This is a genomic window from Mesonia maritima, from assembly GCF_042433895.1.
GTDB lineage: Bacteria > Bacteroidota > Bacteroidia > Flavobacteriales > Flavobacteriaceae > Mesonia > Mesonia maritima.
Window position 1 is genome coordinate 1 of sequence record NZ_JBHLUA010000022.1, and the last position, 57,671, is coordinate 57,671.

The window sequence follows — 57,671 nt, forward strand, 5'->3', positions numbered from 1 at the left end:
TAAGAAATAGGATTTGGATTACCTCCTGCATTACATTCCGGTGGAAATGGTGTTGGACAACCCGCAACAGGGCAGAATTTAAAACCGTTACTTTGAGCTTGAACTTCATAACTGTAAGCAGTTCCGCAGTTCATCGTGAATTCTAATTCTCCTTCTATGGTAAACTCCCCGTAAGGGTTAGGAATATCTCCTTGATTTATTGTCACACAATACTCTCCAGGACTTGGCTGGGTAAAGGTTGTGGCCGAATAAACTACAGTACCATTGGAAACCACGTCAACCGTAATATCTGTCACCGGAGCATCGCCTCCGTTTGGGTTTCCGGTTGGGGCGCTATACGTTCCGCAAACTTGAATAGGAAAACTTGGGTTGTTCAATGCTAAGGCAGGTTCACAGTTAGGATCTACAGGCTCACTAAATAAAGAGCACGTCTCATAATCCCCACTTGGTTGGTCGATCGGGTTTACCGCCATATAACCAAAAGCGGAATCTGAACAGACATTAGGACCGTCATCGCCAACGTAAAAATTATCAATAAAAGCCGTAGCCCAATGGATAGATAAAGGACAATCACCAACTGTCAATTCTATTCTGGCAGGTTGGCCCTGTAATTCAATAGTATTTAGTTTTACACAAGACCAATCTGAATATAATACATCACCATTAGAAGGAACTTCTTTAAAAATACAGTCTTCGGGATCTGAAACTATACAACGTGTTTGAACAAGATTATCTGAGTCATCATAAAGTCTCATCATTAAGTGAGGCTGTTGTATATCAGAGTGACCAGGGTTATACATTAACATTGAAAAATCAAAAGTCATTACTTCTCCTGCAACAAATTCTTTAACCAATGTTCCTGCTGTATCTGCGCTTCCTGTGCCATAGGTAGGATTATAATCATTAATCCGGATTCCATAATCAGAACACCCAAAGGGACTAGTTCGAGTAATAGGCAAACCAGGTAAAAATCCCGGAGTTACAACTGAGAATGGATCGGCGGGTGAGTTAATAGGAAATGAAGCAGGATTATATGAGTTTGCCGGAGAAGTATATGTTTGATTACCTGTATCACAAGACTCTAAATCAGAACCTGGAACTTGTACTGTAAAAAATTTAAATCCTGAGATAGCATCACTAGCATTATTACCTTCGATTTGTGAATTTTCACTACAAGCACATTCATTTTCAGTCATTGTAACCGGAAGAAGTGCACTTTCACATCCATTTATTTCTTGGGAGATATAGTAAACATCCCCATCGGCTAGCGTTACACTACTAGGATTAGTTATGGGTGTCGTACCAGCTGAATCACTATACCACTGCAAATTACTACCACATACAACAACTTTACTTAAATCATCACCAGAATTTGAAAACCCTGCAGCTTGCCATGTTGCCTGAGTACAAAAATCCTGCATTAATTCAACTTCAGGAGTGGGTGTAGCGTATTCAATATCTACCGGAAAAACTTGGGAACAACCGGCAATTCCTAAATCTACATAATAAGTTTGCCCTCCCTGAATCTGAGTGGTCCCTGGAATTGAAGTTGAACCTGTATCATCACTATACCAGTTTAAGTTTCCTGCACTATTATAATTTAACAAAGGAATATCATTTAATGCTGTTACATCTCCTCTACAGAAATCATCATACGTAAACCCTCCAGTGATTATCTTTAACTGACCACTTGAAGTTGCACAACCTGCAGAGGCAGGAATCGTGTAGTTATAAGTATAAATATCGTGTATATTTGCACCCGCTGTAGGATGCGGATTAGAAGGGTTACTATGTGAATTACCATTGAAATAAATATTTCCGGTAGGATTATTCCCATTGTTAGGAAGTGGAAAGTTCTGATTGGCACTTACATATAAAAATGTATTAGGGGACCAATTCACAAAAGCAATAGGATTCCCACTAGCATTTTCAAAAGTAATATCAAAATCTGTGGTCGGATCAATAATGTAAACATTATTTGCAGGGTCTGAACACAGCGTTGGACCTGTATTTACAATACACTGTCCTCGAACTACATTTGACACTACTGCTAACATCAATAACAGGATAATTCTTTTCATGGTAATATTATTTATTAGAAAGTATATTCTCTATTTTTAAAACAAGTAAGTAATCTAAATCCCCCCCTTAAGCCATAAAAAATTCTTGATTATATAGATGATTTTTTATAATTAATAAAAACAATCTTAAGCTTAACACTACAAAGCAATTTAAAAATTTCAAAATAATTATAAGGTCCTATCTCTTTAAAATATCTTTTTAAAGCTAAAACCTGAAAAATCTGTATCTTTGCAACTTTAAATGTTTTAGAGAACTAGATTATATGAAAATCGATAAAATATTGGATGATATTGAAGAAATGGGTAACGACCACGTAGGTTCGAGCCAAGAAAACCCTATTCGCAAAGATGCTTTTGATTTAAGTGATTCAGAAAAAATTGAAGCTATTCAGGAAGATGTAAGAAAAATTTTACACACTTTAGGAATGGATTTAACAGACGACAGCCTTAAAGGAACGCCTCTACGCGTAGCAAAAATGTTTGTAAATGAAATTTTTGGAGGTTTACATCCTGCGCGAAAACCAAAAGCTTCCGTTTTTGAAAATAAATATAAATACGGAGAAATGCTGGTTGAAAAAAACATTACCGTTTATTCAACTTGCGAACATCATTTACTTCCAATTGTAGGTCGTGCGCACGTAGCCTATATTTCTAATGGAACGGTAGTGGGACTTTCAAAAATGAATCGAATTGTAGATTATTTCGCTAAACGACCGCAAGTTCAGGAACGCATGACTATGCAAATTGTTCAAGAATTGCAACACGTTTTAGGAACCAAAGATGTAGCTTGCGTAGTAGACGCCAAACATTTATGCGTAAATAGCCGCGGAATTCGCGATATTGAAAGTAGCACCGTTACAAGTGAATTTGGCGGAAAATTTAAAGATGCAGCAACACGCAGAGAATTTCTAGATTACATTCAATTAGATACTGATTTTTAAAAACAATTTATTTTTCAAAAGAAAATTTAATGGCTTTATACGAAGAACAAGAGTTAAAAATTTATAACTCTTTAAGCGGAGAAAAAGAGACTTTTAAACCTATAACCGATGGTTACGTTGGGATGTATGTTTGTGGACCAACAGTTTACAGTAATGTTCACCTCGGGAATTGTCGCACCTTTATTTCTTTCGATTTAGTTTTTCGTTACCTAAAACATTTAGGCTATAAAGTTCGTTATGTAAGAAATATTACCGACGCCGGTCACTTAGAAAATGATGCTGAAACCGGTGAAGATAGAATTGCTAAAAAAGCTCGACTGGAAGAAATTGAACCCATGGAAGTTGTTCAAAAATATACAGTAGATTTTCATACCATTCTTCAAAAATTCAATAATCTTCCGCCAAGTATAGAGCCAACAGCAACTGGACATATTGTAGAACAAATTGAAATTATTAAAGAAATTATCGATAATGGATTCGCTTATGAAGCGAATGGTTCTGTTTATTTCGATGTTTTAAAATATAACGAATCTAATCATTACGGAATTTTAAGCGGAAGAAAACTTGAAGATATGATCGCAAATACACGTGAACTTACCGCTCAAGATGATAAGAAAAATCCGCAAGATTTCGCCCTTTGGAAAAAAGCAGAACCCCAACATATTATGCGTTGGCCTTCACCTTGGAGCATAGGTTTCCCTGGCTGGCACTTAGAATGTACGGTAATGAGTTCTAAATACTTAGGCAATGCATTTGATATTCACGGTGGCGGAATGGATTTAAAATTTCCGCATCATGAATGTGAAATCGCTCAAGGGCAAGCGGCGAACGGAAAAAATCCTGTAAATTATTGGATGCACGCAAATATGCTTACCCTAAACGGAAAAAAAATGGCGAAAAGCACCGGTAACAACATTCTTCCGGCTGATTTAATTTCGGGTGATAATGATATTTTATCGAAACCTTTTTCTCCAAGCGTTGCACGATTTTTTATGCTGCAAGCTAATTATAGAAGTATTTTAGATTTTTCGGATGAAGCTTTAACTGCTGCTGAAAAAGGCTTTCAACGTTTAATGAATGCTATTGCATTACTTCCTAAATTAAAAGTTTCAGCTAATTCCTCTTTTAATGTAAAAGAATGGAAACAAAACTGTTATGATGCAATGAATGATGACTTTAATAGTCCTATTTTAATTGCTCAACTTTTTGAAGCTGTCAAACAAATTAATGCCATAAACGCTGAAAAAGCTACGATCACCAAATCTGATTTAGAAATTTTAAAAGAAACTTTAAAAGTTTTTACTTTCGATGTACTCGGTTTAGAAGCTACCGCGGTTTTAGAGAATAATCAAGACACAGATCGGCTTAAAAATATTGTAGAATTGTTAATCGATTTGCGTAACAACGCTCGTGATAATAAAGATTACGCTACAAGTGATAAAATTAGAGATGAACTTGCTAAAAACGGAATCACCCTAAAAGACGGAAAAGAAGGCACACAATTTTCTTTATAATGTATGATAAAAAAGGTATTGATAGCACCATTTATTTTCTTAATTAAAATCTATCAATACCTTATTTCACCACTTACACCGGCAAGTTGCCGTTTTCAGCCTACTTGTTCTCATTATTGTTTAGAAGCGTTTAAAGTGCATGGTTTACTAAAAGGGTTTTCTTTAAGTTTCAATAGAATTAGACGTTGCCATCCTTGGGGCGATTCTGGTTTCGATCCTGTTCCACCGAAGAAAAAGAACTCATAAAAATCTTCTGGACTGAAAGTAAGCTAAACTCATTCAAATATTTATCTTTACAATCTAATTTTTAATTGCTTCAAATGCTTAGTTCAGCCATAGTTTGGGATCCTTCCAAAGGAATCGATTTAGGATTTTACGTGATTCGCTATTATAGTTTAATGTATTTAGTGGCCTTTACTTTAGGTTGGTATATCATTAAAAAAATCTATAAACGCGAAAATATAGCTGATGAAAAATTAGATCCACTATTTATTTATACCGTTCTAGCTACCTTAATTGGCGCAAGATTAGGTCACGTTTTATTTTATCAAACCGAACTTATTTGGGAAGATCCGCTTTCCATATTTTTACCGGCGCGATTTGTCCCGGAATTTGAATTTACCGGTTTTCAAGGTTTAGCTAGTCACGGAGCCGCAATCGGTATTATTATCGCGATGTATTTTTACAGCAAAAAAATTCTTAAGAAATCAATTTTATGGATTTTAGACCGAATTGTAATTCCTGTTGCAATTGGTGGGGTTTTCATTAGAATAGGAAATTTTATTAATTCTGAAATTATAGGAAAACCCACAGGAACAGATTATGGAGTAATTTTTAAACAATTAGGCGAAACTTTTCCCAGACATCCGGCGCAATTATATGAAGCAGCTTGCTATGTAGTTGTCTTTTTAATTTTGTGGTTTGTGTATTGGAAAACCGAAAAGCGTAATAATTTAGGCTTCATTTTCGGTTTGTTTTTAGTCTTATTATGGACGGTTCGTTTTTTCGTAGAATTTGTGAAAGAAGCACAAGTTGGCGAACGCGCTACGTGGGTTTTAAATACCGGACAATGGTTAAGTATTCCATTTATTTTAATCGGGTTATTTTTAATTTTCAGATCGTTAAAGTCAACTAAACCCCAAGAGAATGTTTAGGAAAATAATTCCGGTTTGTTTGTGTGCAAGCTTATGTTTATCCATTTCTTGTAAAGAAGGGAATGAAAACGAAGAACAACGAATTGAAACTAATCAACCAAGTTTCACCAACGAAGGTTCATTATTATTTTTAAATCAATCAAAAGATACCTTAGCTGAATTAGAAATTGAATTAGCGGAGGATTCTTACGAGCATCAAACTGGTTTAATGCATCGCGAATCGATGGAAGAAAACAGAGGAATGCTATTTGTTTACGGAAACGATAAACCGCGACCAAATTTCTATATGAAAAATACTTACATTCCTTTAGATATGATTTACATCAACAGTAATCAAAAAGTTGTAGATATTTATAGAAACGCAAAAGCGATGGATGAAACTCCTATTCCTTCTGAAGCTCTCGCGCAATATGTTTTAGAAGTAAATAGCGGAATGGCAGATAAATGGAATCTAACCGTAGGAGATTCAGTAATAATTCATAAAAATTAAGTTTTATTTCCGTATTATAAGCGAACTAAAACTAACTAAACGAATCAACAAATAATATTTCACAAAAAAAAGTCCTTCAAATATTGAAGGACTTTTTTATATGATAACTATTGAGAAGATTAAGCCTGAATTGGCTCTTCCTCTTCTTTTTCTTCTTCTTTTTCTTTTGTTCTTAATAATTCATCACTCTTTTTCTTTGCCGTATCGTACATTAATGGTGTAGCGATAAATAAAGATGAATATGTACCAACTACAACTCCAATAATTAAAGCGAACATAAATCCGCGGATACTTTCACCTCCGAAAATAAAAATGGCAAGCAACACGATTAAAGTAGTTAACGACGTATTCAACGTACGACTGATAGTACTATTTAATGCTGAATTAATTGTTTTATGGAATGGCCAACTTGTATGTTCTTTAAAGAATTCTCTAATTCTATCGAAAACAACCACCGTATCATTCAACGAATAACCAACGACCGTTAAAATTGCCGCAATAAATGCTTGGTTGATTTCCATACTAAATGGCATTGCGTTTTTAGCAAGCGAGAATATTCCTAAGATAATTAATACATCGTGGAATACTGCTGCAACCGCACCCAAACTAAATTGCCATTTTCTAAATCGGAATAAAATATACAAGAAAACTACGATTAATGAACCTAAAACAGCCCAAACAGATGCTTTCTTAATATCATCGGCAATTGTTGGACCAACTTTCATAGAAGACATAACTCCTACATCAGCTGCGCTATCATCGTCAACAGTTTTAAATTGATCGTACGTTAATCCTGCAGGTAAATACGATTGTAAAGTTTGATAAAGTTTTTCTGAAATCTCATTATCAACTTCAGTTCCTTCTTGATCAACTTTATATTTTGTTGTGATTTTTAATTGGTTATTGGTTCCAAATGTTTTTGCTTCAGCACTACCAAAAGTGGAAACTAATTCTCTTTCAATTTCTGTGGCGTTAACATCTTGATCGAAACGAACAGTATAAGTTCTTCCTCCAACAAAATCAACACCTTGATTTAAACCGTTAACTGCTAAAGAAACTAAACTCGCTACAATTAAAATTCCTGAAAGAACGTAGCCTATTTTTCTTTTCGCGATGAATTTAATATCAACATTTTGGAAAAGATTTTTAGTAGCTCCAGTCGCAAACATTAAGGACTTACCGTTTTTACCGTAACCATCAATAAATAATCTAGTTACGAAAATTGCTGTAAATAATGAGGTACAAATCCCGATTAATAACGTAGTCGCGAAACCTTTAATTGGTCCAGTTCCGAAGACTAATAAAATAATACCAGTTAAACCTGTAGTAATATTCGCATCTAAAATTGAAGAAAGCGCATTGCTAAATCCATCTTTAATCGAATCTACCTGACTTTTACCTTTTGCTAATTCTTCACGAATACGTTCGAAAATAAGAACATTCGCATCGACCGACATACCGATGGTTAATACAATACCCGCAATACCAGGTAAGGTAAGTACAGCACCTAAACCAGCAAGAATTCCAAAAATGAAAAGAATATTTATCGCTAAAGCAATATCTGCAAAACCTCCCGCTTTTCCGTAATAGAAAACCATCCATAATAATACGAATGCTAATGCAATTAAGAATGACATAATTCCGCTATCGATAGCTTCTTGACCTAAAGAAGGCCCAACAACTTCACTTTGAACAATATCTGCTGAAGCCGGTAATTTACCAGCACGTAAAACGTTTGCTAAATCTTGCCCTTCAGTTACACTAAAGTCACCGCTAATTTCACTTCTTCCGCCTGAAATTGGTCCAGTAGTTACACCAGGTGCAGAATATACAATATCATCTAAAACAATAGCAATTTGCGAACCTTGATTGTAAGCTTTTCCGGTCATTTCTTCCCACTTCTTCGCTCCTTTTCCGTTCATTTCCATAGAAACTGCCACACGACCAAGTTGATCATAGGTTTGTGTAGCATCGGTAATTACGCTTCCGCTTAAATCTGGCTCGTTACTTTTATTTGCTTTTAAAGCATATAAATCGATCAATTCATTTCCTTCTACTGAAGATGGGATTCCCCAAACGAATTTTGCATATTTTTTATCTGCCGATAATAACGAACGCACTTGCGGCATTCTTAAATATTTATTTACGGTAGCCGTATCTTTTAAAGCAAAAGTTGCGATAACCGGTCCGCCGCCTTGCGCTTTAATTAATTCAAATAAAGGCTCATTAGATTCTTGTGTTTCCTCTTCTTCAGCGTCAGCTAATAATTCATCAATATCTTCTTCTTGTGTGGCTGTTGAATCTTGCGCTGCAGTATTTTCAGTTTCTTCTGCTTCTTCAGGTGCTAAAACTTGCTTTAATTTTGCATTAGCTTGACCTAAAAATGAATTGAATTCATTTCCTTTAAATACGTGCCAAAATTCTAATTGAGCGGTACTCTGTAAAAGATCTTTTACACGCTCGATATCTTTCGCTCCAGGTAATTCTACCAAAATTCTTCCAGAATCTCCTAAACGCTGAATGTTTGGTTGTGTTACACCAAATTTATCGATACGTTTACGCAAAACTTCAAATGCTGAAGTAATACTTTCATCAACTTTTCTACGAATAACTTGTTGAACTTCAGGATTGCCCATTTCAAAATTAATATCATCGCTTAAGTTTTTATTCGCGAAAATATCGGGAGAGGCTAATTTTGCATCAGGTTGATTATTGAAAGCTTGAAAGAAAAGATCTAGGTAATCATCTTGACTATCTTTTTGTGCTTCGTCAGCTTCCGCTAAGGCTTTTCTAAAAGCAGGATCATTAGATCCGTTGGCAAGTTCAACTAAAATATCTTTAACTGATATTTGTAGAATCACGTTAATACCACCTTTTAAATCAAGTCCTTTATTAAGTTCTTTTTCTTTTGCAGTTTCGTAAGTAATTCCCGCGAAAATATTATTATCGCTAATAGAATCTAAATACCTCGCTTCAACTTGTTCACGTTGGTTTGAATAATCTTCTACATTTTCACTTACTTTTTGTTCAGCAAATGCTTCTGCGTCTCCTTCTACTTTATTCGTAATGAAGGTAAATGAGAGTTGGTAAATACATACCAAACCAAATAAAACTGCGAATAGCTTAATTAATCCCTTATTCTGCATTATTCCTCGAAATTATTAATTTTTAATTTTAAAACGGACAAATATAGGGTTTCAAAAAAGAAATGACAATAATTTTTTTAAGATAAATTTCACAAAAAAAGCCTGTAGAATCATAGATTCGCTACAGGCTTTTTAAATTTTTAATTATTTTGCTTTAAATCTCGAGCAAACCGTTGGTTTTCTTCACACCTTCTGAGCTTTCTTTCAACTTATTTTTTTCAGCATCGCTTAAGTCTATTTCAACTATTTTTTCGATTCCGTTTTTTCCTAAAATTACAGGAACACCGATACATAAATCTGATAATCCATATTCACCTTCTAATAATGCTGAACACGGAAACATTTTTTGTTGATCACAAGCAATAGCTTGAACTAAACCAGAAACAGCAGCTCCCGGCGCGTACCAAGCACTCGTTCCTAACATTTTAGTTAAGGTTGCACCACCAACTTTAGTATCTTCAGCAACTTGATTTAAACGATCTTCTGATAAAAATTCTGAAGCTAAAACACTATTTCTTGTCGCTAATCTTGTTAAGGGAACCATTCCGGTATCACTGTGACCACCTATTACCATTCCGTCTACATCAGAAGCCGGAGCGTCTAAAGCTTCAGCTAATCTGTATTTAAAACGTGCACTATCTAAAGCGCCGCCCATTCCGATAATTTTATTTTTAGGTAAGTTGGTAGTTTTATGCACTAAATATGTCATTGTATCCATTGGATTACTTACCACAATTATAGTTACATCTGGAGAGTGCTTAATTAAATTTGAAGATACTTCTTTTACAATTCCTGCATTAATACCGATTAACTCTTCTCTTGTCATTCCCGGTTTACGCGGAATTCCACTTGTAATAACAGCAATATCACTATTGGCTGTTTTTGAATAATCGTTTGTGCTTCCTGTAATTTTTGTATCGAAACCATTTAATGAGGCTGTTTGCATTAAATCCATCGCTTTTCCTTCTGCGTAGTCTTCTTTAATATCAAGTAAAACTACTTCTGAAGCGAAATTTTTAATAGCGATGTATTCTGCGCAGCTCGCACCTACGGCTCCTGCTCCTACTACTGTAACTTTCATTATATGAATTTTTAATGTTAATTAATTGAATTTTCACTGAGCGCTAAAATACAAAATTGAAACTATTTATTCCGCTAAGAAAGGGTTAAAAGCTTGAATCTAACTGCCAAAATGTAACCCGACTGAAATATTATTATATTCTTGAAAACTGTAAGCTGCACTTAATTTAAAGAATCCTAAGGTTAATTTTGTTCCTAAGGTGGCATTTATTCCATTTATAGAATTGGTAATACTATATGGATTTTTTAAGGTTTGCCCTTGCAAAACTCCTTCATCAATCGTATAAGTTCCTTTTAAATCGGTATCTGCTTTTCCGGTAATATAACCTAAACCACCATAAAAATTAATTACAGGTAATTTTGTTGAAACAATTGCAGAGAAATTCCACGTATTCATATTCGATTCTATCATTTGATTTTCGCCTTCAAAATCACCTTCGTCTAAATCGTACGAACCATTAAAATGTGTATAACCGATTAATGCGGAAATTGCTACTGGAAAAATATCTTCATTTTTCAACCAACTGGTAATTTCATGTTGAACTCCTGCTCCGAACAAACCAGTTTCAACCTCATCGAATTTTAATTTCGGCACAAATCGCACTTTAATTTCAGTTCCTTTTAAAAGACCTATACTTCCTTGAATAAAAGCGGTAGGCACAAAATCAAAAGAAGTGTCGCCAATACCTTGTGGCAAAACAATTTCAACACTTTCAGTTCCATTTTCAGTGGGGTAATCTACAAAAACAGAAATTTCAGGATCGTTATAACCAAAAGCAGTAGCTACTTTTTTTGACGTTGAACCATCTCCGTAACGAATAAAATTATAATTATCAGTATTTAGCGTGAAGCTTTTATTTTCATCTTTTACAGTTGAATAATTCCCGATAATAGAAATATCGAATTCTAAGAATTCTTTTGCTTCTCCGCTATTATACCAGCCATTATTTATACTATACATAGCACCTTCTGCCGCCGGAGCCACATAGGATTTACTGAATTTCTTCGCATCATCTATTCCAGCTGCTAAAATATTCTGAATGCTATTTTGTGCGTAAACTGACGTTACACCCAAAATTAAAACGAAAGTGATAATCTTTTTCATAATTGGTCAAAATTTAGATTTCAATTTAAATATACGTAATAAGCTCCACTCTTTTACTGAAATATGTTAGTTGGAATTAAAAACATATGCAAATCCAACTGTTAAGTTGTAAAATTCTTGAATATTGAACGCGGTATTTATCCGAAAATTATCTATTGAAAGCCTTGCTCCTATAGTTGCATTAAACCCATGAACTTTATTTGTGACTGAATAATTATTCAGCAAATCCTGAAAGATTTCGTCTTCTTCTGCTATTTTGTATACACCTTTAAATTTAGTTTCAGACTTTGCTGTTAAATAACCAATTCCTGCATAAAAATTCAGCATTTCAAACTCTGTGGAAGAAATTAGAGAAAAGGTCCACGTATCCATTTCAGAATCTATCCCTTGATCTGAATTTTGTTCTCCTGATTCTTTTAAATCGAAAAAGCCTTTAAAATTTGTATAACCTAATAAACCAGCAATTTTTAGAGGAAATGTATTATCTTCTTTTAGCCAACTTGTAAATTCATGTTGAATACCGGCTCCATAAAGTTGTTTTTTTACATCACCATAATTGACTTCTGGCGCATAACGAAACTTTAATTCTGTAGCTTTTACTAAACCTACGCTGCCTTGAAGAAAAACATTAGGAACTGATTTTACTTGACCTTCATCAATCCCTTGCGGAAGAAGAACCTCCACAGATTCCTCTCCATCTGGAGTAGTATAATCTAAGAAAACTTTAATATCCGGATTATTTCTTCCGAATATAGTAGCAACTTGTTTAGCAATTGCTTCGTCTTCAAAACGAATATTATTATAGTCATTCACATTAACCGGAAATGAATTTTCATCGCGCTGTACAAACGTTAAATTTCCGGTTACAGCTATCTCAAACTCAAGAAACTTTTTTGATTCAGCAGTATTGTACCAACCATTATTCACATTATACATTACTCCTTTTGCGGCGGGATTTATAAAAGCATTTCCAAATCGAGTTATATCTTCAATAGCGTAAGTTACTAACTCACCTATATTGGTTTGAGCGGAAATAAATTGCGATAACAGCAACAAGCTTAGTAATAGTATTTTTTTCATAATAATTCAATTGGTTGGTTAATATTAAAACAAAAAACTCGTGTAGAAAAATCTACACGAGTTTTAAAAGTAATAAATACTATTTTTTAAACGTCTATATTAGCATAAACCGCATTTTTCTCAATAAATTCTCTACGCGGTGGCACTTCATCTCCCATTAACATCGAGAAAATTCTATCTGCTTCCCCTCCATTATCGATAGTAACTTGACGTAAGGTTCTAAATTCAGGATTCATGGTGGTGTCCCACAATTGTTCTGCGTTCATTTCTCCTAAACCTTTGTAACGTTGCACTGCTACACCGCCGGAATATTCATTGGTAATTTCATCTCGCTCTTTTTCATTCCAAGCGTATCTTTTTCTATTTCCTTTTTTAATTAAATATAAAGGTGGTGTTGCAATGTAAATGTGACCAGCTTCAATTAATTCTCGCATATATCTAAAAAAGAACGTTAGAATTAAAGTCGCAATGTGACTACCATCCACATCCGCATCACACATAATCACGATTTTATGGTAGCGTAATTTTGAAAGATTTAACGCTTTACTGTCTTCTTCGGTACCGATAGTAACACCTAAAGCGGTATAAATATTTCGTATTTCTTCATTTTCGAAAACTTTGTGCTGCATCGCTTTTTCAACATTCAGAATTTTACCACGTAAGGGTAAAATAGCTTGAAAATTACGATCTCTTCCTTGTTTTGCAGTTCCACCTGCAGAATCTCCCTCTACTAAAAATACTTCACAGATTTCAGGATCTTGTTCTGAGCAATCTGAAAGTTTACCAGGAAGTCCGCCACCACTCATTACGGTTTTTCGCTGAACCATTTCACGTGCTTTTTTGGCAGCGTGACGCGCTTGAGCAGCTAAAATCACCTTCTGAACAATGGTTTTTGCATCATTCGGATTTTCTTCTAAATAAATATCAAGCATTTCTGAAACGGCCTGAGAAACTGCTGATGTTACTTCGCGGTTTCCTAGTTTAGTTTTGGTTTGCCCTTCAAATTGAGGTTCAGCAACTTTTACAGAAACAATCGCAGTTAAACCTTCACGAAAATCATCTCCTGAAATTTCAAACTTTAATTTATCGAGCATTCCCGAAGCGTCTGCATATTTTTTCAATGTTGAAGTTAATCCTCTTCTAAAACCTGATAAATGCGTTCCTCCTTCGTGTGTGTTAATATTATTTACATACGAATGTAAATTTTCACCGTACGAATTATTATAAATCATGGCAACTTCAACAGGAATGTCATTTTTTTCACCTTCCATTGCAATCACATCGCCAATTAATGGCTCTCGTGTTGCATCTAAAAAGCGGATAAATTCTTTTAAACCTTCTTCAGAATGGAAATTATCGCTTCTATATTCGCCATTATCTTCTTTTTCTCGTTTATCAATTAGCGAAATTTTAATTCCTTTATTTAAGAACGCCAATTCTCTCAATCGACCAGCAAGAGTATCGTAATTATAGCGTGTTCCTTCTTTAAAAATTGTAGGATCAGGCTTAAAAGTCACTATAGTTCCTGTAAAATCGGTATCGCCAGTACTTTTTACAGGGTAAAGTGGTTTTCCTCGTTCATATTCCTGCTCCCAAACTTTTCCTTGTTTATGAACATAAGCGTGCAAATGTTCAGAAAGCGCATTCACACAACTTACACCAACCCCGTGCAATCCTCCTGAAACTTTATATGAATCTTTGTCGAATTTTCCTCCGGCACCAATTTTGGTCATTACCACTTCTAATGCAGAAACGCCTTCTTTTTTGTGAAGATCAATTGGAATTCCACGTCCGTTATCTTTTGTAGTGATTGAACCATCTTCATTAATTACCACATCAATAGCATCGCAATGACCTGCCATTGCTTCATCTATAGAATTATCTACAACTTCATAAACTAAATGATGGAGTCCTCTATTACCCACATCTCCAATATACATTGATGGACGCATTCTTACGTGCTCCATTCCTTCCAGAGCCTGAATACTATCGGCGGAATAATTCTTTTTTACTTCTTCACTCATATAATTCAAAAATTAACATACTAAGAACACAAATATAGAAAAACAAGACCTTCTACGGAAACCTAAATTCCCTGCCACTCTTGAAGTTATTAACAATATTCGTAAAAAAGTTGAGTTTTAGAGGAATGAAAAAAATTGAGTAAGCAATGTTTTATTTTTAACATAATAAAAGTATTCTCTTAACAAATTTTCGTGCCTTCGTAATGTATATTAGAAACTAATAAAAAATATCATGATGAAACAATTTTTAAGTTTATTATTTATTTGCATTTTCACTTCTACAGCGGTTTCGGCTCAAGATTTTTCTGATTTAGATAAAAGCCCAATGGAAGTTGCTATAATTAGAAATACAGATCATTCGCCGATGGCAAGAATAATTTATAGTAGTCCGCGAAAAAAAGGACGCGAAATTTTTGGAGGTTTGGTTCCTTACGGAGAGATTTGGAGAACCGGTGCAAATGAAGCCACAGAAATTACGTTTTATAATGATATGCGAATTGCAGGAAATAAAATTCCATCGGGAACATATACGCTTTACACAATCCCAAATGAGGAAGAATGGACGATTATTTTGAATAAAAATATAAATATCTGGGGAACTATAAATAATTATAAAAAAGAACAAGATCTGGTTCGTATAAAAGCTCCTGCACGATCTGCTGCGGCAACTATAGAAAATTTTTCAGTGGCTTTTCAACCTACTGAAAATGGCACAAATTTATTAATGGGTTGGGACGATACCTTTGTAGAAGTTCCTTTTAAAAATATTGAAAAAGAAGATTAAATTAAAATCTCGATTCAAAAAAAACCGCTCGATTGAGCGGTTTTTTTTATTATAATTTAGAAAAAATATACAGCATTTCTCTGCCAATTTCATAAACTTTTCGCTTATATTTTTCTAACGCGTTTGGCTGCTTATCAAAAATTTTAGGATCTTCATAAGTTAGTGAAATTCTATGTGAACTTCCCGCTACAAAAGGACAACCACCATCTGCCTCAGAGCAAACCATCACGGCTATAAAATTTTCTTTTGTGTTAAACGGATCATCGTATTTTTTCGAAAATAATGATTTGTAATTTGCTGGATTTCGTAAAGAAGTGAGTTTATAATGCGGATTCTCTCCTTCTTCAATTTGCTGAAATTCAAACCCGACTTCTGTCATTGCTTTAATCATTGTTGGGTGAAATGCCGTCGCCTCAGTTCCGCCGGAAAAAGCTTCAATATCTTTACAATTATAATAATCGATTAATGTTTTTAACCACACTTCGCCTAATTGACTTCGTCGGGAATTGTGAGTGCAAATCATCATAACTTGTGCAATTCCAAAGGAAGAAATATCAGTTTTAATTGCTTCAACTAATTTATCTAATTGCGCTCTTCTTTCTTCTGAAATAGAAGCGGTTTGACTTATTAAGCGTTGAATTAATTCTTCTAATTGTGTGTTACTCGCGTATAACTTCATTTTCTTTTGAATTATAAAATTTTCTTTTCAGCCAAAATGCCACTTGAACCAAACCTATAAGTGCGGGAACTTCCACCAGCGGACCGATTACACCGGTAAACGCCTGACCGCTATTTAAGCCAAAAACTGCGATGGAAACCGCGATACCCAATTCAAAATTATTGCCTGATGCGGTAAACGCTACCGAAGCATTTACCGGATACGAAGCGCCAATTGCTTTGCTGGTAAAAAAACCAATGATAAACATAGCGATAAAATAAATAAGTAGCGGTATGGCGATTAATAAAACATCAAATGGAATAGTTACGATTAATTCTCCTTTTAAACTAAACATTACTACAATTGTAAACAGCAAAGCAATTAAGGTTAACGGTGAAATCTTAGGAATAAAAACCGTGTTATACCAATGTTCTCCTTTTAATTTCACCCCTATAATTCGGGTGAGAATCCCCAATAAAAAAGGAATTCCCAAATAAATAGCAACACTTTCTGCGATTGTTGCTATTGAAATATCTACAATTGCACCTTCAAAACCAAAAAGTGGCGGTAATTTGGTAATAAAAAGCCAAGCATAAAAGCTATACGCAAAGACTTGAAAAATACTATTTAACGCTACTAAACCCGCGCCATATTCTGAGCTTCCTTCGGCTAAATCGTTCCAAACCAAAACCATCGCGATACAACGTGCTAAACCGATTAAAATTAGCCCAATCATATATTCTGGATGGTCTTGTAGAAAAATTAATGCTAAACCAAACATTAAAAAAGGACCGACAACCCAGTTTAGAAATAATGACAAGCCTAAAGTTTTTACGTCTTTAAAAATTTTTGGTAATAATTTGTAATTCACTTTTGCTAATGGCGGATACATCATTAAAATTAAGCCGATAGCAATCGGAACGTTTGTAGATCCAGAACTAAATGAATTAATAAGCGTAGGAAAATCAGGAAAAAAATAGCCTAAACCAATTCCTATTAACATCGCTACTAAAATCCACACCGTTAAAAATCGGTCTAAAAAAGACATTTTTTTATTACTTTTTGTCATTTTGTTCTATTTAGCAACATCCGCTATTTGGCGAGCACGTTGATTTTTCTTCTGAAACTGAAACCGGCGCGCAACATGCAAGTTCTTTCTCTTCTGGAGTTCTCGCGCGATCTTTCGCTTTACAAGTTGTGTTTTCTTCGCCTAGTTTTACAACAATCAAATTTTCTTTATGCTGAATTTCACGAACCGGTAAAACTGCGGTGTGAAAATTTTTATTTCCATATTCAAATTTTAAATCAACTGCATTATTTATTGGTCGAATTTTATCTACCAGTTCAAAAATTTCTATCGCTTTTTTTGCTCTTACTGAATGCTGAGGTTCAGGAATCGGGTTTTCCCAAATTTGTACATGCGTTTCTTGCCATTTATTTTGCACACCTCCGCAATCTACAGTATCAAAATCCACATTCTTAATTTCAGTTAAGTGAAAATCTGCTCGCACAAAGTTTCCCTCTTTATACTCAAACAGCAAATTAGCTGTGGGTTGTTTTTCTAATTCTTTTAAAAATTCTGCTGTATTCATTTTTCTTCTTATTAATTGTTATATCGTAATATTACGATTAATCTATTCAAATTTTTTTAGCAACAAGAAATGTCGGTAGGTTTTCTATTGAAAAATTGCATTAATAAATGTTGAACTTCCTGCCATTTATCTACATCTATACAATAACAAACCCGCGTTCCTTCAATATCACCTTTTATTAATCCTACATTTTTTAATTCTCGTAAATGCTGACTAATTGTGGGTTGTGCTAAACCAATTTCATTTACCAAATCGCCACAAATACAAGATTTTTTCTCCAATAAAACTTGTAAAATTGCCACGCGTGCCGGATGACCAATAACTTTTGCTATTGTGGCAAGTTCATTTTGAGCGTCGGTAAATATTTCTGATTTGGTAATTCCCATAATTCATTTATTCATTGCAATATTACGATGGATAATTTTGATACAAAAATTATTGGTCATTTTTATTTAAAATTCGATTCTCCTTATTCTCAATATTGATATTTTTTCTTCCAAGTAAATCTTGGGATTCAATTTTGTCAGTCAGAATATTAGTTAATAAAAAAGTTTACATAAATCAGTATTATCAAATAGGAAAAAATCATGTAATAATTTACAACTTTTCTTTTTCGGCTTTGAGAATCAAAATGCTGTTCTAGCATAAGATATTTCTTCTTCCTAACAAACATAAGATATCCAAGAATTAAGAAAAATAGATAAATTCCAATTATTAGTATCTTATTTTCCCAAATATTGAATTTCAAATTAAAATATTTTAAAACATTCAGTAATCCAAATATTGTAAACTCAAGAATTAAAGCTAAAATTATATTTGCTATATGTTCCGGCTGCTCATTTTTAGAAGGAGTTAGAAGAATAAATTTATAGAGTGAGTAATAAAAAAATGACATTTCTAATAAAAATAAATTCAATAACTATGTCTTACTGAACAATGAATAATTTTCACCTAAAAAATTTTTAATGGAAGTTAATTAGCAGATTCAATTTTATGGAATATTTAAATATTTATGCGTTTGTAATGAAACTTTCCATTTCGGGTTTTGCATTACATAATCGACAATAAGCGGAATGATTTTTTCGCGAACGCTCCATTCGGGTTGCAAATAGAGAATACAATCTTTATTAACTTTTGCAGCCTGTTCTTCAGCAAATTTAAAGTCGTGTTTATTAAAAATAATCACTTTTAGTTCATTCGCTTTTTCGTAAACTTCAGGTTGTGGTAGTTTTATTTTTTTTGGGGAAAGACAAATCCAATCCCAAATTCCAGTGAGTTTATAAGCGCCGGAAGTTTCAATATGAATTTTCGCATTTTTTTCTTTTAAACGCGTCGTGATTTCAGTCATATCCCACGTAAGCGGTTCGCCACCGGTAATTACAACTGTATCACTATATTTTACCGCATTATCCACAATTTTTTCGGTAACCGTTGGCGGATGTTTATCGGCATCCCAACTTTCTTTCACATCGCACCAATGGCAACCCACATCGCAACCGCCAATTCTAATAAAATAAGCCGCGGTTCCTTTATGAAAACCTTCGCCTTGAATGGTGTAAAATTCTTCCATAAGCGGAAGCATTTTTCCTTCTTCAACCAGCTTCTCAATTTGTTCTTTCTTCATAAGCTGCAAAGATAGGTATTCAAAAAAAGACTTTAGACCTCTTCTATTATTTTTTAAACTTTCTTAAAAAGATAAATTTATTTCTGCAAGCGCTCAACTATTCCTATTTTTACCAAAAATATCCCGAATCATGAAAAAAGTAGTTTTATCATTATTTTCCCTTTCGTTATTAATCGCCAGTTGTTCTTCTGAAGAAAAGACCGATCCGTTTGCAATTACCAATACCAATGTCGGTTTATTAACTAAAGAAGTTCAAGTTAGAAAATTAGACTCTGTTTTCGTCAATGATTCTATTGTAAAAACAAGTGGTCAAGAAGGATTTAACGCTGGTAGCGAAATTTATATTTTCGATAAAAAAGGCAAAGAAATGTTATTATTAGACCCTGTACAAAGTTTTGATAGTACAAGTACAATTGCTAATATTCAGGTGAAAGATCCACGTTTTAAAACTGCAAAAGGTTTAAATTCTGAAAGTACATTTAAAGACATTACCCAGAATTATAAAATTTCCCGCATTGAAAATACGCTTAGAACTGCAGTAATTTTTATTGATGAAATTAACGCTTACGTCACTATCGACAAAGAAAATATTTCGGGAGACGCGCGTTACAATACCGATGTGAAAATTGAACCTTCACAAATTCCAGACGATGCGAAAATTAAGCATTTCTGGATCGGCTGGAAATAATTTAAAATCATCTAAAAAATATTTACTTTAAAAATTTTATATGCTGAAAAATTTTCTGTTATGTCTTTTGGCAAGTTCCATCTTGTGCGCTTGCCAAGAAAAGCAAAACGAAAAAGAAGTAGCGAAAAAAATTGATTATTACAATCTTCCTACCTTTTCTAAAAACAATGCTTTACAAGCTGTAGTAGAAATTCCTGCAGGAACAAACCATAAAATTGAATATCATCCTGAAGAAAAAAAATTTGAAGTCGATAGCACAGACGGAAAACCGAGAATAATTAATTTTCTTCCCTATTTTGGTAATTACGGTTTTGTTCCTTCCACATTTTCAGATCCAAAAAAAGGAGGCGATGGCGATGCGCTAGATATTTTTGTACTTTCTGAAACCGAACCTAGCGGAAGCGTTTTAGAAGTAATTCCTATTGCGCTCGTAAGATTAATAGACGAAGGCGAAAGCGATTATAAAATTATTGCCGTTCCTTATGATAAGTCTAAGCGGATTATTCAGGTTGAAAATTTCCATGAATTTTCGCTTAATTATCCTGAAATTAGAAAAATGATTAACACGTGGTTGTTACATTACGACCCGAACGATAAAATTGTTATAAAAAGTTGGGGCGGAGAAAATGCCGCAAAAAAAGAAATTGAACGCTGGAAGAAATAAGCAAATCTTCTTTAGAAAATGTTAATCTTTATAGCGCTTCCTTCAGTTCTAAGTATCTTTAATCACTAACCAAAAAATTATAACAATGATAAAAATAGTTGGAATTGTACTTACCGTCGCCGGAATGATTAGTCTTGTTTTAGGAATTTTTGGAATTTTCGGAAGCATAAATATTCCTGGTGCTTGGCCATTTGCCATTGTCGGTTTAATTTTCTTTCTATCAGGAATTGGAATTATAAAACGGAAAAAAGACACCGATGAAGTCTAGTTTACTTCACTATGAAGAAAAAATTTAAGAAGTACCTCCCTAAAATAATAGGCGTTCAAATAAATTCGTTGCATTTGGTAAAACCCAAAAAAGCAACCCAAAAAACATTTTATCTTTTCTGTTCTCCAAGACGAGGAAAAGTAAAACCCGAACAAGCACCATTTTTAAATCAAGCCAAATCTTTTACAGTTCGCCATAAAGAACTGGAATTACAAACGTATCATTGGCAAGGAAAAGGAAAAACGGTTTTGTTGGTTCACGGCTGGGAAAGTAATTCTCATCGGTGGAAATCACTGATAGAAGAATTACAAGCAAAAGATTATAATATTTTCGCCTTCGATGCGCCAGCTCATGGTTATTCTGAAGGTTCTTATATTCACGTTCCTTTATATAGCGAATGTTTAAGCACAATGATTAAAAATGTTGAACCGGCTTATATTGTTGGTCACAGTATTGGTGCGATGACAACAGTATTCAATCAGCATACAAGTGAAGTAGAAATTGAAAAACTTGTACTTTTAGGTCCGCCCTCTGAATTAACTGAAATTATGAGCGATTTTCAACGCATATTGAGTTTAAAACCGCGCGTAATGAACGATCTCGAAAATTATTTTCAAGAAAAAATAGGCTATCGTTTTCAAGAATTTTCAATCGCGAAGTTTGCTGAAAAATTATCGACTAAAGGTTTATTAATTCATGATATTTACGATAAAATTGCACCTATTTCCGCTTCGGAAGCAATTCATAAAAACTGGAAAAATTCAGAATTATTAAAAACAGAAGGCGCCGGACATTCATTAAATAACTCAGCGATTAATTCAGCAATTATTCAGTATTTAAACAATTAATAGTTTATGGGAAATCAAACTCCAACCCGAATCAATAAATTTTTAAGTGAAGTTGGCTTCTGTTCCAGAAGAAAAGCCGATAAACTTATTGAAGAAGGAAGAGTAACCATAAATGGAAAAATCCCCGAAATGGGAACAAAAATAACTTCGGAAGATGAAGTTTGCGTGGACGGAAAACCTATTTCAGAAAAAAAAGAGCCGCACGTTTATTTAGCTTTTAATAAACCTGTAGGAATTGTTTGCACAACAGACACTCGCGTAGAGAAAGACAATATTATAGATTATATAAATTACCACAAGAGAGTTTTCCCTATTGGAAGATTAGATAAACCGAGCGAGGGTTTAATTTTATTAACCGACGATGGCGATATTGTAAATAAAATTTTACGAGCACGTAACAATCATGAAAAGGAATATTTGGTAAAAGTAAACAGACCGGTAACGATAGATTTTGTAAAAAAAATGAGTTCCGGCGTCCCTATTTTAGATACCGTAACGCGTGAATGCGAAGTAAAAAAGACTGGAAACAATACATTTAAAATTATTCTTACCCAAGGCTTAAACCGCCAAATTAGAAGAATGTGCGAATATTTAGGTTATGAAGTTGTTCAGCTAAAACGCGTTCGTATTATGAATATAAATTTAGATCTTCCGGCAGGTGAATATAGAGAATTAACTTCAACAGAGTTTAGTGAACTCAACAAACTTATCGGGAATTCAAGCAAAACGGAAGAAGCTTCAACCAGCTCAAAATCAAACACCTCAACCACTGAACAGAAAAAATTTCAGCCAAAGAATAGAAAACGCGGCAGATCAAAATCCTAACATTTTTTTATAAAATTTATAAGTTAATCTTGGTAACTTTAGAGAAAAAAGATGGAAAAGCCAAGAATTAAAAACGAAGATCAATACGAAGCTTTACGCGACAAAGGTTATAGTAAAGAAAAAGCTGCACGAATTGCCAATACTGAAGATGCCGGCAAAAAAGGCGGAAAAGCACACAAATATGAAGAATGGAGTAAAGATCAACTTTACGATCAAGCGCAAAAAGTTGGTATTGAAGGAAGATCGAAAATGACAAAAAAAGAACTGATTGAAGCCTTACGAAATAATTAAATGAAAAATTTACAACCATTTCACTTAGCAATTCCGGTGCATGATTTAAATGAAGCGAGAGTTTTCTATGGCGAAGTTTTGGGTTTAACTGAAGGAAGAAGTAGTGAAAAATGGGTTGACTTTAATTTTTACGGACATCAATTTGTAATTCACGAAACCCAAGAACCTATAGCAAAAATTACACCCAACAATGTGGATGGAAAATCGGTTCCAATTCCACATTTTGGGGTTGTACTTTTATGGAATGATTTTCATTCATTAGCAGAAAAACTTCAACAAAAAAAAATAAAGTTCGAAATTTCGCCTTACATTCGGTTTAAGGGAAAACCAGGCGAACAAGCTACGATGTTTTTTTATGACCCGAGTCATAATGCATTAGAGTTTAAAGCTTTTCGAGATCCAGAACAACTCTTTGCAAACTAAAATTTATGAGAAGAATTCCACCTTCGTTAGTAAGACAACTTTTTATATTGTTGTTAATTCTATTATTTGGTGTTTTAATTTTTAAGGAGATGACACCTTACCTAACCGGGGTTTTAGGAGCGGTAACGTTTTACGTACTTTTTAAAAACTGGATGGTTAAATTGTTAAATCGAGGTTGGAATCAAGATTTAGCGGCTAGTGTTCTCATGGCAATTTCATTTATAGGAATTTTAGTTCCCATTACCGGAATTGTGCTTTTATTGAGTTCTAAAATCGGAAAAGCAGTTAATAATTCTGAACGTGTAGTAAAAGCTATAAAAACCCAAATAAATGATTTAGAACATTCATTCGGGTATGAAATTAGCGGTCAAATTGATACAGGACAAATTACAAATTGGGTTTCTGATAATTTAAAAAATTTAGCTGGAGGAACTTTTGATGCTTTTATTGCTATAGGAATTATGTATTTCATGTTGTATTACATGTTAACCAACCGAAGACAATTGCGAGAATCGCTAGAAGAATATATTCCTTTAAATCATGATAATTTATTTTTAATAGGAAAAGAAAGCCGCTCGATGGTAAAAGCAAACGCTGTCGGAATTCCATTAGTCGCATTATGTCAAGGAATAATTGCGCTTATCGGGTTTTTAATTTTTGGAGTTCCAGATCCGTTTTTCTGGTTTGTGATTACCACAATTGGTTCTATGATTCCATTTATAGGAACCGCTTTAGGAATTATTCCGGTAACAATCTTGCTATTTGCACAAGGTCACAACTGGAATGCTATAGCAATTTTAATTTACGGAACAGTGGTTGTAGGTTCTACCGATAATATTATTAGATTGTATGTTTTAAAAAGATTAAGTAATGTTCATCCTTTAATAACTTTATTCGGGGTCGTGGTTGGCGTTCCTCTTTTTGGTTTTATAGGATTAATTTTTGGACCATTACTAATTTCCTTATTTTTATTAATCGTAAAAATTTATAAAAAAGAATACGGAAAGGAAGTGCAAGATGAAGAAAAACTTTAAAGAGAAATTTATGCTATTCAACAAGAAAAATAAAAAAATAGATGAAGATTATGTTCGCGAAGAAGCGAGCAAAACTTCACAAGAAGACTTAGATCAGGTAATTGGTCACGAAGAAGAAATTGAAGATAAAATTCAGCATTCAGGAATGTTGGAAAAATATGCCGAACTCGGAAAACTGATGTTAAGCATGTTGAAAGATTACAAAAGAGGAATTTATAAAAACGTGCCTTGGTTTACTATCGCATCTATTGTTTTTGCCTTATTATATGTAATTAATCCGCTTGATTTAATTCCGGATTTTATTCCCGGTTTAGGTTATATAGACGATTTAAGCGTTTTAAGTATAGGAATGCGCTTTATAGAAACCGATCTTCATAATTATTTAGATTGGAAACTCGAAGAAGCAGATGAATAATTAATAAAAAAGGAAAGCGAAATGCTTTCCTTTTTTTATGCTTTTATTTTACTGAATAAAAATAAATCACTTCATTCTTTTTTGGTGGCGTTCTCTCGCTAATAATGTATTTTTAAGCAACATAGAAATTGTCATTGGTCCTACTCCACCGGGAACCGGAGTTAAATAAGACGCTTTTTTCTTTACGTTATCAAAATCTACATCACCAGTAATTACATAACCTTTTTCAGTAGAATCATCGGGAACTCGAGTAATTCCTACATCAATAACTACCGCATCATCTTTTATCATTTCAGCTTTTAAGAAATGAGGGATTCCTACTGCAATAATTATAATATCGGCTTGAGAAGTTATTTGTGTAATATTTTTGGTGTATTTGTGGGTCAACGTAACAGTAGAATTTCCAGGAAAACCACTTCTTCCCATTAAAATACTCATTGGTCTTCCTACAATATGACTTCTACCAATTACAACAGTATGCTTTCCTTTTGTAGGAATATCATAACGTTCTAGTAATTCTAAAATTCCAAACGGCGTTGCCGGAATAAATGAAGTCATATCTAATGACATTTTTCCAAAATTTGTAGGATGAAAACCATCTACATCTTTATCGGGATCGATTGCCATTAAAATTTTTTGCGTATCGATTTGTGGTGGTAACGGAAGCTGAACAATAAATCCGTCGATAGACTCATCGTTATTTAACTGTTCAATTTTATCGAGCAGTTCTAACTCGCTACTAGTAGCCGACATTCTAATAAGTGTAGATTCAAAACCTACGCGTTTACAAGCTTTTACTTTGCTATTCACGTAAGTCATACTTGCACCGTCATTTCCTACGATAATTGCAGCAAGATGAGGAACTTTTTCTCCTCTCGCTTGCATTTTTTTTACTTCTTCAGCAATTTCATCTTTAATGTCGTTGCTAACTTTTTTTCCGTCTAATATTGTCATTGTATAAATTTTAAAGGGTTAAAACTTTTACGCTTTAACCCTCTTGCAATCATTTATTTCATTCCTTTCATCATTTGCATCATTTTCTTTCCCCCGCCACCTTGCATCATCTTCATCATTTTGCCCATTTGGTCAAATTGTTTTAGCAATTGATTTACTTCGGTTACTGAAGTTCCTGAACCTTTTCCGATTCTTTTTTTACGACTCGCGTTAATCACTGATGGTTTTTGGCGTTCTTCCGGCGTCATGGAGTGAATAATGGCTTCAATATGTTTAAAGGCATCATCATCAATATCCATATTTTTCAGCATTTTTCCAGCACCAGGAATCATTCCCATTAAATCTTTCATATTTCCCATCTTCTTCACTTGCTGAATTTGATTTAGGAAATCATCAAAACCGAACTGATTTTTCGCAATTTTCTTCTGAAGTTTTCTGGCTTCTTCTTCATCGTATTGTTCTTGCGCTCTTTCAACTAAAGAGACAACATCTCCCATTCCAAGAATACGATCTGCCATACGAGATGGATAGAAAACATCAATAGCTTCCATTTTTTCTCCCGTACCAATAAATTTAATTGGTTTATTTACAACCGATTTAATTGAAATTGCAGCACCACCGCGCGTATCACCATCTAATTTTGTAAGAATAACACCGTCGAAATTTAAAACATCGTTAAATGCTTTTGCCGTATTTACCGCATCTTGACCCGTCATAGAATCCACCACGAATAAAGTTTCCTCCGGTTTTATAGCGGTATGAATATTTGAGATTTCGGTCATCATCGCTTCATCTACAGCTAAACGACCGGCGGTATCAATAATCACCACATTAAAACCATTTTCTTTTGCATACGAAATGGCTTTTTCTGAAATATCTACCGGATTCTTATTTTCTTTATCTGAAAAAACTTTCACTCCAATTTGATCACCAACTACATGTAACTGATCTATCGCTGCAGGACGGTAAACATCACAAGCGACTAAAAGTGGTTTTTTGGTTTTCTTATTTTTTAAGTAATTGGCTAATTTTCCCGAAAAAGTAGTTTTACCACTACCTTGTAAACCGGACATTAAAATAACACTAGGATTTCCTGAAAGGTTTATTCCTTCAGCATCGCCGCCCATTAATTCAGTAAGCTCGTCTTTTACAAGCTTCACCATCATTTGGCCGGGTTTCAAGCTTTTTAAAACATCTTGTCCTAAGGCTTTTTTCTTAACCGTATTGGTAAAATCTTTTGCAATTTTATAGTTAACATCGGCATCTACTAAGGCTCTTCTTACTTCCTTTAGTGTTTCAGCAACATTTACTTCGGTTATTTGCCCGTGTCCTTTTAAGACATGAAAGGCTTTATCTAGCTTATCACTTAAATTATCAAACATAGTCTTTCGTCTGTTTTTTGAGAATTGCAAAGTTAACAATTTGATTGCTAACATTAAAAAGTTAATGATGCAAAAAAATGATTTTAAAACTGAATATTTTTACTAAAAAATTAAATTTTAAAATACTGAATTACAAACAATTAAAACTTTATCTAGTTAAATTCTATAATGTGTGTAACATTTTTTTGCATTCTTACGTATAATAACATATAACTCTTTTATCATTAAATTTCAGGAGAAACTCAATGAGACAACTTAAAATTACGAAGCAGGTAACCAATCGTGAAACTGCTTCGCTGGACAAGTATTTGCAAGAAATCGGAAAAGTAGATTTAATTACAGCCGATGAAGAAGTAGAATTAGCCCAGCGAATTAAAGCCGGCGACAACCGCGCTTTAGAAAAATTAACCAAAGCCAATTTACGTTTTGTGGTTTCGGTAGCAAAACAGTATCAAAACCAAGGATTAACGCTTCCCGATTTAATTAACGAAGGAAATTTAGGTTTAATTAAAGCTGCAAAACGTTTTGATGAAACACGCGGATTTAAATTTATTTCTTACGCGGTTTGGTGGATTAGACAATCAATTTTACAGGCTTTAGCTGAACAATCTAGAATTGTACGTTTGCCGTTAAACAAAATTGGTTCGATTAACAAAATAAACAAAACTTTTGCTTTTCTTGAGCAATCTCACGAGCGTCCACCGAGTGCTGAAGAAATTGCGAAAGAATTAGATATGACGGTAAATGACGTAAAGGAATCCATGAAAAATTCTGGGCGTCACGTATCGATGGATGCCCCTTTAATTGAAGGTGAAGATTCTAATTTATATGATGTTTTACGTTCTGGAGAATCACCAAATCCCGATAAAGATTTATTACACGATTCTTTAAAAACTGAAATTGAACGCGCTTTAGAAACGCTTACTTTAAGAGAAGCTGATGTTATTCGACTTTATTTTGGTTTAGCAGACCAACACCCGATGACGCTGGAAGAAATTGGAGAAACCTTTGATTTAACAAGAGAACGTGTGCGCCAAATTAAGGAAAAAGCAATTCGCAGATTAAAACACACTACAAGAAGCAAAATTTTAAAAACCTATTTAGGGTAATTTTATTAGATTTGCAGCAACAGTCCCGTGAAATATTTTACGGAATATAACTGTTCGTTTTTTGATTGATGAAAAAACCCCGGAGTGATGACCGGGGTTTTTATTTATAGTTCATCTGCTCCAAATATCAGGTTTACAAATTCTTCTTTTGAAATGTCTCCGAAATAGAGTTTCATTTCAAATTCTTGTAAAGCTTCTTTAATTGAAGCTAAATCGTACCGAATTCCTTGTAGTTTTTCTTCGATGTTTGAAACGGGGTCTTTTCCGAAGAAATCTCCATAAATTTTCAGGTTTTCTATGTGTCCTTTTTCTACAAAAATGCGAACATCAATTTCTCCAATTGGAAAACGCTTGGTTCGATGGATATTAAATTTTGGTGATTTTCCGTAATTCCAATCCCATTGACTGTATTTTTCGTCTTTTAATTGGTGAACGCCTTTCCATTCTTCAGGTGTTAATTTATAAGTTTCAAAATTTGGACGATCTTCATATAAACCTTTTAAAATTTGTTTTCTGAATTCTTCAACTTTTAATTTTTCAGATAAAAATTCATTAATATTCGCCACACGACTTCTCACAGATTTGTGTCCTTTCGATTCAATTTTGCTCATTTTTACGTTTAACGCGTTGCTTACTTCACTTAAATCGCTATCCAGCAATAAAGTTCCGTGGCTAAACATCCGTTTAACGCTAGAAAATTGCGCATTACCGGATATTTTTTTATCGTTAGCAACAATATCATTTCTTCCTTTCAATTCTGCCGGAACGCCCATTTTATTTAAAACTTTAATAACCGGCTCTGTAAATTTTCTAAAATTATTCAAGCTTTTAACATCGTAATCAGTTATAAAACTGAAGTTTAGGTTTCCAAAATCATGATAAACAGCTCCGCCACCGGAAATCCGACGAACTACATGAATATTTTTTTCTTCAACATATTTGTGATTAATTTCTTCTAAAGTATTTTGATTTCTTCCTATAATTATAGAAGGCTCATTTACGTAGAAAAGCAGGTAATCATTGCCATGATCAAAATTTCGTAAGATATATTCTTCTAAAGCTAAATTTAGAAAAGGATTTGTAACTCCTTCATTTTCAATAAAAATCATAATTTATAGTTGCAATTTAATTCTAAAGTACAAAAATTACGATTAGCATGATAAAGAAATGTTATTTCTAATAAAACCGTTATTGAAATTTGTTTTTTTCCCTACATTTAAAACAACAAAACACCCTAAATATGCATAAAGCGATTTGTTATGTAAGTACTGTTTCTCCCGGTTTATCTCAAGATGAAATAGAGCAAATTTTATTGTTAAGTCAACTTAAAAATAATAACGCTCACATTAATGGACTTCTTTTATTTTCTAACGGTAGTTTTCTTCAGATTATAGAAGGAGAAAGCTCGATTATCGATAATTTATGGAAAAATATAAATTATGATAGAAGACATTTTAATTTAATTAAAATTTTTGAACAAGATGTAGTTCAAGAAAATTTTGAAGATTACCACTCTGATTTTGTTTCGATAAACACACGTTACAGTCCCGTAAAATTTCAAGAATATTTAAATCATATTCAAATGCTCGATTTTTCTTCACAAACTGCCATTAAAAATATTCTTAATTCGTTTGTGAAATTAAATTAGTTTATTCTTACTACTTTTGTAGTTCTTTGCAAACACTTACAACGAATGAGTAAACTTATAGCCCCTTCTATTTTAGCCGCAGATTTTGCTAATCTTCAGCGCGATATTGAAATGGTAAACGAAAGCGAAGCAGATTGGTTTCATATTGATATTATGGACGGCGTTTTTGTACCAAATATTTCTTTTGGAATGCCGGTTTTAAAAGCCATAAATAAATACGCCGGAAAAATTATTGATGTACATTTAATGATTGTAGATCCAGATCGCTACATCGATACTTTTGCTGAATTAGGTGCCGATATTTTAACCGTACATTACGAAGCTTGTCCACATTTACATAGAACTTTACAAGCCATAAAAGCCGCGGGAATGCGCACGGGAGTTGCTTTAAACCCGCATACAAACGTGAGTTTATTGGAAGATGTAATTACCGATATCGATTTGGTTTGTATGATGAGTGTAAATCCCGGTTTTGGCGGACAAAGTTTTATTGAAAATACCTATAAAAAAGTAAAACAATTAAAAGAAATAATTGCTGATAATAACGCTTCAACCCAAATTGAAATTGATGGCGGTGTAACTGACCAAAATGCTAAACAATTAGTTGAAGCCGGAGCAGATGTTTTAGTAGCCGGAAGTTTTGTTTTTAAGTCTACAAACCCTTCTGAAACCATTAAAGATTTACGTTCCATTGCAAACTCCTAAAAAAACTGAAGTCGATGTTTTAATTATTGGCGGCGGTCCTATTGGTATTGCGAGCGCTTTACAGGCTAAAGCAAAAAATCTATCGTATGTTGTAATCGAAAAAGGTCCGTTGGTAAATTCGCTTTACCACTACCCGACCAATATGACTTTTTTTTCGACTTCAGACAAACTGGAAATTGGTGGAATTCCTTTTATTAGCAACAACCCAAAACCTACTAAATCTGAAGCCTTAGAATATTACCGCAGAATTGCGACTTCCAATAATTTAAAAATTAATTTATTTGAAAAAGTTGAAAAGGTTGAAAAAACTCAAAACGATTTTCAAGTAAAATCTTCTAAGCAAACGTATTCAGCTAAAAATGTAGTGGTAGCTACCGGTTTTTATGATATTCCAAATTACATGAATGTTCCGGGAGAAGATCTTCCGAAGGTTTATCATTATTATAACGACCCGCATTATTTTGCTTGTCAGAATGTTGTTGTAGTTGGCGCGAGTAATTCTTCCGTAGATGCGGCGTTAGAAATTTATAGAAAAGGCGGAAATGTTACGATGATCGTTAGAGGAAAAACAATTGGTGAACGTGTAAAATATTGGGTGAAACCAGATATTGAAAATAGAATTGCAGAAGGAAATATTCAAGCTTTTTTCAATACTAAAATCACTAAAATCACCGAAAACGAAGTTGAAATTATCGATGAAAACGGAAATAAATCTATACTTCAAAACGATTTTGTGCTAGCCTTAACCGGTTATCGCCCAAACTTTGAGTTTCTCGAAAAAATGGGAGTTCAACTATCTTCCGACGGAAGAAAAATTCCGCAGTATAACGATGAAACCATGGAAACCAATATTGAAGGAATTTATTTAGCCGGCGTAATTTGTGGCGGAACCGAAACGCACAAATGGTTTATTGAAAATTCTAGAATTCACGCGCATTTAATAATGGACGCCATTTCTAAAAAATAAAACCTCTATGTTTTACAACATAGAGGTTTTATTTTAATATTTACAAACTACTATCGAGCAATAACTCATCTCTTGATTTGATGTATTTGTCATAAATTTCATCATAATTTGTCAATAAATTCAACAAGCAATATTCATTTTTTAATTCACTATGCAAAACAAAATCATTTGTATCCCTTATGTAACCGGTTTCACATTCTTCACTTTCTGACACATCTTCAGAATCAGTTGTATTACATGGTTCACCCACTTGAACGTTTTGATTTGCAAGTAAATAAGTAGTCTCACCATCGCTTCCATATACTCTTACATTGACTGTATAACAACCATGATCTCCTTTTACCAAATCACTTTCTACCCTTAGTGAAAAATCTCTTACTGGAGCCCCTATATTTGGGGTGTTTGATTTTCCAAAGAATTTTAGTCTATCTTCTTTAGAAGTGAACTGACTATTTTCATTAGATTCGACTTCGTTAAGCTGATCTATATTTCCTTCTTTACTACAAGAAAATAAAGCTAAACAAAAAATAAAAACACTAAAGATTTTAAAAAAATTTTTCATAATTATTAGTATTGTTAAGCAATATTAATTCAATATTAATAATAACAATAACAATAACAATATCCAAATAATTACAACCTTTTTTTAATATTTTACATATATCAAAGAGATGAGTTGTTAATATTTTAAAAATATAGGAGTTTTTATTTAAAAAAAAATCTCCACAGGCAGACAAAACCGTATTTTTACAAAAAACAAGCTTACATGGAAACAAATCTTGCAGTATTAATTGATGGTGATAATATTCCCTCAGCTAACGTAAAAGAAATGATGGAAGAAATTGCCAAATACGGAAATCCTACGATTAAACGTATTTACGGCGATTGGACAAAACCTCATCTTGCCAAATGGAAAAACGTATTGTTAGAAAATGCCATAAATCCAATTCAGCAATACGGTTATACGCAAGGAAAAAACGCTACAGATTCTGCCATGATTATCGATGCGATGGATATTTTATACGCCGATAAAGTTGATGGTTTTTGCCTGGTTTCCAGCGATAGCGATTTTACACGTTTGGCAACGCGATTACGAGAAGCCAGCAAAAAAGTAATCGGGATTGGCGAAAAGAAAACACCCGAACCCTTTATTGTAGCGTGTGATAAATTTATTTACATCGAAATTCTGAAACAAAAAGAAGCCGATAATAATGGTAAAGAAAAATCTTCTAAGAAAAGTGATGTCGATAAAATCACCCCAAAAGTTATTAAACTAATTTCGAGCACAATTTCTGATGTTGCCGATGAAGACGGTTGGGCATTTTTAGGCGACGTTGGCGGTTTATTACAGAAAAAACAACCTAATTTCGATTCGCGGAATTATGGATTTCAAAAATTAACGCCCATGATTAGCTCGATAGATAAATTTGAAATTGAATCAAGAGAAAATCAAAAAGGGAAGTTTAAACTTATCTACGTTAGAAATAAAGAAAAAAATTAATACCCTATAAAATTATAATTCAGCATTTCCCTAATTTTGAAATAAAAAGCAGGGAATTTTTCTTTAAAAATAGTTGGGGATTCTATAAAATATTCCACTAAAACCGCTAAAAATTCTACTCGATTTGTAAACGCGTAAGCTCGAAAATAATCTGCTTTCAATAAATTTTCTCGTATAGTTTCATCGGCAAGCAATCGAATAATTTCTTTACTCGTATCGGTAAAAATTACCGCGCTAATATCTCCTTTTTTATAACTGTTTATTTGAATAAGATGAATAAATTCATGAATTCCTAAATTCAAATTATCGTTATGAATATTATAGCCTTGCTGAAAATCTTTCCAAGAGAAAACCAGCGCGCGCATATACGGGTTATATTCACCTTTATGGTATTTTTTTGTTACTGTTGAAAGATAAATATCAGGATAAATTAATACAATTTCTAACATCGGGAGTTTGTAATTCCGCATTCCAAAAGTTAGCATAATTGCAGTAGCCGCAACCCAAAGTTTCATTTCTTCGGTAATAATAATTCCGTCTCTTCCTTGAAATTCTTTATCGGCAATAAAAGAAATTATTCGGTGCTCAAAAACCTTCTTTTTTTTCTGCGGAAGACGTTTATAAAAAGGAAAATTATGATTGAGAAATTGCTTATCAAGCGAAGAAAGTTCTCGCGGTTTTCGCCATAAAAAATGTACAAAAGCTGGTTTTTTAAATATAAAAAGGTATAAATAATCTAATAAAATTACGGAGCGAGAAAATATAATAATCAGGAGCGAACCTATAAAAACAAGTACAAAAATTATAGATAAAATTTTCATAGAAAAACTTAAAGCCTCAATATACTTCAAAAAAAATTAACCCGAGATTAACACCTTGTTGCTTTTAATTTCGTGTAAAAAAATTAACTTGAACCGTATGCATTTTAAAGAAATTAGACATTATTTACATCAACATCCCGAACTTTCGGGAGAAGAAAAGAACACGAGTTCTTACCTTTTAAATCAATTAAAAAAAATTGAAAATTGCACCGTTCATCAAGGTTTTTCTGAACATTCTCTACTAGCAGAATTAAATTTTAAAAAACCGGGAAAAACCATATTATTTCGAGCAGAATTAGACTCGTTACCCATTGCTGAAAAAAACGAGTTCTCTTACGCTTCTAAAGCCGAAAATATTTCACATAAATGTGGCCACGATGGTCATATGACAATGTTACTATTTCTTGCTAAAAAATTAGAACAAGAACCTATTTCTTCAGGAAAAGTATTATTACTTTTTCAATCTTCAGAAGAAACAGGCGAAGGCGCGCAACGCATTTTAGCATCAAAAAAATTAGAAGAGTTTTCTATTGATTTTGCGTTTTCTTTACACAATGTTCCCGGCTATAAAAAAAGTTCTATTATTACCAAAGCTGGCAGTTTTACTCCTTCAGTAGAAAGTGTAGATATTCAACTTACCGGAAAAACGAGCCACGCGGGAATGCCCGAAAAAGGAATAAATCCAGCATTGGCAGTTTCAGAAATAATTCAATATTTAAACGAAATCGATTGTAAAAAAACAACCGATAAAAATTATTTTCTCGCTACACCAATTCAAGTAAAAATGGGAAAACCGGCTTACGGAACTTCCGCTGGCGAAGCGCTTATCAGTTATACGTTTAGAACTTGGAAACACGATAATTTTATCACAAAAAAAGAAGCGTTAATCGGTGCGATTAATACCATATCAAAAAAACACGAACTTTATATTCAATGGAATTGGAAAGAATCATTTCAGGCAAATTATAATGCTGAAGAAGCTTTTAACATGATTAAAGAAGCCGCAAAAGAAATTCAATTAAATTTTATTGAAAAAGAAATGCCGTTTTCGTGGGGAGAAGATTTTGGTAGTTTTACCCAAAAATACAAAGGCGCGATGTTCGGTTTAGGAGCCGGAGAAAATTGTCCGGAATTGCATAATCCCGATTATGATTTTCCTGATGAAATTGCCGAAAATGGCGTTAATTTATTTTATTCATTAGCCAAAAAAGCTTTATCATGATAATTAACCATAGTTCTATAATTGAATTAAACCGAGAAGCCTTAGCCAATAATTTAAAATTTATTCGAAGTCTTATTAAAGAAAAAACGCAACTTTCCAGCGTTATTAAAGGAAATGCTTACGGCCACGGAATTAAACAAATGGTTCCTGAATTAGAGCGTTTGGGCGTAAATCATTTTTCAGTTTTTAGTTCTTTTGAAGCGAAAATCGCCTACCAATATACCGAGAAAAATTCTACCATAATGATTATGGGAGATATTACGGTAGAAGATAAAAAATGGGTCGTGAGAAATGAAATTGAATTTTTTGTGTACAACATCAAAACTTTTCAGTCGCTCTTAGCAGAAGCCAAAAAACTGAATAAAAAGTTGAACATTCACGTAGAATTAGAAACAGGAATGAATAGACATGGGTTTGATGAAGAAGAATTAAACCATTTATTTAAATTACTTCACGAAAATAAAAATCACTTCAACTTAAAAGGAATTTGCACGCATTTTGCCGGCGCAGAAAGCAGTACAAATTATAAACGAATTCAAGAGCAACACCAGCGTTTTTCAAAAAGTGTAGAGCGATTTTCTAAAGAAGGTTTTAAAGCCGAAAAATTACATACTTCTTGCAGCGCAGGAATTATGGCTTATCCTGAATTTAATTACGATATGGTAAGAATCGGGATCATTACTTACGGTTTATGGCCGAGTAAAGAAATACAATTAATGTACAACGTTCAGAAAAAAACCGAACTCGATTTACAAAGTGTTTTAAGTTGGCGTTCTAGCATTATTGATATAAAAAATGTAAAAGCGGGAGAATTTGTAGGCTACGGAACTTCTTTTCTTGCTGAAACCGATATGAAAATTGCCAGTGTCCCTGTAGGTTATGGTTATGGCTTTAGCAGAAGCTTAAGCAATACTGGTCGTGTTTTGGTAAAAGGAAAACGTTTAAGCGTTGTAGGAACGGTAAACATGAACATGTTTTTAATTGAAGTAACTAACGTAAATGTTGAAGTTGGCGACACCGTGACTATTATCGGAAAAGACGGCAAACAAACCATTAATGTTTCTTACTTCGGAAACTTAAGTGAACAATTAAATTACGAATTGCTTACGCGATTAGATAAAAGTATTCCGCGCGTGGTAATTTAAATTTTATTTGTTTATCAAAATTTAAAAATGTATAATACCCAAAACCATATTATACAAAAAAGATGCTAGATTTTATTGTTGTTGGTGCTGCACAAGCAGGATTATCGATGGCTTACCAATTAAAACAAATGGGAAAAACCTATTTGGTAATCGATAAAGAAAAAGAAATTGGCGCTTCTTGGCTAAACCGTTGGGATTCGCTTACGCTTTTTACCCCAACGCAATTCAATCATTTAGAAGGATTAGAATTTCCGGCTCCAAAAGGACATTATCCTAATAAATATGAAGTTGCCACTTATTTTAAAAAATATGTTGAAAAATTTAAAATTCCGGTGCAGCTCAATACATTGGTAACCAAAATTGTAAAAGATGACCATCATTTTTTTGTAACTACAGAAGATGGTAAAATTTTAGAAGCTAAACAAGTTGTGGTTGCCACAGGACCTTTTCATATTCCGTATACGCCGCCTTGTTCCAAATTAATTACTGAAGATATTTTTCAAATTCATAGTAATTATTACAAAAACCCTTCACAATTAGAAGAAGGTCCGGCAATGATAGTTGGAGCCGGCGATAGTGGTTTTCAAATTTTAGATGAAATTTCAGCTAATAAAGATCGAAAAACCTATTATTCTGGCGATACCGATATTAAAACACTTCCGCAAGAAATTTTAGGAAAAACGCTTTGGTGGTGGTTTACGAAAACAGGATTTTTAAGTTTCAGTAAAAATTCGTGGCTGGGTAAAAAAATTAGTCGCGCTAAGCAACCCGTTATCGGAACTGACGTTAAAGAAATTCTTCATCGAGAAAATGTAGTTTCCGTAGGAAGAACAAACGATGCGCATAAACATGAAATTGAAACGGAAAATGAAACCTTAACCGATGTAAAAAATATTGTTTGGGCAACCGGCTACCGACCAAATTTTAATTGGATTGAAGGTTTAGAGTTAGATACTGATGGCTACCCGAAACATCACCGCGGAATTAGCAAAATGAAAGGTCTCTACTTTATTGGACTTCCGTGGCTACACACACGTGGTTCTGCCACTCTAGGCGGTATAAAAAAAGACGCGCAATATTTAGCCAATAAAATTGAATCTGATAAAACGCAAACAGAACTTGTACAAAAAGTAAGTTAGGATTTTTCTTTTTTTCTTTTTAGAAGAAAATGATCGAGTGAATATTTACCGCTACCGGTATAAAATAAAAATAAATATCCTAATAAATAAAATACAGGAAGCTCTTGTCTTCCCCAACCATCTGTAGCGTGAATATAAAAAGCTGCAACTACCATTGTAATAATTAAAGGGATTGCGGCTAATTTAGTTCCTAAACCAATAATTATTAAAATTGAACAAATAAATTCAGCAAAAACCGCTAAAGCGAGTGTTGGTTCTTCTCCAATTCCAAATAAATCTACAAATACAATTTCTTCACTTCCAAAAAGCATAATTACTTTAGAAATTCCGTGTACGAGCATTAAAGCAGAAATACCGATTCTAAAAAAAAGCAAGGCGAAATCTATTTGTGGCAAATTGATATTTGTAGAATATGTATTTTTCATAAGTTGATTCGTTTTTTTGAAAGTTAAGAAAAAAATAGCAACCGATAACTTTTAGAATTAAAGTAATTTTTTAGCTTCTTTAATGCTACTCTCTACTCTTTTTTTCATTTCGATAACTTCTTTTTCTTCTGATTTTAAGATATTCAATTTTCGCTCAAATTTTTCCTCACTAAAAGTTGGTTCTTCCAAGGCATTTGGAAATTTTTCAGCAAAATCTCGCATCCATTCCATCATAAACGCGTGAGCTCCTTTTAAATTTTTAAGTGCTTCTGGATACTTTTCAGAATTCTCACCAGCATCAATTTTCTCTTGTAATTTAGTAATTAAATTATTGATTTCGCTCATTTCTGGCATAACCTCATCGTGTACTTCAAGCACATGATTCATCGTGCTTTTGTATTCTTTTACAATAGGTTTATCTTGTTTGCATGAAAGTATGAGAAAATTAAATACGCAGAATAATAATATCTTTTTCATAAGTTTAATTTAGGATTATCAAAGATAAGACATTAAAATTTTTTAAAGAATTATTAAAAAATGTTGGTGAAGATTTATTTTAAAAATATTCATCTAAATTTAAAACATAAAAAAATCCTTCCCTATTTTTATAAGGAAGGATTTTTGAAGTTATTGTTTAAAAAAATTATTTTTTAATTAATCGTTTGCTTTCAATTAAGTTGTTTTCTGAATAAATTGCTACTTGATACACTCCTGAATTTAAATCTCCAAGAGAAATAGAGGGTATTGAGTTTCCATTTTCAACTTCTACATTTTTTATCATTCTACCTTGCATATCGAAAAAACGAACTTCGTAAGAAGCTTCAACTAACCCATTAATTGTTAATACATTATCAGTAGGATTAGGATATAAAGCTATATTATTCTTTTCAAAATTATTTACTGATAACGGATTTTCAGGTAGAGGAATCATATCACCGCCATTAGCTGTAGCAACCCAAAGACCGAATCCTTCTCCATCACTATTAACTGATGGGTCTAAAAAACCAGAAGCTACTACTGTAAGTGCTTGGTCTTGTAAATTCAATGTACTTAACGGAGCTAGATAAGAAGCAACTGTTGTAGTGTTATTTTCATCACGAATATCAATTGTATAATCTTCCACTCCTAATTCTAAATAGCCTTGAAAGTCAGTATAAGAAATATCATCAACTAGCGTTCCTGCACCAATTCCTGTTTCTACTACATCTACGGTTGGCGCGTCTGTAGAACCGTGGTGGACCAATACATCAACATTTCCTGAGGTCATCGCAGTTTCTCTGGCACCGCTATAAACTTCTAAACCAAATGCTGGAGCTGGATTATAACCTGTTGGACTTACAATTCCATCAGCAACTGCAATATAAGTTTCATTTGCTTGTAGTGTTACGGGAAAGGTGGCTATTGCATCAGAAACATCGGTACTATTTCCCGGTGCTACTGCAATTTCAGCTTCTACACCGGCAGGAAAATCTAAAAAGGGTGTCGCAGTCCTAAATTCGAAATTGTCTTGTAACATTTCTCCGTTTAAATATAAGTCTACTGTTGATGCAGCTGCATCAGCAGAATTATGGATAACTTGCAAGCGAGCGGTAGAATTTGCAAGTTCAACTAAATTCCCTCCTGTTGGAAGCGCAACCCAAATTCCAAATTCAGGTCCACCGCTATTCACTGAAGGGTCAACAAATCCAGAAGCTAAAGCCACTGCTGCTCCTCCGGTTAAACCTAAAGTAGACAAAGGTGCTTCATAAGAAGCTATCGTGGTTGTATTAGAAGCATCTTGAACTTCGAGAGTATAGTCTGCTACAGGTAATTGTAAATATCCATCAAAGTTAGTATACGAAATATCATCAACCACTACACCTGCTCCAACTCCTGTTTCTACAATATCTACGGTAGGTGCATCTGTAGAACCATGATAAACAAGTACATCTACCTCTGAAGGATTGGCGGCAGCTTCTTGACCCAACGGGTAAACCTCTATATCAAATGATGGAGAAGGATTATAACCTGTAGTACTCACGATACCATCGGCTATGGCGATATAAGTTTCATTTGAAGCTAAATTAAAATTAAAGCTAGCAATTGCATCTGAAGCACTTGTACTATTATTAGGTGCTACATCTATCGTTAAAGTAACTCCCGCAGGTAAATCTACAAATGGTGTGGCAGTTCTAAATTCAAAATCATCTAATTCTAAATTCCCATTAATGTATACATCTACTTCTTGCACAGCTGCATCTGGAGAATTATGAATTATTTGAACACGTGCGGTTTGAGCAAATAGTAATTGCGCAAAAAACACACAAACGAAGGTTAAAGTAATTTTTTTCATAATTTTTTGTTTAATTAATTTATAAAAACTTTAAACGAAAATAGCATATAAATATTTTTCACAATGAAATTTTGCATTATTTTAACTTAAATAATTAAATATCAACAATATAATGAATGAAAATTAAAAGTATTTGAATTTGAGTTTTATATATATTTATGAATTTAGATTCTTAAGATAAAAACATGCACCGTTTCTCATTATAAAATTTCCGCAAGAAAAGTTCACTTACGATATCTAACATTAGCGTAGTTGCTCACAAAGAGCACTTAAAAATCTGACTATATTACCTAATTAACACGGAAAGCTTTACTGCCAAGAAGTTTTAACTAGATAATTTATTTTCTAAAATCACTTTCTAAAATGGCATATTCAAAATTATCGCTCCAACCGGTTTTTAGCGGTAAAGCTTTTCTGCGGTGACCTTCACGTTTCATTCCTGCTTTTTCCAAAACACGTATACTTCCAAAATTTTCTATTGCACAACCAGCTTCGATTCTGTGTAAGTTTAATTCATCGAAACCAAATTGAATAATTCTTCCTAAACTTTCTGAAGCGAAACCTTTGTTCCAAAATTGAGGCGAAAATTTAAACCAAACTTCCGCCGCATTATATTTTTTCGAACCTAAATTTAAGGTAATCATTCCTATGAATTGCCGCGTTGATGCTATAAATACTGAAAAAACATACGCATTTCCACTTTCTACAGAAGCTAGTAACTTCTCGATTACTTTTCGAGTTTCTTCAATATTTTCAGGAATTCCCGCAGTATTGAATTTATCTACTTCGGGATGTAAATGTAACTCATGAATTTCCTGCAAATCTTCTTCTTTAATGATTTCAAGATTTAATCGAGTTGATGTGAGATTCAATTTCATAAATGATTTAAAAAACCAAAATAGAAATTTAAATTGAATCCATTTTTAATGATCACTAAAATTCTATTTTAAAATTTCAGGAAAGCCGTCAGCTACAATATGAAAAGCGAACGGCAATAAAAAGTAAATCGCAAACGTGATCACAAGAATAGAAATAATATTCATGAGAAAACCTTTCTTTACCATATCGGGAATTTTTAGGTAACCCGAGCCGAAAACAATCGCATTAGGTGGCGTAGCAACCGGTAACATAAATGCGCAAGAAGCTGCTAAAGTAACGCCTATCATAATAAAATAAGGATGAATATTAAAACTTAAAGCCACGGGTGCCAAAATTGGTAAAAGCATCGCTGTTGTCGCTAAATTTGAAGTGACTTCAGTTAAGAAATTTACAGCGGCGACTAAAATTAGAATTAGAAAGAAAAGCGGTAAATTTTCTAATCGCGTAAGTTGTTCTGCAATCCAAACGGCTAATCCTGTTGAAGTAAAACCTTCGGCTAGTGCCATTCCGCCACCGAAAAGAATAATAATGCCCCACGGAATTTTTACAGCTTCATCCCAGGTTAGAATACTACGATCTCGCTTTTTTGTAGGAATTAAGAAAAGAATAATAGCTGCTGAAATCGCAATAATGGTATCATCTAAAGCCGGAATAATGGTTTCGAGAAGCGATCTGAAAATCCAAGCAAAAGCGGTTAAGGTAAACACAATTAAAACAGCTTTTTCTTCATAAGAAATTCTACCGAGTTTTTTCTTCATCTCTTGAATTTCAACTCTTCCGCCGGGAAATTTTAATTTATTCAATTTAAACGCGACCGCCGTTAAATATTTCCAACAAAAGAAAATCAAGATAACAGCGATTGGGAAAGCAAATTTCATCCAATCGAAAAAACTTAATTTTATATCATATAATTTCTCTAAAATTCCAGCTAAAACTAAGTTTGGCGGTGTTCCGATAAGTGTGGATATTCCTCCAATTGAAGCGCTGTAGGCAATGGAAAGCATTAAGGCTTTTCCAAAATTTCCTACTTCATTTGTTTGTTGCTCTTTTTCGAATTGTTTAATAATTGCCATCGCGATTGGCAACATCATTACCGTAGTTGCGGTATTTGAAATCCACATCGATAAAAATGCGGTAGAAACCATGAAGCCCAAAATAATATAACTGACTTTTGAGCCGATAATATGAATGATATTTAAAGCAATTCGTTGATGCAATTTCCAACGTTCAATAGCAATTGCTAGAATAAAGCCACCGACGTATAAAAAAACATATTTATGTCCATATAATTTTGTGGTTTCGCCTAATGCTAAAACGCCTGATAATGGAAAAATTACCATCGGTAATAAAGCGGTGACGGCAATAGGAACTACTTCGGTTACCCACCAAATTGCCATCCAAATTGTTAACCCTAAAACCGAAAACGCTTCATTGCTGAGCGCTTCCGGTTTCTCTAAAACTTGAAAATGAAAAACAACAAAAGCTAATGGACCAAGTAGTCGAAAAATAATTTTTATAATCGCAGGTTTTTCTGAAACTTTTAAAAAGAAATTTTTAAACGAGTTGCTCATTCTTTAGACTTGGATTAATATATTTTTTAAAAAATTTGAGGCTGTAATTTAGTCTAAAAAACTACTTGCAATACAATTTCACCAATAAATTCTTTGGTATCGTTTCCATATTCTACTGATGAAAAAGCGGTTTGTAATTTTAAATTATTCCCTTTAAAGTATTTTGAAAGTCCTAAGGTATAAGCTTTTGTATCCATTAAAATTGAAGAATCATTATTTTCAAATTCAGGGGTGATTTTAGTATATCGCAAATCTACCGCATAACCTGAAAGTGTTGCGTAACCTAACTGAACATTCGAGGCATCGCCTAGGGATAAATATTCACTAATTTGTTGCGGTTGCAAAGCTACACTTCCGGCTTCATTTACAAAAGTTTGCTCAAGCCCGGTTGCTGAAGAGTTTGCATATTCTCCTAAGATTGAAAAACCTTGATATTTAAATAAAATATCGGCATAAACTTGTCTATAATCTGGCAATTGTGGTTTACCGTTTTCTTCATAAATCACAAAATCATTATGGCCTTCTCCTACCGAATTACTTGCGCCATCGTTAAAACTTGCCGCGCCACCAATTACAAATTTTGGTGTAGCTTCGTGCAATAAATCTGCGGTGTAAACGCCGTTTCCTTCAGAAAAATAACCGAGCGGATAAATATCTAAACGTCCGCCATATTTTAATCCGCCTCTGTCAAGATCTCTAGAATCGGTTCCGAAAGAATTTCTTCCATCTCCTGAAGTTAAAGCAAGTTGTGGATCGATTCCGACGCCACCAACTTTAAAATTACTTTCAATAAACACTCCGAATTCCCGACCGGTATTGCTTAACGACGTACTTAATAAACTTCTTCTTGTAAATTGAAATTTATCTTCATCAAACGTCATTTCGCGGTTATTTACAAATGTACGTTTTTGACCGACTGTAATATTTAGAAATTCAGTTGGATGATATGCTACCCAAGCGTCTAAAAGCGGATCTGACAAACTAAAATTTGCTTGAATAAAGAAGCTTACTTTTTCTTTTAAGGCTTTGCCGCCGATATTAAAATAGGTCCGTTTCGCATTAAATTCATTTTCACCATCTTCATCTTCAAATTTTGAGTAGGTATAAGAAGGTTGCACAAAACCACCAATTTTAAATTGGTAATTATTATCTTCAAAATTAAAACGTAAACCTTCCCCTAATTCAAAACTCGCCGAATTTGTATTAATGGTATTGTTTTCTTGAGCCATCATTGCGATAGCGAATAAAAACATAATTGGATATACTATATTTTTCATGGTAAACTGGATCTTTTTATAATTTTTCTTGCTTCAAGTATCGGTAATACGGTAATTCTTCTCCTAAATCGGTTTCGAGCACGTTATATGACAAAAAACTGTTCTCGGCTTCAGGTTCTAGCGTTTCTATTGCCAGATTCGCATTTTTCTGATTCATATATACAACGTAACTTCCAGACGCGAATTCCTTTTGAACGGTGGAAGTTTCCGTCGTAAGATCTTGCCGATGAACCCCTTCATATTTATTAAGATTTGGGTGGTATTTTGTAACGGTGTATTTTTCTACTTCTGCTGAAGTTTCTTTATTTAATTCTTTCACTTCTAAACCCAACACTCGTAAACGTTTTACAAGTTTTTCCTGTGAAGGCAAAAGCACATAAGCTGTTGGTCTTTTTCGTGTTAACGTAGCAGAAGATTTCAAAGCGTTTCTTAAAATCACTTCTTCAGAAATCATTTCATTGGTGGCTAAATCGATAAATTTCATTTGTGCTTTTGAAACATACCGTTTTGATTTCACCACAGCTTCGTGCTTATTTTGAATAGCTTCTGAAATTACTTCTTTTATAAATGCTGAATTCTCATAAGCCGATTTTAAATATGATTCTGCGATTAAAAAAGTGGTCATCGTTCTTCGTTTGAAGGAAGTTTTTCCTAACCCAACACCACGAACCTCAATTAAAGTAGAAATTGCATTGGTTAAGGCGTAAGAAGTTGCACTCGAACGCGCATTAATAGATCCTAAATTGAAGCAAGTATATCCTTGACAATCGGAAGTTGAAAAATAATCGAACGAACGCAGATCGTTTTCTTTTAAGTATGATTTTGCCGGATCTACAAATTCGTTTTTAGTAAATTCTCGCAGATTTTCAGGAACATTTAAATTTCCAGAATACAAAAACATCACGTCATACGGATTGGTAACGCCATATTCTGCATAATGCACAAAATCTCTCCTAAACGGTCGGTATTCGTGAAAATCTAAAGCAACTTCCGCATTAAAATCGCTAAAGGCTTGTTTTAAAATAATACTCTCTTTGGCGTTCAATTTAGTTTGATCTCTGTTTAGATCTAACCCATTTTTAGCATCGCGAAGTTGTTTATTAAAGCCATCGATATTCGCCATCGGAATAATCCCGATTTCAAGCTTATCGAACAAATATTGATAAGAATCGTCCGTTAATAGTTTTTTGATAAGAAATAAAACGCCTTCAGCACTTGCGGGTTCATCACCGTGAATGGCGGCTTGAATCCAAACTTTTACTTTCTCTTGGTTTGAATCTTTTTTATTCAGTAAAAGGAAAGGGATTTTTTCTCCTTTTTGACTTTCGCCAATATATGATAAAGTCGCTATATCTTGATGGTTTTCACTGAGCGGCTTTAAATAAGCCATCATTTCAGAATAAGTGGTAAAACCTTTCTTTTTTTGAAAAGCCGGTGTAGTTATTTCGACATCAAAATCCGGAAAGAATTTTTGAGTGACTTCTTTGGGTTGCGGATTTAAAATTTGTGCAGCGCAAAACGAAGTCGACAAAAATAATACTATAATAAGAGTGTTTTTCATTGCTATTTTTTTAAAATCCGATTGAAAAAATTAGTCGGGCGATCCATTCATTTCCATTGATTGGATCTCCGTTAAAGTCGTTTGAACCCGGAGCTGCATCTACATACGTAAATGAAGTCTGAATTTTAGCGCCATAATTTCGATCTAAATATTTACTAATTCCGAAAGTGTAATAATTAGGACGATTGTAAAATGTTCCGTTATTTAAAAACGAATACGTATCGGCTTCTAAATGTGTGTAACGTGCATCTACCGAAATTAAATTTTTAAATAAATAACCGGCTTGAATGTTATACCCTTCCCCTAACATCATTCTTCCTTTTACATAATTTTCTACATCTTGAATTCCGTTTACCAGAAAACTTGTCGAGGTAGAACCATCATTTCGAACGCGTTGGGTAATATCGTTTCCTACCGTTGCGGTACTTTTTACAAATTCACCCAGCATTGAAAAACCTTTGTATTTAAACAGAAAATCGATTCCGAATTTGGTGTAATCGGGCAAGGCTTCATCACCATCATCATTTAAATAAAGTACGCTTCCGCTTTCTCTTCCGCGGCGAGAACTCATTCCGTCGTTATAGCTGTAATTTACACCAACCACTAATTTTGGTGTTAATTCTCGAACCATATCGACTTGTCTAAACTGGCCGAAATAGGTAAATAAACCGAAAGGTAAAAAGTCTAATCTCCCGCCATATTTTAATCCCCCGCGGTCTTTTTGAAACACATTTAAACCATCGCCATTGGTAAGCGTTAGCGTAGGTTTTAAATAAGAACCGCCGGGAATTCTAAAAGTTCCATCTGCAAATAATCCAAATTCTCGAATAGTACTAAATGCTGAAGTTACTCTACTTCGCTCGACAAGTTGCAGCGTTTGCGAACTCATTCTTAATTCACGATTATCGGTAGCGGTAGAACGTTGCCCAAAGGTTAACGAAATATCATCGGTTAGATCATATTCTAAATACGCATCTAATAGAAAAGTTCCCGCATCATCTTCGCCTTCAATATCTATTTCTGGTGTTCCGCTTAAATCTACTTTTAATCGGTAACTCAGTTTTTCATTTTCAGAATTTCCTGATAAACTTAACCGCAAACGACGCATTCTAAATCGTTTATAAATTTCTGAATCGTAATTCCCGAGGTAACGCTTGGTCTCCACATAAGGTTGTGCATAACCTTCTAATTGAATTGAATAGCCGTTTTCTCCTGAAAAATGAAGACCTTCACCAAAATTGTACTTATCCAGATAAATCTGACTGGTACAAATAGCGGGAAGCGATAAGAGAATAAAAAATGCTATTATTTTTATTGATTTCATAAGTAGAAATTAATGTTCAAAATTTCCTTTTTGTAAAACTTTGGTATCTTCCATCATAAGTTGACCTTTTGCAAACACATCTTTTAAATTAAAATCGTCATCGAGGCAACATAAATCTGCATCGAAACCAACTTTAATACGGCCTTTTTCTTTAAGCGCTAAATTTTTCGCAGGATTTGTGGTAACTAATTTAATAGCTTCCGAAATCGGTAAATTACCTTCTTTTATTAAAGCTCGTGTTTGTTCAAAATTTAAATTAATTGGCGCTTTGGTAAAGCCTATTAAATTTCCGTGTTCGTCTTTTTTTCCTAAACCGGCATTTCCGTCGCTACTAAACGTTAACTGATCGATAGAAATTCCTTTTTCTAATGCATATAAAACCGATTTATACGGATCTGTATATTTTGTTCCGCCAGTAGTAATGTCTATCATTCCGCCCAACTTAGCGAATTTTAAAGATTGCTCGAATAAAGATTTTGTTCTTCCGACGTGAGTTGGAGAAATATTTTCAATAGGAAATTCATGTTTTTCAACGAGTTCTAATAAAATATCTATTTGTGAACTCATTCTTCCTAAATGAATATGCAAAATTCCTTTTTTCCCGGAAATTTGTCCGCCAACGCGAACTTCACGTAAATGCCTTAATAATTCGGTAGCAGTGGGATAAGATGAACGTTCATCACTAATGGCAACTTTACAACCAATCACTTTATCGATAAAAACCATATCGTCTTGAATAGAACTAGTAATGGTTACCGGATCGATGCTGAAATAGCTGGTAAACATATACGCTGTAATTCCTTCATCGGTAAGTGCTTTTGCTTTTGCGTATAAAGTTTTAATGCTTCTTGCGGTTCCGTCGGTTCCTAACAAACCTACCACAGTTGTGGTTCCGCAGTTTATAAATTGCCCCATCATAATTTCTGGAGTCATAGAAGCGTAACCGTGTTTTCCGCCGGCGCCAATTATATGAACGTGCTGATCGATAAAACCAGGCGTCACGATTTTTCCTTTAGCATCCCAAGTTTTTGCTATAGAAGCGTGACCTTCTATGGTATCTTCGATGGCTAAAATTTTATTATTTCCTATTAAAATGTCTTTTTTTCCGAGGAATTCCGGAGCATAGACATTTGCATTTTTTATAAGTGTAAGCATATTTTATATAAAATGATAGATTAACATAATGACCAACGCCACTATGAGTGGAATTAAATTTCGTTTTACAATGGAGAAAGTAGAAACATCGGCAACTTCGGCAGTGGCAATTAAAACGCCCGCTACAGGAGAAACTGTTCTTCCCATTGAAGCTGAAAGTTGCATCGGCAAAATAATAGAGCTACTTTTTATTCCTAGTTTGGCGGCAATATTTGGGACCAACGGACCGAAAGCAAAAAATGACGCATTTCCGCTTCCCATTAACATTGAAGCTAAGAAAATCATCACGGTCATCACGATGCCAATTCCTACACCGCCCAAACCGATATTTTGAGAAAGGTTTATCAATCCATCAATAAAACCAAGACTAATTAATCCTTTTGAAAAAATATCTGCCGCGATTATTAAAGTCACTACCGTTTTAAAGATATCTCCCATTCCATTCCAAAAAATCTTTAAGGAAGCTAATACTTCACGAATATTTCTTTTACGGAAAAATTCAAAAATTAAAGCGACAAATAGACTAATAAACATTGCCGTGGTCGTATCGAGTACAATTGGAGTTTCAAAAAAACTGAATATTTCAGAAAAAACGATAAGCAGAATAAGCGGTAAAATTGGAATAATCGCATAATATAAGGGTGCGGTTAATTCTAATTTTTCTACTTTCTCTAAAGGTTTGTGCTTTTTATTTTCTTTTTTATCGAAGTATCGGTTTACAAAATAATAAGTAACCATCATTGAAATACTCAACGGAATAATCAACGGAATTTGATCTTCTAAAAAGAATGAAATTGCATCTTGATTTATAATTGAAGTTGCGCTTGCCGTAATTGCTGAAGCGGGACCAATACCAAAAGCAGTACAAGCCGTAATTACAGAAACTGCCGACAAACGACTTACACCTAGATTAATTAGAATTGGAAAAACCGAAGCCATTAGCAACAATCCCAATCCTGCTGCCGAGGGAATACATACAAACAATAATTGGCCAATAGGAATTACCAATGAAGCCGCGATATAAGGTTGTTTCTTAAATAAGGATAATGGCTTTAATGCAATGTAAACCAATGATTTTGAAGCGCCTATTTTTTCGATATACGCTACAAAACCACCAATTGCCATAATCATTAATCCTACTCCTGCATTAGTATCGGCAAAAGATTCTTTCATATAACGAAATAAATCGAAGCCAAAAAAACCGGTTGGTTTTTCTAATGCAGGAACAGAATAATTCAAATAATAGGAAACCAATAGCATTGCAATACCGGATAGTAAAAGAACCGCATGCGGATAAAATTTCTTCACTAAAAGTATCGCTACAATGATTACAAAAACTACTGCTATAATTGGTCCTGTTATTTCCATTCAAATAAATTCTCTTAATTACTAATTAAAATGATGTTCCATCGGTTTTTGTTCCTGGAGAAAATAATGTTGCACTTACGCCACCGTGTTGTTCGAAATCTCCTGTAATATCAGGATTTCGAGTGTACGATTCATTAGGATTGTTAGAAAGTGGTTCAATATCAAAAGAAATCACCACGGTTCCTTCAGCGTCTTGAATAGTTAATACATCTCCAGAATTATTTAAATTTAAATCTCCTGTAGTTGAAGTTTGAACTATCGCTCCTCCAAAACTCCCTGTTGGAGTTCCACCTCCAAAAATTACTATGGCGCTATTAGCAGGGATTACCGTTCCGTTTGGTATTACGTGTCTTGGTGTATCTGCATCTAATGCTTCGGTATCAAAAATTTTATAACCACTTACATCAAATGGTGAAGAAGAATTATTATAAATCTCTATAAATTCATCTTCATTCTGCGCGTAAGTTCCATCTCCGTTTGCGTCACCATCTAAATTATCGTTGGAAGGATCGTAAAGAATTTCATTTAAAATTAATGGATTCTCAATATCGTCATCTTCCAGATTTATAGTGAATTCCTGATTTTCTGCTGCGATTGCGTTGGTTACCGCTCCTAAATTTACTTCAACCGTTTCGTTTCCTTCAATATCGCTATCTTGAGTTGCGGTTAAATCGATTGTTGCTTCGGTTTCGCCACTTGGAATTGTAACAGATTGTGAAGAAACTGAATAATCGGTATCTAAAGTTGCAGTTCCTGCGAAATTAAGATTTATAGTTACGTTTTGATTTGTCGCAACATTTAAGGAAGCTGTAATGGTAGAAACACCACCATCTTCTGAAATCGTCATTGGTGAAGCAGCAATAAAAGCGGTTACCTCAACACTAGCATCTGAAATTACCCCTAATCTATTTTCTGGCGCTAATTGGTCGTAAATAGCTGCCGGAACAACTATATCTGGCGTATCTGGATCTCCATCTGGTCCTGGATTTCCACTCATATCTAGCATTTCATCTATTTGAAGATTGTTACTTAAATTTATACTTGTAAAATTGTGATTTGGCAAATACAAATGACGTAACTCCGTGTTATTTGATAAATCAATTGATGATAATAACTGATTTTCATCGGCGCTCGCACTTCCTTTATAGCGAATTAAAGTAAGTTCGGGATTGTTGGTAACATCTAAATTTCCAATTAAATTGAAATTAATTTCTAGTTCTTCTAAAGCAACTAAATTAGAAAGATCAATTTCTTCTACATCGTTAGAAGTTAATACCAAATGTTGCAAGCCAAGAAAATATTCTATTCCGGTAAGGTCGGTAATTTTAGTTTCTGCAGTCGCTAAACCGGCATCAACTAAGGTTTGAACATTACTACTTGTTTTACTTAGTGAAAGTTCGCTTACTACGTTTACTTCATCTGGATCTAAATAATATTTGGTTTCATTCCCTTCGATTTCTGATGAGATTCCGGGAATTTCTTGAAATAACATATATTCTCCAAAAGCTTTATCTGGAATTTCTACTAATTCCGTTTCTTCGATAGGAATTTCACCTTCAACATCATCGGTACTACACGAATTGAACGCTAAGAGGATAATTCCAAATAAAAATAGATTTAAAAACTTATTCATAATCAGTTTATTTTATAATTATTCTTTTATATATATTTTCTTCTCCTATTCCTACTGAAACAATATAAACGCCACTTTTCAGCAAGCTTACATCTATTTTATCAGCAGGATTATTTTCTATTAAAACACGTTTACCCAATACATTGAAAATTTCAATTTTAGTTAAAGTATTACTAGGGGTTTCTATCGTAAGAAACCCACTAGTAACAGGGTTGGGGTAAAGTGAAATTTTCAGATTTTTATGAAAAGTTTGAGTAGCTAAGTTCACATTAGAATATTCGCCTATTGTAGTTACGGTATTTTCTAATGGATCGGCGCCATTACAATCGCCTTCAGTATCCAATACGTCTACGCCGTGAAAAGTCCATTCACTTTCAGTGAAAACAGGGTTTGGCCCAACATCATTATTACGAGAACCCCAAGAATCTGAATACTCCCAAGTTTCTCCCGTTCCATCGGTATCGCCACCAAATTGATCTATAACCACATCCCCGGCAATTTCCACTAATCGGTAAGAATCATTCCCGTTATGGCTAATATCATCGCTTACTTCAGAATTACTATCGGAAATATTTTCATTCGGAAATTCTGTATTTAAAGTTGCTAAATCTCTAATAAGGTAAATAAACTCATCGGTTCTAGTATTAAAAGCAGAAAGGTCGATGTCTACACCATCATCTGCCCAAGTTCCTGCATTGGAACGTCTCACTAATTTATAATTATTTAAATCTACGGTTCCGCTAACATAGAGCTCTACAAATTTACTGGTATTACCGCAAGAACCGTCCACCACATTGGTAATAACCAATTGCTGCGCGTATCCTGAAAGAGAAAAAACGCACAACAGTACTAAGAATATGTAATTTTTAGCCATAATATATTTGTTTTTAATAAAAATTAAACTTGATTAAAACTAAATACTCAAAATTTAGCCTTAAATATTATTAATATCGTATCTCAAATAGAACAAAGTTTTTCTTATCTTTCGCATACCAATTACTTTTAATTAAACATACCAATTTGAAATTAATCACTTCTAAAATACTGAAAGAGTTCGATTTAAATTCTTTTAGAACTGACTTAAGTTTATATTTAAGAATCTGCGAATTCTTTAAAATGAAGATTGAAAACAAGGAAATTCCACCACATTCGTTATTACCTTCTACCCGAAATTTAGCAGAAAAACTATCGGTTTCAAGAAGCACGATTATAAAAGCGTATGATTTTTTAATTTTAGAAGGATTTATTGAATCAAAAAAAGGAGCAGGATATTGGGTAAGTGACAGAGAAACCTATTTTTCCCCACACGAGGAAATTGATGAAGAAATAAATTATCCTGAACTTTCCAAAAAAGGAAAATCTTTTCAAGAAAATGTTTCGCTCATCAATAGTACTTCTGAAAAATTTGTAGCCTTTAGACCAGGCTTACCGCCACTTGATATTTTTCCGGTAAATCAATGGAAAAAACTTTCAAACTTGTATTGGCGAAATATAAAATCTTCCGCACTTTCCTATTCTGATTCTTCCGGAATTGAAGCACTAAAAAAAAATATCGCCAATTACCTTAACCTTATTCGTGGAATAAAATGCGATCATCATCAAGTCATAATTGTGTCCGGTTCGTTGCAGTCACTTTATTTAGTAGGAAATGCGCTTCTAAATACCGGTGATACGATGGTTATGGAAAATCCTACTTTTCCGAATGTTCATTCTATTTTTAGAAGTTTGCAAGCTAACATAAAAGCGCTACCGATTGATGATGAAGGAATTATGCTAGACAAATTGCAATTAACCGAAAAAGAAAAACCTAAATTATTGCACGTTACGCCTTCGAATCATTACCCAACAGGAATTCAAATGAGTAAAAAAAGAAAACTGGAAGTGTTAGAATGGGCGCATAAAAACGAAAGCATTATTATTGAGAATGATTATGATCACGAAATTAGCAATTGGCGCACTAAAAACGAATCGCTTTTCAGTTTAGATCACGAAAACCGTACGGTTTATTTAGGAACTTTTAATAGATTATTGCATCCATCTATTCGCTTAGGGTATATGGTTGTTCCCTATTATTTGCTTGAAGTCATTAAAGCGCTACAAAAACATTCGCACCGTTTTGTTTCACCCTCCAATCAGGTAGTAATGAGTCAATTTATTGAAAAAAATCATCTTTATAATCATGTAAAAAATGTGGTCTCTATAGCTGAAGAACGAAAAGAAATTTTTCTTAAAAACTTTAAAGAGCATTTTAACGAAAATATCACTATAAAACCTTCGCAAGCACGAAGTCTTCATATTCTTGCAGAACTTCCCGATACTATTTCAGACAAAGAAATTTCCAACGTATTTTATCATCAAAATATTATTGCGCATCCTTATAGTAAATGTTTTATAAATACTGAAAAAGAAGGACTTATATTCGGCTATTCCTGTGTGCGAAATCCCGTAATTTCAAAAAAAATAAATAAAATGGCACGAATTTTTAATCCTAAAAGTGAGGAACTTCTTCAACATTAACCTAATTGGATTGGTTAACTTCTATAAACTGGTATGCTTTCGATTGGCGAGGTTTTAAATAACTTGCCCGATGATCAATAATTTTTAAAATGAAAAATTGCTATATCTTTTTTGGATTAATTCTTCTATTTATTTCGTGTGATGAAAATGATGTTTCTACGGAAGTAGATGAAGAAAAGATCACCGGTACCGGAGCTATTTATTATGACGAATATTCACCGCTGACTTCTAAACCTATAAATGTATTTTATCATATTCCCGACGGTTATGCGACTTCGATGCCTATTCTTTTTGTTTTGCACGGCGCCGGAAGAAATGCCGCGGAATACAGAAATGCTTGGATAGAAGAAGCAAATGCGAAAAATATTATTATTATCGCTCCCGAATTTTCTGATGAAAATTTTCCCGGCGGAGATCAATATAATTTAGGAAACGTCTTTGTTGATGGTGATAATCCGTCAACACAAACTTTAAACAATGAAGCTAAATGGACATTTTCACTTATTGAGCCAATATTTAATAAGGTGAAAAGTCTTATCGGAAATTCTTCTAACAAATATGATATTTACGGTCATTCTGCCGGCGCTCAATTTGCGCATCGTTTTTTAATGCTAAAACCAAACGCTAACGTCAATACTATTATCGCTAGCGCAGCAGGTTGGTATACACTTCCAGACGATACAATTGAATTCCCTTACGGAATACAAAATTCACCTATCGAAAATATAGATGCTAGCAATTATTTTTCTAAAAAACTTATTATTCAAATTGGAACTCTAGATAATGATCCAAATTCTCCGGGATTGCGGCATAATTCTATAGTGGATATGCAAGGCGATAATCGCTATGATCGTGCCTATTATTTTTATAATGAAAGTAAAATGATTGCTGAAGAATTAAATATCAATTTTAATTGGCAACTTGTCGAAACACCAAATGAAGATCATGACTATAAACTGACAATTCCACAAGCAGCAGATTTGTTATATAATTAATTTCAATTTTATTGTATAAAAAAACAGCTACTAAATTTTAGTAGCTGTTTTTTGTGACCCCGGCAGGATTCAAACCTGCAACCCTCAGAGCCGAAATCTGATGCGCTATTCAGTTGCGCCACGGAGCCTATTTTCCAATTAAAATTTTAACTGGATAATTTATTCTTTACAATGTTTGAAATAGTTTTCCCATCAGCCTTTCCTGCCAATTCTTTTGAAGCGATCCCCATCACTTTTCCCATATCTTTCATTCCTTCAGCATTTGTATCCGCAATAATTTTTTCAACTTTTGCTTCAATTTCTGCTTCGGAAAGTTGTTCCGGTAAAAATTGTGCGATTACCTCGACTTGTTCTTCTTCTGGAATAGCTAAATCTTCGCGGTTTTGCTCTCTATAAACTTGCGCGCTATCTTTACGTTGCTTTACAAGTTTTTGAACAAGTTTTACCTCTTCTTCTTCAGTAAGTTCTTGATGGTTATTTTCAGTTTTCGCTAAAAGAATTGCTCCTTTTACTGCACGTAATGCTTCTAAAGCAGCTGCATCTTTTGCTTTCATAGCTGCTTTCATTTGTGTCATCACTTCTTTTTCTAAACTCATCGCTTGATTTATTTTGAAATGCGAAGATAGTTATTCTAATGAAAAACCCGAAGATAATTCATTAGAAAACTTCGGGTGATTCATCGCCTATCAATCAATTAATCTACATTATCGTGCAAGAAAGAATTATTGCTTCTAAACGTCATTTCGTCATTACTATCATTGCTTAAACTTGTACGCGATAATTTTTCTTGCGAACCAGGTTTATCGTTATCTAAGTCTAAACCTGCACGTTTGTATGCCGGTTGTTTTTCAATTTCATCTATATTGCTATTATTTCTGAATTTATAGTTGAAATTTTTCATTCGTGCTCTACGTTCTGCGGCACGAGCAATTAAATCTTCAGAAATAGGATTATTAAACGGATCTATTTCTTCGTTATCTTCTGAAGCTGATTTTTGCTGTTCGTTAGAAGTGGTTTTGACTTCAAATTTTGAAGTTTTATCTTCAGCTGGTTCTTCTTTTTTTGGAGTAGGTTTAGCTTGTTCTAAATCTTTTTCCAACTCCATATAATCTTCTAAACTGTAACGTTTTTCTTCCGTTTGCTTTTCAGACTGAAAATTAGATTGAACTTCCTCAGGTGCGTTCACTTCAATATTATTAGGCTCTTCTTCAAGATTAAAAACTATTTTCTCTTCAGAAGTTTCTTCATTTATTTCATTTGAAATAGTTTTTTCTTCTTCTTTTAATGGAAAATCGAAGGTAAACATTCCCTGCTCTTCACTTTCTGAATGAGAAGAAATTGGTTTTACTTCCTCAGGTTCATTTACTTCAATATCGCGAACATTTTGATGCGCATCAATAATTACAAAATCATCTTCATTATATTTAACCTCTTCATAATCTACTTCTAAATCGCGTATTAACGAAGAAGTAGGAATTAATTCCATCGTATTTTCAGGAGATTGAGGTGTTGGATTAGAAGGCTGTTCCTTTTTAGGTTCCTCTTCTTCTAACGTATGAACAATTTTCTTTGGTTCTTCTTTTTTAACAGGCTGTTGCGTTCTGTTGGTATTTACATTTCCTTCATTTTTAGGCGTTAAATTATGAACCGCCCGTTGCTCATCTTCCAGGGTGTGAATTATTTTTTTGGTTTCTGTATTAACAATAACATTTTGTTGTTCCATGTTAAATCCCGTAGCAATTACGGTAACAGAAATAGATTCTTCTAAATTTTCATCATCACCAACACCCATAATAATATTAGCGCTGTGACCGGCTTCCGCTTGAATGTGATCATTAATTTCACCAATTTCATCGATCGTAATTTCTTCTGAACCGGAAACAATAAGCAGCAACACGTTTTTGGCTCCGGCAATTTTATTATCATTTAATAAAGGTGAATCTAATGCTTTCATAATCGCTTCTTGCGCTCGATTACTTCCTGAAGCAGCTGCAGAACCCATAATTGCTGTTCCGCTATTGCTTAAAACGGTTTTCGCGTCACGCAAGTCAATATTTTGCGTGTAGTGATGCGTAATTACTTCAGCAATTCCTCGAGAAGCGGTTGCTAAAACCTCATCGGCTTTAGAGAAACCAGCTTTAAAACCTAGGTTTCCGTATACTTCGCGCAGTTTATTATTGTTAATTACAATAAGCGAATCTACATTTTTACGCAGTTTTTCAACTCCTAATTGTGCTTGTTCATTTCGCATTTTGCCTTCAAACTGAAATGGAATAGTGACAATTCCTACAGTAAGAATATCCATTTCTTTAGCTTGCTTAGCGATAATTGGCGCAGCTCCAGTACCGGTTCCACCACCCATTCCAGCAGTTATGAATACCATTTTTGTATTGGTATCGAGCATGGTTTTTAAGTCCTCAAAACTTTCTAACGCGGCTTGCTCACCAATTTCAGGGTTTGCTCCTGCTCCTAATCCTTCGGTTAAATTTACTCCCAACTGAATTTTTATAGGAACGGGACTGTTTTCTAAGGCTTGAGCATCGGTATTGCAGACTACAAAATCTACTCCGTTAATTCCTTGTTGAAACATGTGATTAATCGCGTTTGATCCACCGCCACCAACGCCAATAACTTTAATTACGTTGGATTGATTTTTGGGAAGATCGAATGAAATGTCGAATTCTGTGCTGCTCATAATTCTATAATTTTCCTTTTCTTAGTATTTTCTTTTTCTTAGCTTTTTTTTATTCTGCGTTGTCTAAAAAATCTTTAAAATCCTCAAACCATTTCTCGAAGATATTTTTGCGTTTTCTAGACGGTTTTGGTTCCGGAGCTTCTGGGTCTTTTTTTAATTCTTCTTCGGCTTCGGGAATTTCTTGATCAAAAGTTTCTTCTACTGCAGGGGCAGAAGCTCCTTCTGTAACTTTTTCTTCTTTATGTTCTTCTTCTTTTCTTTTTTTAATCTTTTCAATGCTGTTCAATACAAGTCCAATTGCAGTTGCGTACATCGGGCTAGTCGTTTCTTCGTCACTATTTCCAGCTAAATGTTCATTAGGATAACCGATTCTGGTATCCATTCCTGTGATGTATTCCACCAATTGTTTTAGGTGTTTTAATTGTGCACCACCACCAGTAATTACAATTCCTGCAATTAATTTTTTCTTCTGTTCTTCGTGCCCATAATTTTTAATCTCCAAGTAAACTTGTTCAATAATTTCAACTACTCTAAAGTGAATTATTTTTGAAAGATTTTTTAACGTGATTTCTTTAGGTTCTCTTCCGCGCAAACCGGGAATAGAAACAATTTCGTTG

Annotated in this window: 56 protein-coding genes and 1 tRNA gene (1 of these 57 running past the window's edge); 25 read left to right on the top strand and 32 right to left on the bottom strand. The window is 33.8% G+C overall.

Annotated features, from left to right (window positions below; all coding sequences use genetic code 11):
- On the bottom strand, window positions 1–2,081 hold a 2,081-nt coding region (locus ACFFGL_RS13170; protein ID WP_378928596.1), incomplete at its 3' end, for a hypothetical protein.
- A gap of 263 nt (window positions 2,082–2,344) precedes the next feature.
- Between ACFFGL_RS13170 and folE the strand changes: the two genes are divergently transcribed.
- From folE to ACFFGL_RS13195, 5 genes are all read left to right on the top strand, one after another.
- Complete coding sequence (gene folE / locus ACFFGL_RS13175) at window positions 2,345–3,022, top strand: GTP cyclohydrolase I FolE (RefSeq protein WP_309730100.1); 678 nt, start codon at window positions 2,345–2,347, stop codon at window positions 3,020–3,022.
- A 29-nt stretch (window positions 3,023–3,051) separates the two neighbouring features.
- Window positions 3,052–4,536 carry a cysteine--tRNA ligase gene (cysS, locus tag ACFFGL_RS13180; protein WP_309730103.1) on the top strand — a complete coding sequence of 495 codons (1,485 nt, stop codon included), beginning with the start codon at window positions 3,052–3,054 and terminating at the stop codon, window positions 4,534–4,536.
- A gap of 3 nt (window positions 4,537–4,539) precedes the next feature.
- Entirely contained in the window at window positions 4,540–4,782 is a 243-nt protein-coding gene (yidD, locus tag ACFFGL_RS13185) for a membrane protein insertion efficiency factor YidD (protein ID WP_309730106.1), read from the top strand.
- Between the two features lie 74 nt (window positions 4,783–4,856).
- The gene (gene lgt / locus ACFFGL_RS13190; RefSeq protein WP_309730109.1) at window positions 4,857–5,690 is read left to right on the top strand and encodes a prolipoprotein diacylglyceryl transferase; all 834 of its coding nucleotides are present in this window, start codon (window positions 4,857–4,859) and stop codon (window positions 5,688–5,690) included.
- On the top strand, window positions 5,683–6,180 hold the full coding sequence (locus tag ACFFGL_RS13195) for a DUF192 domain-containing protein (RefSeq protein WP_309730112.1): 498 nt from the start codon (window positions 5,683–5,685) through the stop codon (window positions 6,178–6,180). The genes lgt and ACFFGL_RS13195 overlap by 8 nt, the downstream gene beginning before the upstream one ends.
- Before the next feature lie 119 nt (window positions 6,181–6,299).
- Here the strand turns inward: ACFFGL_RS13195 and secDF are convergent, their stop codons facing one another.
- From secDF to gyrB, 5 genes are all read right to left on the bottom strand, one after another.
- On the bottom strand, window positions 6,300–9,326 hold the full coding sequence (secDF, locus tag ACFFGL_RS13200; protein WP_309730114.1) for a protein translocase subunit SecDF: 3,027 nt from the start codon (window positions 9,324–9,326) through the stop codon (window positions 6,300–6,302).
- Between the two features lie 154 nt (window positions 9,327–9,480).
- Window positions 9,481–10,407 (bottom strand): malate dehydrogenase, encoded by a 927-nt coding sequence (locus ACFFGL_RS13205; protein WP_309730117.1) that lies wholly within the window; start codon window positions 10,405–10,407, stop codon window positions 9,481–9,483.
- A gap of 99 nt (window positions 10,408–10,506) precedes the next feature.
- On the bottom strand, window positions 10,507–11,511 hold the full coding sequence (locus tag ACFFGL_RS13210; protein WP_309730120.1) for a DUF6588 family protein: 1,005 nt from the start codon (window positions 11,509–11,511) through the stop codon (window positions 10,507–10,509).
- 66 nt (window positions 11,512–11,577) lie between these two features.
- Entirely contained in the window at window positions 11,578–12,591 is a 1,014-nt protein-coding gene (locus ACFFGL_RS13215; RefSeq protein ID WP_309730122.1) for a DUF6588 family protein, read from the bottom strand.
- 86 nt (window positions 12,592–12,677) lie between these two features.
- Entirely contained in the window at window positions 12,678–14,615 is a 1,938-nt protein-coding gene (gyrB, locus tag ACFFGL_RS13220) for a DNA topoisomerase (ATP-hydrolyzing) subunit B (protein WP_309730125.1), read from the bottom strand.
- A gap of 235 nt (window positions 14,616–14,850) precedes the next feature.
- Between gyrB and ACFFGL_RS13225 the strand changes: the two genes are divergently transcribed.
- Complete coding sequence (locus ACFFGL_RS13225; RefSeq protein WP_309730128.1) at window positions 14,851–15,399, top strand: DUF2911 domain-containing protein; 549 nt, start codon at window positions 14,851–14,853, stop codon at window positions 15,397–15,399.
- 49 nt (window positions 15,400–15,448) lie between these two features.
- Here the strand turns inward: ACFFGL_RS13225 and ACFFGL_RS13230 are convergent, their stop codons facing one another.
- From ACFFGL_RS13230 to ACFFGL_RS13250, 5 genes are all read right to left on the bottom strand, one after another.
- Entirely contained in the window at window positions 15,449–16,078 is a 630-nt protein-coding gene (locus tag ACFFGL_RS13230) for a low molecular weight phosphatase family protein (RefSeq protein WP_309730130.1), read from the bottom strand.
- Window positions 16,059–17,126 carry an ACR3 family arsenite efflux transporter gene (arsB, locus tag ACFFGL_RS13235; protein ID WP_309730133.1) on the bottom strand — a complete coding sequence of 356 codons (1,068 nt, stop codon included), beginning with the start codon at window positions 17,124–17,126 and terminating at the stop codon, window positions 16,059–16,061. Before arsB ends, ACFFGL_RS13230 begins: the two co-directional genes overlap by 20 nt.
- 10 nt (window positions 17,127–17,136) lie before the next feature.
- Complete coding sequence (locus ACFFGL_RS13240) at window positions 17,137–17,649, bottom strand: DUF6428 family protein (RefSeq protein ID WP_309730136.1); 513 nt, start codon at window positions 17,647–17,649, stop codon at window positions 17,137–17,139.
- Between the two features lie 56 nt (window positions 17,650–17,705).
- A complete protein-coding gene (locus tag ACFFGL_RS13245) occupies window positions 17,706–18,035 on the bottom strand; it encodes an ArsR/SmtB family transcription factor (RefSeq protein ID WP_309730139.1) in 330 nt (109 codons plus the stop codon).
- A gap of 605 nt (window positions 18,036–18,640) precedes the next feature.
- Entirely contained in the window at window positions 18,641–19,273 is a 633-nt protein-coding gene (locus tag ACFFGL_RS13250) for a 7-carboxy-7-deazaguanine synthase QueE (RefSeq protein ID WP_309730142.1), read from the bottom strand.
- A gap of 130 nt (window positions 19,274–19,403) precedes the next feature.
- Between ACFFGL_RS13250 and ACFFGL_RS13255 the strand changes: the two genes are divergently transcribed.
- The 9 genes from ACFFGL_RS13255 to ACFFGL_RS13295 all read left to right on the top strand — a co-directional run bounded on the left by ACFFGL_RS13255 (window position 19,404) and on the right by ACFFGL_RS13295 (window position 24,729).
- Entirely contained in the window at window positions 19,404–19,961 is a 558-nt protein-coding gene (locus tag ACFFGL_RS13255) for a hypothetical protein (protein ID WP_309730144.1), read from the top strand.
- 40 nt (window positions 19,962–20,001) lie between these two features.
- On the top strand, window positions 20,002–20,625 hold the full coding sequence (locus ACFFGL_RS13260) for an inorganic diphosphatase (protein ID WP_309730147.1): 624 nt from the start codon (window positions 20,002–20,004) through the stop codon (window positions 20,623–20,625).
- An 85-nt stretch (window positions 20,626–20,710) separates the two neighbouring features.
- Entirely contained in the window at window positions 20,711–20,893 is a 183-nt protein-coding gene (locus ACFFGL_RS13265) for a hypothetical protein (RefSeq protein ID WP_309730149.1), read from the top strand.
- An 11-nt stretch (window positions 20,894–20,904) separates the two neighbouring features.
- Window positions 20,905–21,741 carry an alpha/beta hydrolase gene (locus ACFFGL_RS13270; RefSeq protein ID WP_309730152.1) on the top strand — a complete coding sequence of 279 codons (837 nt, stop codon included), beginning with the start codon at window positions 20,905–20,907 and terminating at the stop codon, window positions 21,739–21,741.
- A gap of 6 nt (window positions 21,742–21,747) precedes the next feature.
- Entirely contained in the window at window positions 21,748–22,566 is an 819-nt protein-coding gene (gene rluF / locus ACFFGL_RS13275) for a 23S rRNA pseudouridine(2604) synthase RluF (RefSeq protein ID WP_309730155.1), read from the top strand.
- Window positions 22,567–22,617: 51 nt separating this feature from the next.
- Window positions 22,618–22,857 carry a DUF7218 family protein gene (locus ACFFGL_RS13280; protein ID WP_309730158.1) on the top strand — a complete coding sequence of 80 codons (240 nt, stop codon included), beginning with the start codon at window positions 22,618–22,620 and terminating at the stop codon, window positions 22,855–22,857.
- On the top strand, window positions 22,858–23,280 hold the full coding sequence (locus ACFFGL_RS13285) for a VOC family protein (RefSeq protein ID WP_309730162.1): 423 nt from the start codon (window positions 22,858–22,860) through the stop codon (window positions 23,278–23,280).
- A 5-nt stretch (window positions 23,281–23,285) separates the two neighbouring features.
- Window positions 23,286–24,314: an AI-2E family transporter gene (locus ACFFGL_RS13290; protein WP_309730165.1), complete on the top strand. Its 1,029-nt coding sequence runs from the start codon at window positions 23,286–23,288 to the stop codon at window positions 24,312–24,314.
- Window positions 24,298–24,729, top strand: a complete 432-nt coding sequence (locus tag ACFFGL_RS13295; protein ID WP_309730168.1) for a YkvA family protein — start codon at window positions 24,298–24,300, stop codon at window positions 24,727–24,729. The genes ACFFGL_RS13290 and ACFFGL_RS13295 overlap by 17 nt, the downstream gene beginning before the upstream one ends.
- Before the next feature lie 66 nt (window positions 24,730–24,795).
- On the opposite strand, the gene ACFFGL_RS13300 is transcribed toward ACFFGL_RS13295, so the two are convergent.
- The gene (locus tag ACFFGL_RS13300; RefSeq protein ID WP_309730171.1) at window positions 24,796–25,683 is read right to left on the bottom strand and encodes a bifunctional 5,10-methylenetetrahydrofolate dehydrogenase/5,10-methenyltetrahydrofolate cyclohydrolase; all 888 of its coding nucleotides are present in this window, start codon (window positions 25,681–25,683) and stop codon (window positions 24,796–24,798) included.
- Window positions 25,684–25,736: 53 nt separating this feature from the next.
- Window positions 25,737–27,065 (bottom strand): signal recognition particle protein, encoded by a 1,329-nt coding sequence (gene ffh, locus ACFFGL_RS13305; protein WP_309730174.1) that lies wholly within the window; start codon window positions 27,063–27,065, stop codon window positions 25,737–25,739.
- Between the two features lie 245 nt (window positions 27,066–27,310).
- Here ffh and ACFFGL_RS13310 point away from each other — a divergent pair, with 245 nt between their 5' ends.
- Complete coding sequence (locus tag ACFFGL_RS13310) at window positions 27,311–28,174, top strand: sigma-70 family RNA polymerase sigma factor (protein ID WP_309730177.1); 864 nt, start codon at window positions 27,311–27,313, stop codon at window positions 28,172–28,174.
- Window positions 28,175–28,278: 104 nt separating this feature from the next.
- On the opposite strand, the gene ACFFGL_RS13315 is transcribed toward ACFFGL_RS13310, so the two are convergent.
- Entirely contained in the window at window positions 28,279–29,283 is a 1,005-nt protein-coding gene (locus ACFFGL_RS13315) for a lipoate--protein ligase (protein ID WP_309730181.1), read from the bottom strand.
- A gap of 131 nt (window positions 29,284–29,414) precedes the next feature.
- On the opposite strand from ACFFGL_RS13315, the gene ACFFGL_RS13320 reads away from it, so the two are divergent.
- From ACFFGL_RS13320 to ACFFGL_RS13330, 3 genes are read left to right on the top strand one after another with little or no spacing between them, the layout of a single operon-like run.
- Window positions 29,415–29,822 carry a BLUF domain-containing protein gene (locus ACFFGL_RS13320; protein WP_309730184.1) on the top strand — a complete coding sequence of 136 codons (408 nt, stop codon included), beginning with the start codon at window positions 29,415–29,417 and terminating at the stop codon, window positions 29,820–29,822.
- A 45-nt stretch (window positions 29,823–29,867) separates the two neighbouring features.
- A complete protein-coding gene (gene rpe, locus ACFFGL_RS13325; RefSeq protein ID WP_309730187.1) occupies window positions 29,868–30,527 on the top strand; it encodes a ribulose-phosphate 3-epimerase in 660 nt (219 codons plus the stop codon).
- Window positions 30,514–31,494, top strand: coding sequence for a YpdA family putative bacillithiol disulfide reductase (locus ACFFGL_RS13330; RefSeq protein ID WP_309730190.1), 981 nt, complete (start codon window positions 30,514–30,516; stop codon window positions 31,492–31,494). The genes rpe and ACFFGL_RS13330 overlap by 14 nt, the downstream gene beginning before the upstream one ends.
- Before the next feature lie 40 nt (window positions 31,495–31,534).
- Here ACFFGL_RS13330 and ACFFGL_RS13335 read toward each other — a convergent pair whose 3' ends face one another.
- Window positions 31,535–32,056 (bottom strand): hypothetical protein, encoded by a 522-nt coding sequence (locus ACFFGL_RS13335; RefSeq protein WP_309730193.1) that lies wholly within the window; start codon window positions 32,054–32,056, stop codon window positions 31,535–31,537.
- Window positions 32,057–32,260: 204 nt separating this feature from the next.
- Here ACFFGL_RS13335 and ACFFGL_RS13340 point away from each other — a divergent pair, with 204 nt between their 5' ends.
- A complete protein-coding gene (locus tag ACFFGL_RS13340; protein WP_309730195.1) occupies window positions 32,261–32,995 on the top strand; it encodes an NYN domain-containing protein in 735 nt (244 codons plus the stop codon).
- Here the strand turns inward: ACFFGL_RS13340 and ACFFGL_RS13345 are convergent.
- Window positions 32,992–33,816, bottom strand: a complete 825-nt coding sequence (locus tag ACFFGL_RS13345) for a zinc-dependent peptidase (protein ID WP_309730198.1) — start codon at window positions 33,814–33,816, stop codon at window positions 32,992–32,994. The two genes, ACFFGL_RS13340 and ACFFGL_RS13345, sit on opposite strands and share 4 nt — an antisense overlap.
- 97 nt (window positions 33,817–33,913) lie before the next feature.
- On the opposite strand from ACFFGL_RS13345, the gene ACFFGL_RS13350 reads away from it, so the two are divergent.
- From ACFFGL_RS13350 to ACFFGL_RS13360, 3 genes are all read left to right on the top strand, one after another.
- Entirely contained in the window at window positions 33,914–35,038 is a 1,125-nt protein-coding gene (locus ACFFGL_RS13350; protein ID WP_309730201.1) for an amidohydrolase, read from the top strand.
- Entirely contained in the window at window positions 35,035–36,183 is a 1,149-nt protein-coding gene (gene alr, locus ACFFGL_RS13355; protein ID WP_309730204.1) for an alanine racemase, read from the top strand. Before ACFFGL_RS13350 ends, alr begins: the two co-directional genes overlap by 4 nt.
- Before the next feature lie 62 nt (window positions 36,184–36,245).
- A complete protein-coding gene (locus ACFFGL_RS13360; RefSeq protein WP_309730206.1) occupies window positions 36,246–37,322 on the top strand; it encodes a flavin-containing monooxygenase in 1,077 nt (358 codons plus the stop codon).
- Here ACFFGL_RS13360 and ACFFGL_RS13365 read toward each other — a convergent pair.
- From ACFFGL_RS13365 to ACFFGL_RS13420, 12 genes are all read right to left on the bottom strand, one after another.
- Window positions 37,319–37,747 (bottom strand): DoxX family protein, encoded by a 429-nt coding sequence (locus tag ACFFGL_RS13365; RefSeq protein ID WP_309730209.1) that lies wholly within the window; start codon window positions 37,745–37,747, stop codon window positions 37,319–37,321. The two genes, ACFFGL_RS13360 and ACFFGL_RS13365, sit on opposite strands and share 4 nt — an antisense overlap.
- A gap of 57 nt (window positions 37,748–37,804) precedes the next feature.
- Window positions 37,805–38,224, bottom strand: a complete 420-nt coding sequence (locus ACFFGL_RS13370) for a hypothetical protein (RefSeq protein WP_309730212.1) — start codon at window positions 38,222–38,224, stop codon at window positions 37,805–37,807.
- Between the two features lie 166 nt (window positions 38,225–38,390).
- Window positions 38,391–40,079, bottom strand: a complete 1,689-nt coding sequence (locus ACFFGL_RS13375) for a DUF4397 domain-containing protein (RefSeq protein ID WP_309730214.1) — start codon at window positions 40,077–40,079, stop codon at window positions 38,391–38,393.
- Window positions 40,080–40,417: 338 nt separating this feature from the next.
- A complete protein-coding gene (locus ACFFGL_RS13380) occupies window positions 40,418–40,957 on the bottom strand; it encodes a GNAT family N-acetyltransferase (protein WP_309730217.1) in 540 nt (179 codons plus the stop codon).
- A 63-nt stretch (window positions 40,958–41,020) separates the two neighbouring features.
- Complete coding sequence (locus tag ACFFGL_RS13385; RefSeq protein ID WP_309730220.1) at window positions 41,021–42,529, bottom strand: SLC13 family permease; 1,509 nt, start codon at window positions 42,527–42,529, stop codon at window positions 41,021–41,023.
- A gap of 53 nt (window positions 42,530–42,582) precedes the next feature.
- Complete coding sequence (locus ACFFGL_RS13390; protein ID WP_309730223.1) at window positions 42,583–43,806, bottom strand: hypothetical protein; 1,224 nt, start codon at window positions 43,804–43,806, stop codon at window positions 42,583–42,585.
- Between the two features lie 16 nt (window positions 43,807–43,822).
- Window positions 43,823–45,367, bottom strand: coding sequence for a M14 family zinc carboxypeptidase (locus ACFFGL_RS13395; protein ID WP_309730226.1), 1,545 nt, complete (start codon window positions 45,365–45,367; stop codon window positions 43,823–43,825).
- Window positions 45,368–45,377: 10 nt separating this feature from the next.
- A complete protein-coding gene (locus tag ACFFGL_RS13400; RefSeq protein WP_309730229.1) occupies window positions 45,378–46,691 on the bottom strand; it encodes a porin in 1,314 nt (437 codons plus the stop codon).
- Window positions 46,692–46,700: 9 nt separating this feature from the next.
- A complete protein-coding gene (gene iadA, locus ACFFGL_RS13405; protein ID WP_309730231.1) occupies window positions 46,701–47,846 on the bottom strand; it encodes a beta-aspartyl-peptidase in 1,146 nt (381 codons plus the stop codon).
- A gap of 3 nt (window positions 47,847–47,849) precedes the next feature.
- Complete coding sequence (gene dcuC, locus ACFFGL_RS13410) at window positions 47,850–49,214, bottom strand: C4-dicarboxylate transporter DcuC (RefSeq protein ID WP_309730233.1); 1,365 nt, start codon at window positions 49,212–49,214, stop codon at window positions 47,850–47,852.
- A gap of 25 nt (window positions 49,215–49,239) precedes the next feature.
- Window positions 49,240–50,847: a lamin tail domain-containing protein gene (locus tag ACFFGL_RS13415; RefSeq protein WP_309730235.1), complete on the bottom strand. Its 1,608-nt coding sequence runs from the start codon at window positions 50,845–50,847 to the stop codon at window positions 49,240–49,242.
- A gap of 7 nt (window positions 50,848–50,854) precedes the next feature.
- On the bottom strand, window positions 50,855–51,721 hold the full coding sequence (locus tag ACFFGL_RS13420; protein WP_309730238.1) for a T9SS type A sorting domain-containing protein: 867 nt from the start codon (window positions 51,719–51,721) through the stop codon (window positions 50,855–50,857).
- Window positions 51,722–51,867: 146 nt separating this feature from the next.
- Here ACFFGL_RS13420 and pdxR point away from each other — a divergent pair, with 146 nt between their 5' ends.
- Window positions 51,868–53,364 carry a MocR-like pyridoxine biosynthesis transcription factor PdxR gene (gene pdxR, locus ACFFGL_RS13425; RefSeq protein WP_309730240.1) on the top strand — a complete coding sequence of 499 codons (1,497 nt, stop codon included), beginning with the start codon at window positions 51,868–51,870 and terminating at the stop codon, window positions 53,362–53,364.
- 89 nt (window positions 53,365–53,453) lie between these two features.
- Window positions 53,454–54,359 carry a hypothetical protein gene (locus ACFFGL_RS13430; protein ID WP_309730241.1) on the top strand — a complete coding sequence of 302 codons (906 nt, stop codon included), beginning with the start codon at window positions 53,454–53,456 and terminating at the stop codon, window positions 54,357–54,359.
- 54 nt (window positions 54,360–54,413) lie between these two features.
- On the opposite strand, the gene ACFFGL_RS13435 is transcribed toward ACFFGL_RS13430, so the two are convergent.
- The 4 genes from ACFFGL_RS13435 to ftsA all read right to left on the bottom strand — a co-directional run.
- Window positions 54,414–54,487: transfer RNA gene (locus tag ACFFGL_RS13435), tRNA-Arg, on the bottom strand.
- 18 nt (window positions 54,488–54,505) lie between these two features.
- A complete protein-coding gene (locus tag ACFFGL_RS13440) occupies window positions 54,506–54,955 on the bottom strand; it encodes a GatB/YqeY domain-containing protein (protein ID WP_309730244.1) in 450 nt (149 codons plus the stop codon).
- Between the two features lie 98 nt (window positions 54,956–55,053).
- Window positions 55,054–57,054, bottom strand: coding sequence for a cell division protein FtsZ (ftsZ, locus tag ACFFGL_RS13445; RefSeq protein ID WP_309730246.1), 2,001 nt, complete (start codon window positions 57,052–57,054; stop codon window positions 55,054–55,056).
- Window positions 57,055–57,103: 49 nt separating this feature from the next.
- Window positions 57,104–57,671, bottom strand: the end of a protein-coding gene (gene ftsA, locus ACFFGL_RS13450) for a cell division protein FtsA (protein ID WP_309730249.1). Its footprint extends 809 nt past the window's final position; 568 of the gene's 1,377 nt are visible here — the last part of the coding sequence; the start codon falls outside the window, past its right edge; it ends in the stop codon at window positions 57,104–57,106.

Bases quoted from the DNA above. Each gene is read 5' to 3' on its own strand.
- gyrB (WP_309730125.1), bottom strand. From the start codon at position 14,615: ATGAGTGAAGAAGTAAAAAAGAATTATTCCGCCGATAGTATTCAGGCT.
- ACFFGL_RS13300 (WP_309730171.1), bottom strand. From the start codon at position 25,683: ATGACAATATTAGACGGAAAAAAAGTTAGCAACGACATTAAAGATGAA.
- ffh (WP_309730174.1), bottom strand. From the start codon at position 27,065: ATGTTTGATAATTTAAGTGATAAGCTAGATAAAGCCTTTCATGTCTTA.
- ACFFGL_RS13390 (WP_309730223.1), bottom strand. From the start codon at position 43,806: ATGAAAAATATAGTATATCCAATTATGTTTTTATTCGCTATCGCAATG.
- ACFFGL_RS13205 (WP_309730117.1), bottom strand. From the start codon at position 10,407: ATGAAAGTTACAGTAGTAGGAGCAGGAGCCGTAGGTGCGAGCTGCGCA.
- arsB (WP_309730133.1), bottom strand. From the start codon at position 17,126: ATGACAAAAAGTAATAAAAAAATGTCTTTTTTAGACCGATTTTTAACG.
- ACFFGL_RS13440 (WP_309730244.1), bottom strand. From the start codon at position 54,955: ATGAGTTTAGAAAAAGAAGTGATGACACAAATGAAAGCAGCTATGAAA.
- dcuC (WP_309730233.1), bottom strand. From the start codon at position 49,214: ATGGAAATAACAGGACCAATTATAGCAGTAGTTTTTGTAATCATTGTA.
- ACFFGL_RS13395 (WP_309730226.1), bottom strand. From the start codon at position 45,367: ATGAAAAACACTCTTATTATAGTATTATTTTTGTCGACTTCGTTTTGC.
- ACFFGL_RS13285 (WP_309730162.1), top strand. From the start codon at position 22,858: ATGAAAAATTTACAACCATTTCACTTAGCAATTCCGGTGCATGATTTA.
- ACFFGL_RS13315 (WP_309730181.1), bottom strand. From the start codon at position 29,283: ATGATTTTTATTGAAAATGAAGGAGTTACAAATCCTTTTCTAAATTTA.
- ACFFGL_RS13350 (WP_309730201.1), top strand. From the start codon at position 33,914: ATGCATTTTAAAGAAATTAGACATTATTTACATCAACATCCCGAACTT.
- ACFFGL_RS13320 (WP_309730184.1), top strand. From the start codon at position 29,415: ATGCATAAAGCGATTTGTTATGTAAGTACTGTTTCTCCCGGTTTATCT.
- ACFFGL_RS13265 (WP_309730149.1), top strand. From the start codon at position 20,711: ATGATAAAAATAGTTGGAATTGTACTTACCGTCGCCGGAATGATTAGT.
- ACFFGL_RS13290 (WP_309730165.1), top strand. From the start codon at position 23,286: ATGAGAAGAATTCCACCTTCGTTAGTAAGACAACTTTTTATATTGTTG.
- alr (WP_309730204.1), top strand. From the start codon at position 35,035: ATGATAATTAACCATAGTTCTATAATTGAATTAAACCGAGAAGCCTTA.
- ACFFGL_RS13195 (WP_309730112.1), top strand. From the start codon at position 5,683: ATGTTTAGGAAAATAATTCCGGTTTGTTTGTGTGCAAGCTTATGTTTA.
- ACFFGL_RS13280 (WP_309730158.1), top strand. From the start codon at position 22,618: ATGGAAAAGCCAAGAATTAAAAACGAAGATCAATACGAAGCTTTACGC.
- ACFFGL_RS13335 (WP_309730193.1), bottom strand. From the start codon at position 32,056: ATGAAAAATTTTTTTAAAATCTTTAGTGTTTTTATTTTTTGTTTAGCT.
- iadA (WP_309730231.1), bottom strand. From the start codon at position 47,846: ATGCTTACACTTATAAAAAATGCAAATGTCTATGCTCCGGAATTCCTC.
- ACFFGL_RS13420 (WP_309730238.1), bottom strand. From the start codon at position 51,721: ATGGCTAAAAATTACATATTCTTAGTACTGTTGTGCGTTTTTTCTCTT.
- ACFFGL_RS13340 (WP_309730195.1), top strand. From the start codon at position 32,261: ATGGAAACAAATCTTGCAGTATTAATTGATGGTGATAATATTCCCTCA.
- ACFFGL_RS13345 (WP_309730198.1), bottom strand. From the start codon at position 33,816: ATGAAAATTTTATCTATAATTTTTGTACTTGTTTTTATAGGTTCGCTC.
- ACFFGL_RS13430 (WP_309730241.1), top strand. From the start codon at position 53,454: ATGAAAAATTGCTATATCTTTTTTGGATTAATTCTTCTATTTATTTCG.
- yidD (WP_309730106.1), top strand. From the start codon at position 4,540: ATGATAAAAAAGGTATTGATAGCACCATTTATTTTCTTAATTAAAATC.
- ACFFGL_RS13365 (WP_309730209.1), bottom strand. From the start codon at position 37,747: ATGAAAAATACATATTCTACAAATATCAATTTGCCACAAATAGATTTC.
- ACFFGL_RS13230 (WP_309730130.1), bottom strand. From the start codon at position 16,078: ATGAAGTTATACGCGAGTAACACACAATTAGAAGAATTAATTCAACGC.
- ACFFGL_RS13215 (WP_309730122.1), bottom strand. From the start codon at position 12,591: ATGAAAAAAATACTATTACTAAGCTTGTTGCTGTTATCGCAATTTATT.
- ACFFGL_RS13255 (WP_309730144.1), top strand. From the start codon at position 19,404: ATGAAAAAAGTAGTTTTATCATTATTTTCCCTTTCGTTATTAATCGCC.
- ACFFGL_RS13415 (WP_309730235.1), bottom strand. From the start codon at position 50,847: ATGAATAAGTTTTTAAATCTATTTTTATTTGGAATTATCCTCTTAGCG.
- ACFFGL_RS13310 (WP_309730177.1), top strand. From the start codon at position 27,311: ATGAGACAACTTAAAATTACGAAGCAGGTAACCAATCGTGAAACTGCT.
- ACFFGL_RS13360 (WP_309730206.1), top strand. From the start codon at position 36,246: ATGCTAGATTTTATTGTTGTTGGTGCTGCACAAGCAGGATTATCGATG.
- ACFFGL_RS13400 (WP_309730229.1), bottom strand. From the start codon at position 46,691: ATGAAATCAATAAAAATAATAGCATTTTTTATTCTCTTATCGCTTCCC.
- ACFFGL_RS13210 (WP_309730120.1), bottom strand. From the start codon at position 11,511: ATGAAAAAGATTATCACTTTCGTTTTAATTTTGGGTGTAACGTCAGTT.
- ACFFGL_RS13380 (WP_309730217.1), bottom strand. From the start codon at position 40,957: ATGAAATTGAATCTCACATCAACTCGATTAAATCTTGAAATCATTAAA.
- ACFFGL_RS13245 (WP_309730139.1), bottom strand. From the start codon at position 18,035: ATGGGAATTACCAAATCAGAAATATTTACCGACGCTCAAAATGAACTT.
- ACFFGL_RS13370 (WP_309730212.1), bottom strand. From the start codon at position 38,224: ATGAAAAAGATATTATTATTCTGCGTATTTAATTTTCTCATACTTTCA.
- ftsZ (WP_309730246.1), bottom strand. From the start codon at position 57,054: ATGAGCAGCACAGAATTCGACATTTCATTCGATCTTCCCAAAAATCAA.
- ACFFGL_RS13260 (WP_309730147.1), top strand. From the start codon at position 20,002: ATGCTGAAAAATTTTCTGTTATGTCTTTTGGCAAGTTCCATCTTGTGC.
- folE (WP_309730100.1), top strand. From the start codon at position 2,345: ATGAAAATCGATAAAATATTGGATGATATTGAAGAAATGGGTAACGAC.
- rluF (WP_309730155.1), top strand. From the start codon at position 21,748: ATGGGAAATCAAACTCCAACCCGAATCAATAAATTTTTAAGTGAAGTT.
- cysS (WP_309730103.1), top strand. From the start codon at position 3,052: ATGGCTTTATACGAAGAACAAGAGTTAAAAATTTATAACTCTTTAAGC.
- ACFFGL_RS13225 (WP_309730128.1), top strand. From the start codon at position 14,851: ATGAAACAATTTTTAAGTTTATTATTTATTTGCATTTTCACTTCTACA.
- secDF (WP_309730114.1), bottom strand. From the start codon at position 9,326: ATGCAGAATAAGGGATTAATTAAGCTATTCGCAGTTTTATTTGGTTTG.
- ACFFGL_RS13250 (WP_309730142.1), bottom strand. From the start codon at position 19,273: ATGAAGAAAGAACAAATTGAGAAGCTGGTTGAAGAAGGAAAAATGCTT.
- ACFFGL_RS13295 (WP_309730168.1), top strand. From the start codon at position 24,298: ATGAAGAAAAACTTTAAAGAGAAATTTATGCTATTCAACAAGAAAAAT.
- lgt (WP_309730109.1), top strand. From the start codon at position 4,857: ATGCTTAGTTCAGCCATAGTTTGGGATCCTTCCAAAGGAATCGATTTA.
- ACFFGL_RS13270 (WP_309730152.1), top strand. From the start codon at position 20,905: ATGAAGAAAAAATTTAAGAAGTACCTCCCTAAAATAATAGGCGTTCAA.
- ACFFGL_RS13240 (WP_309730136.1), bottom strand. From the start codon at position 17,649: ATGAATACAGCAGAATTTTTAAAAGAATTAGAAAAACAACCCACAGCT.
- ACFFGL_RS13375 (WP_309730214.1), bottom strand. From the start codon at position 40,079: ATGAAAAAAATTACTTTAACCTTCGTTTGTGTGTTTTTTGCGCAATTA.
- ACFFGL_RS13385 (WP_309730220.1), bottom strand. From the start codon at position 42,529: ATGAGCAACTCGTTTAAAAATTTCTTTTTAAAAGTTTCAGAAAAACCT.
- rpe (WP_309730187.1), top strand. From the start codon at position 29,868: ATGAGTAAACTTATAGCCCCTTCTATTTTAGCCGCAGATTTTGCTAAT.